Genomic DNA, 47,486 nt, shown 5'->3' on the forward strand with positions numbered 1-47,486 from the left:
GAGCATAGGAAACAAGCGTATGGCTTAAGCTCCCCCCCTCTTCCCGCCTTTTTATCCCGATTTTCTGCGCAGGGAGAGCAAGCATTTTCCTGTGCCCCCCCCCCCCCCCCCCCCCCCCCCACGCCGTTGTTCTACGTATCCGCGCCTTAGGGGATCTCCGCCGTACGGGCCTCGCGGCGGTTGTCGCGGAAGGCGTTCACCCGGCGGGCGGTGGCGAAGAGCGGGATCACCGCGCCCATGACCACCTGGAGGGCACAGGCCGACTGGAGCAGCAGCTCGCCGCCGGGGGCCTCGAAGGCCCAGGCCGCCAGGAGGCCCATGCTGGTCACGATCCAGCCGAGCATGGCCACCGCGAGGCGTCCGCGGGGCTTGGGGTACTCCACCCGGCTCACCATCAGCCAGGCGACACCGATGATCGCCAGCAGGGTCGGCACGAACGGCAGGCCCAGCAGAACCACCGAGACGACCGTCAGCGCGCCGAACGGGCTCGGCATGCCCTGGAAGACGCCGTCACGCAGCGTCACGCAGGAGAATCTCGCAAGCCGCAGCACCACCGCCAGCAGCACCACGATGGCGGCCACCGCCGACACCCGCTGATGGACGCCGTCGGCGACGATGCCCCAGACCGCGACGAAGTACGCCGGGGCCAGACCGAAGCTGATCAGGTCCGAGAGGTTGTCCAGCTCCGCACCCATCGCCGAGCTGCGAAGTTTCCGCGCGACGAGCCCGTCGAAGAGGTCGAACACGGACGCCAGCAGCATCAGCATCACGGCCGACGCGGCGCTGTGCCGCGTCATACCGCCGTCCTCGCTGCCCGTGAGGTGCGGGATGAGGACGCCGGTGGTGGTGAAGTACACGGCCAGGAAGCCGCATGTGGCGTTGCCGAGGGTGAGGGTGTCGGCTATCGACAGTCGCGTCGACAGCGGCATGTCATCCGTCTCGTCGACGTCGTCCACGTCCATCTCGGCTTCCGGCACCCAGGAAGCCTGCGCGTCGGGATCAATCACGGTCAAGTCGAGTCACCCCCGCGGTGGTGGCCTGGCCGACCTCGACCGCGACGTCGACACCTTCGGGGAGGTAGATGTCCACGCGGGAGCCGAAGCGGATGAGGCCGATGCGCTCACCCTGTTCGACCTTGGTGCCCTGGGGCACGTAGGGGACGATGCGCCGGGCGACGGCTCCGGCGATCTGGACCATCTCGATGTCTCCGAGCTCGGTGTCGAAGTGCCACACCACGCGCTCGTTGTTCTCGCTCTCCTTGTTGAAGGCGGGAACGAAGCCACCGGGGATGTGCTCGACCGAGGTCACCGTGCCGGCGAGCGGGGCGCGGTTGACGTGGACATTGAGCGGGCTCATGAAGATCGCGACGCGGGTGCGTCCGTCCTTCCAGGGCATGATGCTCTGCACCACGCCGTCGGCGGGGGAGATCACCCGGCCCTGGGTGATCTCTCTCTCCGGGTCGCGGAAGAACCACAGCATGCCCGCGGCGAGTGCGGTGGCGGGCACGGCGGCCGCCGCCCAGCGACCGGAACGACGGGCACGGGTGAGACTGACCGCCGCGGTGGCGACGGTCGGGAGGAGCCACGGCGACGCTCCGCGCGCGAGGCGGACGCGACCGCGTTGTGCAGAGGAATGGCTGTGGGGCATGGATGACCTTCGTGGCGGAGGATGCCGCGACGCGAGACTGGGGACGGCGGCTTTCCGGGGATGGTATCGGTTGCGAGCGGTAACTGGGCAAGCGCCAGGGCCTGTCGGTGGCCGAAGACCCCTGGCGCGGTGTGACCTTCTTCTCTCGGATACCACCCCAAAAGGGACGTTCAGCCTTGGGTTCGGTATTCCTCCAGCAGTCGTCGTCCAATAATCATTTTCTGAATCTCAGCGGTGCCTTCGCCGATGAGAAGCATAGGCGCCTCGCGGTAGAGGCGCTCGATCTCGTATTCCTTGGAGAAGCCGTAGCCGCCATGGATGCGGAAGGCGTCCTCCACGACCTCTTTGCAGTACTCGGACGCCAGGTACTTCGCCATTCCCGCCTCGAGGTCGTTGCGCGCGCCCGCGTCCTTCTTGCGGGCCGCATTGACCATCATCGCATGGGCCGCCTCGACCTTTGTTCCCATTTCAGCCAGTTTGAACTGGATGGCCTGGTGCTGAGCGATGGCTTTACCGAAGGTGTGCCGTTCCTGTGCGTACGCAACGCCCAGCTCGAACGCGCGTTGTGCGACGCCACAGCCACGGGCGGCCACATTGACCCGGCCGACCTCGACTCCGTCCATCATTTGGTAAAAACCGCGATGGGGGGCGCCGCCGAGGACCCGATCGGCCGGAATGCGCAGTCCGTCCATGATCAGTTCGGTGGTGTCGACGCCCTTGTAGCCCATCTTCTCGATCTTGCCGGGGATGGTCAGGCCCGGCCTGACCTCACCGAAGCCCGGCTCCTTCTCGATCAGGAAGGTGGTCATCGACTTATGCGGGGCGGCGCCCTCCACGGCCCCCTCGGGGGTCCGGCACAACACCGCCACGAGTGTGGAGCTGCCGCCGTTGGTCAGCCACATCTTCTGGCCGTTGAGGACGTAGTCGTCGCCGTCCCGCACCGCCTTGCTGGTGATGGCGGACACATCGGAGCCGAGCCCCGGCTCCGACATCGAGAAGGCGCCCCGGATCTCGCCCAGCGCCATCTTGGGCAGGAAGTAGTCCTTCTGCTCCTGGGTGCCGTGCTGCTTGATCATGTAGGCCACGATGAAGTGGGTGTTGATGATGCCGGAGACGCTCATCCAGCCGCGCGCGATCTCCTCCACGCACAGTGCGTAGGTGAGCAGTGACTCACCCAGACCGCCGTATTCCTCCGGGATCATCAGCCCGAAGATGCCGAGTTCCTTGAGGCCCTCGACGATCGCGGTCGGGTATTCGTCGCGGTGCTCCAGCTCGGTGGCGACCGGCAGGATCTCCTTGTCGACAAAATTCCTGACCGTGGAGAGGATCTCCCGCTGGATGTCGGTCAGGCCCTCGGTCTGCGCGAGACGGCTCATGTCACTGCTCTCCCAGCTCCGGGCGGCCCGGCTGTTCGCCGCCGCGTTCCTTGATGTACGTGGCGGTGGGCACCATCACCTTGCGGCGGAAGACACAGACGAGGGTGCCGTCCTGCTTGTAGCCCTTGGTCTCCACGTACACGATGCCCCGGTCGGTCTTGGACTTCGACGGCGTCTTGTCCAGGACCGTGGTCTCGCCGTAGAGGGTGTCGCCGTGGAAGGTCGGCGCCACGTGCCGCAGCGACTCGATCTCCAGGTTGGCGATGGCCTTCCCCGAGACGTCCGGCACCGACATGCCCAGCAGCAGGGAGTAGATGTAGTTGCCGACCACGACGTTCTTGCCGAAGTCGGTCGTCTTCTCCGCGTAGTTGCTGTCCATGTGCAGCGGGTGGTGGTTCATGGTGAGCAGACAGAAGAGGTGGTCGTCGTACTCGGTGACCGTCTTCCCGGGCCAGTGCTTGTAGACCGCCCCGACCTCGAACTCCTCGTAGGTGCGTCCGAACTGCATCGCGCTCAGGCCTCCGGGATCTCGAACTTCGACGTGCGCTGCATACCGGCGGCGCGGCCCTTGCCGGAGACGACCAGGGCCATCTTGCGGCTGGCCTCGTCGATCATCTCGTCGCCGAGCATCGCCGAGCCCTTCTTGCCGCCCGCCTCGGACGTGTAGTAGTCGTACGCGTCCAGGATCAGCTCGGCGTGGTCGTAGTCCTCCTGGGAGGGCGAGAAGATCTCGTTGGACGCCTCCACCTGGCCGGGGTGCAGCACCCACTTGCCGTCGAAGCCCAGCGCCGCGGCGCGCTGCGCGACCGCGCGGTAGCCGTCGATGTTGCGGATCTGGAGGTAGGGGCCGTCGATCGCCTGGAGGTTGTTGGCGCGGGCGGCCATCAGGATCTTCATCAGGATGTAGTGGTAGGCGTCCGCCGGGTAACCGGGCGGCTGCTCGCCCACGACCAGCGACTTCATATTGATGGACGCCATGAAGTCGGCCGGGCCGAAGATGATGGTCTCCACCCGCGGCGACGCCTGCGCGATGGCGTTGACGTTGTTCAGGCCCTGGGCGTTCTCGATCTGCGCCTCGATGCCGATCTTGCCGACCTCGAAGCCCATGGTCTTCTCGATCTGGGTCAGCAGCAGGTCCAGCGCCACCACCTGCTGGGCGTCCTGCACCTTCGGCAGCATGATGCAGTCGAGGTTCGGCCCCGCGCCCTCGACGACGGTCACGACGTCGCGGTAGGTCCACTCGGTCGTCCAGTCGTTGACCCGCACCACCCGGGTCTTGCCGGTCCAGTCGCCCTCGTTGAGGAACTTCACGATGGTGTGCCGCGCCTCGGGCTTGGCCAGCGGGGCACAGGCGTCCTCCAGGTCCAGGAAGACCTGGTCGGCCGGGAGTCCCTGCGCCTTCTCCAGGAAGCGGGGATTGCTGCCCGGCACGGCCAGGCAGGAGCGGCGCGGACGCAGCCGGTTGGGCGCGGTGCCCTCGGGGGCGGTCATACGGGAACCTCCAGAGCGGGAAGCGTGTTCGCGGTACGGATCTCATCGACGATACGGCCGATGATCTCCGTGATACCGAAGTCCTTGGGGGTGAAAACGGCGGCGACACCCGCCGAGCGCAGTGCCGCGGCGTCCGCGGCCGGGATGATGCCGCCGACGATGACGGGAATGTCCTGGGCGCCCGCGGCCCGCAGCCGCTCCAGGACGTCCGGCACCAGCTCGGCGTGCGAACCGGAGAGGATCGAAAGGCCCACGCAGTGCACGTCCTCGGCGACCGCCGCCGAGACGATCTGCTCCGGGGTCAGCCTGATCCCCTGGTAGACCACCTCGAACCCGGCGTCCCGGGCCCGTACCGCGATCTGCTCGGCACCGTTGCTGTGGCCGTCCAGACCGGGTTTGCCGACCAGCAGCCGCAGCCGTCCGCCGCCCAGCTCCGCCGCGGTCTTCTCGACCTTCTCGCGGACGGAGGCGAGCAGGGAACCCGCCTCCGCCGCGACCGCGAGCGGCGCGCCCCCCACCCCCGTGGGGGCGCGGAACTCGCCGAACACATCGCGCAGCGCCCAGGACCATTCGCCCGTGGTGACGCCCGCGCGGGCGCATTCGAGGGTGGCCGCCATCAGGTTCTCGGTGCCCGCGGCCGCCTTCCGCAAGCGCGAGAGGGCCTCTTCGGCCCGGGCGGTGTCCCGCTGTTCGCGCCAGTGGTGCAGGGCCGAGACCACCCGCGCCTCGTTGGCCGGGTCCACCGTCATGATGGCGGTGTCCAGGTCGGCGGTGAGCGGGTTGGGCTCGGTGCCCTCGTAGCAGTTGACGCCGACGATCTTCTCCTCGCCGGCCTCGATGCGCGCCCGGCGCTCCGCGTGCGAGGAGACCAGCTGCGCCTTGAGGTAGCCGGACTCCACGGCGGACATCGCCCCGCCCATCGCCTGGATCCGGTCGATCTCGGCCTCGGTCTCCTCGACGAGCGCGGCGACCTTGGCCTCGATCACATGGGAGCCGGCGAAGATGTCCTCGTACTCCAGCAGATCGCTCTCATGGGCGAGCACCTGCTGGATCCGCAGCGACCACTGCTGGTCCCACGGGCGGGGCAGCCCCAGGGCCTCGTTCCAGGCCGGGAGCTGCACCGCGCGGGCGCGGGCGTCCTTGGAGAGGGTCACGGCCAGCATCTCCAGCACGATGCGCTGGACGTTGTTCTCCGGCTGTGCCTCGGTCAGCCCGAGCGAGTTGACCTGGACGCCGTAGCGGAACCGGCGCTGCTTGGGGTTCTCGATCCCGTACCGCTCACGGGTGATGCGGTCCCAGATGCGGCCGAAGGCGCGCATCTTGCACATCTCCTCGATGAACCGGACGCCCGCGTTCACGAAGAAGGAGATACGGGCGACCACATCGCCCTTGCGGTCCTCGGGCACCTGTCCGGAGTCGAACACCGCGTCCAGTACCGCGATCGCCGTCGACATCGCGTACGCGATCTCCTGGACCGGGGTGGCCCCCGCCTCCTGGAGGTGGTAGCTGCAGATGTTGATCGGGTTCCACTTGGGGATGTGGTTGACCGTGTACGCGATCATGTCGGTGGTCAGCCGCAGGCTCGGCCCCGGCGGGAAGACGTGCGTCCCGCGGGACAGGTACTCCTTGACGATGTCGTTCTGGGTCGTCCCCTGGAGCTTGGAGAGTGCCTCCCCCTCGATGCCCTGCTCCTCCGCGACCACCTGGTACAGCGCCAGCAGCCACATCGCCGTCGCGTTGATGGTCATCGAGGTGTTCATCTGCTCCAGTGGGATGTCCTGGAACAGCCGCCGCATGTCCCCCAGATGGGAGACGGGAACCCCGACCCGGCCCACCTCGCCACGGGCGAGGATGTGGTCGGGGTCGTAGCCGGTCTGGGTCGGCAGGTCGAAGGCGACCGAGAGACCGGTCTGGCCCTTGGCCAGATTACGCCGGTACAGCTCGTTCGACGCCTCGGCCGTGGAGTGACCGGCGTACGTCCTCATCAGCCACGGGCGGTCCCGTTCGCGAGGTGAGCCGCTCATCAGATGTTCCGGAAGCGGTTGATGGCGTCGATGTGCTTGGCGCGCATCTCCGGGTCGCGCACCCCCATGCCCTCCTCGGGCGCGAGCGCGAGCACGCCGACCTTGCCCTGGTGGAGGTTGCGGTGCACGTCGTACGCGGCCTGGCCGGTCTCGTCGAGCCGGTAGGTCTTGGACAGCGTGGGGTGGATCTTGCCCTTGGCGATCAGCCGGTTGGCCTCCCACGCCTCGCGGTAGTTGGCGAAGTGCGAGCCGACGATGCGCTTCAGCGACATCCACAGGTAGCGGTTGTCGTACTCGTGCATATAGCCCGAGGTGGAGGCGCAGGTGGTGATGGTGCCGCCCTTGCGGGTGACGTAGACGCTGGCGCCGAAGGTCTCACGGCCCGGGTGCTCGAAGACGATGTCGATGTCCTCGCCGCCGGTGAACTCGCGGATGCGCTTGCCGAACCGCTTCCATTCGCGCGGGTCCTGGGTGCGCTCGTCCTTCCAGAACTTGTAGTCCTCGGCGTTGCGGTCGATGATCGCCTCGGCACCCATCTTCCGGCAGATCTCCGCCTTCTGCGGCGAGGAGACGACACAGATCGGGTTGGCGCCACCGGCCAGCGCGAACTGCGTGGCGTAGGAGCCGAGTCCACCGCTGGCGCCCCAGATCAGGACGTTGTCGCCCTGCTTCATCCCGGCACCGTTGCGGGAGACCAGCTGCCGGTAGGCGGTGGAGTTGACCAGGCCGGGGGCGGCCGCCTCCTCCCAGCTGAGGTGTCCGGGCTTGGGCATCAGCTGGTTGGACTTGACCAGGGCGATCTCGGCGAGACCGCCGAAGTTGGTCTCGAAGCCCCAGATGCGCTGCTCGGGGTCGAGCATGGTGTCGTTGTGGCCGTCGGCGCTCTCCAGCTCCACCGACAGACAGTGGGCCACGACCTCGTCGCCGGGCCGCCAGGCGTTGACCCCCGGGCCGGTGCGCAGCACCACGCCCGCGAGGTCGGAGCCGATCACGTGGTACGGCAGGTCGTGCCGCTTGGTGAGGGGGGAGAGCTTGCCGTACCGCTCCAGGAAGCTGAAGGTCGAGACCGGCTCGAAGATGGAGGTCCACACCGAGTTGTAGTTGACCGAGCTGGCCATCACGGCGACAAGCGCCTCACCGGGGCCGAGTTCCGGCACCGGCACCTCGTCCACGTGGATCGACTTGCGGGGGTCCTTCTCCTTGGTGGTGAGGCCGGCGAACATGTCGGCCTCGTCCTTGCGCACGGTCACCGCGCGGTACGACTCGGGGATGCGCAGTGCGGCGAAGTCCTCGGGTGCTGTGTCCGACGCCAGGATCGCGTCAAGTATCTCGTTCATCGGTGCCTCCGGCGAAGCGTCGCATGGGGACGCTTGAGGGAACGCTGGGCTCGTGACGGGTGATGCTGCTGCTGTGCCGTCGGTTCGGCGGAGGTGCTGCTCGATGGGCGCGGGTAGCGCCGGGAACGCCTGGTGACGCAGGCGGTGTCCGGACGCGCAAAGCGTTTTGCGGGGACAGCCGGCGCGCGGGGTGTTTTCAGCGCGCCGGCCGTCCGGACACCTTCACCGTATGGCACGCTGTGCCACCCCGCAAGACACTGCGTGCCAACAATTTCTCTCAGTTGTCATACGCGGTGCACGCATGAGCAAGAACGGCCGCCCCGGATGGGGCGGCCGTTGCCGATGGTGTTCGGTTGTGTGCGATCGGTCAGCGCTTGAGGGCCCGCTCGATCGTCCGCATGACCTCGTTCAGCGGTGCGTCGGTGCGTGCCACCATCACCACCACGTCTTCCTCCTCCTGCGCCGTCACGGTGGCCGCCTGGCGCCCCGGAGCGGGGCGTCCGGCGCCGATCCCGGAGCCGAAGGTCTCCCGGACGATCGCGAAGGCGTGGTCGAGCTGGGTCTCCACATCCCCCTCGCCGCCCGCCCGCAGCCAGCGCCGCAGGACGTGGTTGTGCGCCGTGACCACCGCCGAGGCGGCCACCTCCGCCAGCAGCGGGTCGTCATCGCCGTCGTGGTGGGCGCCCTCGTCGAAGTGGCCCAGCAGATAGCGGGTGAACAGCCGCTCGTAACGGGCCACCGAGGCGATCTCCCGCTCCCGCAGCGCCGGTACCTCACGGGTCAGCCGGTAGCGCTCCACGGAGACCCCGGGGGAGGCCGCGTACATCCGCATGACCTCCTTGATCCCGCGGCACACCGTGTCCAGCGGGTTCTCATGCGGCGGGGCGGCGTCCAGCACGGCCGCGGCGCGCACCAGCGTGTCGTCGTGGTCCGGGAAGATCGCCTCTTCCTTGGAGCGGAAGTGACGGAAGAAGGTGCGCCGGGCCACCCCCGCCCGCGCCGCGATCTCGTCGACCGTCGTCGCCTCGTACCCCTGCGTCGCGAACAACTCCATCGCCGCCGCGGCCAGTTTGCGGCGCATGGTCAGACGCTGGGCGGCGGCGCGGCGGCTTCCCGCGCGCTCACCGCCGTCGGAGGAGGTGGACGAGTGCGCGGACTTGCTACGAGCGGCCTTCACGGACTGGGACATGTGGGGAACGTAACACGCTTGTGAGTGCCGGTGCGGGGGCGGACCTGCGGAGGGCTCCAGCAGTCCGCCCCACCCCGGGTCGTACTCAGCGCCTTGCATACTCGCGGAAGCCGCGCCCGGTCTTGCGGCCCAGGCACCCCGCCGCGACCAGATGCTCCAGCAGCGGCGCCGGGGCCAGTCCCGGATCGCGGAACTCGCGGTGCAGCACCTTCTCGATCGCCAGCGAGACATCGAGGCCGACGACGTCCAGCAGTTCGAAGGGGCCCATCGGATAGCCGCCGCCCAGCTTCATCGCCGCGTCGATGTCATCGGGGGTCGCGTAGTGCTCCTGGACCATCTTCACGGCGTTGTTGAGGTACGGGAACAGCAGGGCGTTGACGATGAACCCGGCCCGGTCGCCGCAGTCCACCGCGTGCTTGCGCACCGCCGTGCAGACCGCGTGCGCGGTCGCCCGGACGTCGTCCGCCGTCAGGACCGTCCGCACCACCTCGACCAGCTTCATCGCGGGCGCCGGGTTGAAGAAGTGCATCCCGATCACATCCTGCGGACGGGAGGTGACCCGGGCGCAGGCGATCACCGGCAGCGAGGAGGTGGTGGTGGCCAGCACCGCACCGGGCTTGCAGACCTTGTCCAGCACCCGGAACAGCTCCTGCTTGACGTCCAGGTCCTCGGCGACCGCCTCCACGGCCAGGTCCACATCGGCGAAGGCGTCCAGCGAGTCGGCCGCGGTGATCCGGGCCAGCGCGCCGTCCCGGACCTCCTGGGTCATCCGGCCCTTGGCCACCGAGCGGTCCAGGGACTTGGCGATCCGGGCCTTGGCCGTGTCCGCCTTCGCCTGGGTCCGGGCGGTCAGCACCACGTCGATCCCCGCCTTGGCGAAGACCTCGGCGATCCCGCTGGCCATGGTGCCCGAGCCCGCGACGCCCACGGCACGCACCGGGCGCGCACCGTCCGCGGCGCCCCGCTCGTCCGGCGTCGCCCCGTCCGGGACCACGGTGCCGCTGCCCGGCGCCTCGTAGGTGTAGAAGCCGCGGCCCGCCTTGCGGCCGGTCAGCCCGGCCTCGGAGAGCTGTCCCAGGATGGGCGCCGGCGCGTGCAGCCGGTCGCCGGAGGCCGTGTACATCGCCTCCAGGACGGTCCGGGCGGTGTCGATCCCGATCAGGTCCAGCAGTTCCAGCGGGCCCATGGGCAGCCCGCAGCCCAGCTTCATCGCCGCGTCGATGTCCTCGCGCGCCGCGTACCTGGCCTCGTACATCGTGGCGGCCTGGTTGAGGTAGCCGAACAGCAGCCCGTCGGCGATGAAACCGGGCCGGTCACCGAGTGCCACCGGCTCCTTGCCCAGATCACGGGCGAGTTCGGTGACCGCGGTGACGGCCGCGGGCGCGGTCAGCACGCTGGAGACGATCTCGACCAGCTTCATGGCCGGCGCGGGGTTGAAGAAGTGCAGCCCCAGCACCCGTTCCGGGCGGGCGGATTCGGCGGCCAGCCGGGTCACCGAGAGCGCGTTGGTGCCGGTCGCCAGGATGGTGCCCGGGCTGACCACGGTGTCCAGCTCGGTGAAGACCTCGTGCTTGATGCCGTAGTCCTCGGGCACGACCTCGATCACCAGCTGCGCGTCGGCGGCGGTACGCAGATCGGTGGAGACCCGGAACCGGGACAGGATGCCGGTCCGTTCCTCCTCGCTGATCCGCTCGCGCTCGACCGCGCGTGAGGTGGCGACCTCCAGTGCGGTCACGGCCCGTTGACAGGCGTGCTCACTGATATCGATTCCGATCACCTCGCGCCCCGCACGGGCCAGGATCTCGGCGATGCCGGTGCCCATCGTGCCGAGACCGACGACGGCGACAGTAGTGAGCGGGGCCGCGGAGGGGGAGAGATCAGAGGAAGGAGTGGTGCTGACGCCGGTGTGTGGGAGACGGTCCATCGCGGACTCCAGAGGGTGTTCCCCGTCAACAGCGGGGATGAAGTGACGACTGAGGGGAGCTGGCGGTCATGCCGCTGATGCGCTGGGGTCTGGTGCGGATGACACACAACTCCGACGGAAGGGCTTGCACGCTCCCTGGCGGACAGCGCCGCACGGAGGAAACTGCCCGTGGGAGATACACGGCGGGCCCTGTCCCGGGGCCGTGCCGTACTGCTGGTACTGCCGAACCGACGTCACACACGGCGGCTGCGTCACCAGGCCGCCCGAGCAGGGGTGCTGCTCGTGTCGTCATATTAACTCGCGGGTAACCAAGACGCCAGAGCAGATTGCGAGCCGTCGCGGTGGCGCGGCTCACCGGGGAGGGGAGACCTCGCATGGACGATGAATTCCGGACGCTGACCGAGCGGGTACGGGCCTCGCTCACCACACCACAGGAGGCGGCGGCCCACGCCTCGCTCCTCTCACTGGTCCGCAAGGGCACCCCCACGGCGCGCGAACAGCTCGCCCGCATCCTGGTCGCGCCGGAGCAGCCGCTGTGGGCGCGGGAGACCGCGGCCTTCGTCCTCGGCAGCGCGGGGGACCGCCGGGCCTTCGAAACCCTCGTGCTGCTGCTCAACTACCGCGAGCCCGCCCGCTGCGCGACCGCCGCCCGGGTGCTGGCCCGGCTCGACGATCCGCGCACCGCCCGCGCCGCCGCGGCCCTGGCCACCAATCCGCTGCGCACCGCGTACTCGCTGCACCCGATCCGGCTGCTGGTGGAGCTGCGCGCACCGGAGTCGGTGCCCGCCCTGGTCGCCGCGCTGGAGCGGCAGTTGGCCGCCCGGGACCGGCACTGGCCGATCGCACGGGCCTGTGTGGAGGGGCTGGGCGCGATCGGAGACGAGCGCGCCGTCCCGGCCCTGACGCGCGCGGGCAAGTACATCCGGCTCAGCGCGGCGGCCGCCGCGGCGCTGGCCCGGATCAGCGGGGGCGGCGGCGGACCGTCCGGGACGGCGGACAAGGCGCACGCGCGGTGACGGCGGGGCCGCCGGCCGCGGGGTCCGTCCGCGCGGTGCGGCTCGTCCGTGCGGTGCGCGCGGTCCGCCCGGCGCGCCCGCGATGTCGCGTCGGACCGGCCCGCGGCGTCCGGGGAGGGCCTCCTCGGGTGATCCCGACAACGCGGCGAGCGGGCATGCCGGGCGTCGCGGGGCAGACGGGACTGTGCGGATACGGCCCTGGGCCTTGTCCTGCCGGTCTTCGTGGGCCCGCGACGCCTGGCACCGCACCGCACCTCGCCGCGTTGTCGGGCTCATCCGAGTTACGCCCGGTACGAGGACGACCCTCCGCCGTGCGAGCCGCTCCCAGCCAACGCCGGGAGGTGCCCCCCTGCACCAGACGCCGCGGGACGGCCTCTTCGCGCGGCGCGGCCTCGCCGCGCCGGCGCGCGGGGGCCTCAGCCCGTCGCCGGGTCCAGCCGCCGCGCGTACCGCACCTCGGGCACGGACACCCCGTCCACGTCGTACGCCTCCGCGCCGCCGTCCGGCGCGAACCCCGCCCGTTCGTAGAAGCGGCGGGCACGGGCGTTGTCCCGCAGCACCCACAGCCGCAGCCGCGGGAAACCCCGCTCGGCGACCCGGTCCAGGGACTCCCCGAGCAGGGCGCGGCCGATGCCCGTGCCCACCAGCCCCGGGCGTACGTACAACGCGTACAACTCGGCGTCCCCCTCCGGCACATCGCGCTCCCGGTACGGCCCGAAGCAGCACCAGCCCACCACACCGCCGCCGTCCTCCTCGGCCACGAGGTTGACCACGTCCCCGACGCCCCGTGAGAAGAACTCCCGCCGCCGTCCGGCGTCCTCCTCGATACTCAGTCCGTCCAGATACGACTGCGGCATCAGCCCGGCGTACGCCTCCTGCCATCCGCGTACCCGCACCGCCGCCACCGCGTCGATGTCCGCCTCGGTCATCTCCCGTACCAGCACCCCGTCCATGGCCCCCACCGTAGGCGGCTTGACCTTGTCACCGGCGGCAGGGTCACAGGATCCGTGCCATGAACTCCGCACAGCACACCGAGCGGCCGGACCGGGTCGCCGTCGTCACCGGGGCGGGCACCGGCATCGGCCGGGCCACCGCCCGCGCGCTCGCCGGGGAGGGCATCCGCGTCGTGGCCGTCGGACGACGGCCGGAACCGCTCGCCCGGACCGCCGAGGGGCATCCGCTGATCCGTCCGTTCCCCGCCGACCTCACCGCGGCCGGGGCCGCCGAGGAGATCGTCCGCCACGCCCTGGAGACCCACGGACGGCTGGACATCCTGGTGAACAACGCCGCCGTGGTGCGCGGTGCACCACTGGGCGCCATCGCCCGCGAACCGGTCCGCGCCCAGCTGGAGACCAACGTCATCGCCCCCGTCCTGCTCACCCAGGCGGCCCTCGGCCCGCTGGAGGAGAGCGGGGGCGTGGTCGTCAACGTCAGCACCTCGATCGACCGGCGCGGCTGGCCGGGCAGTTCGGTCTACGCCGCCACCAAGACCGCGCTGGAGACGCTGACCCGCAGCTGGGCGGTGGAACTGGCGCCGCGCGGGGTGCGGGTGGTGTGCGTGGCGCCCGGGGCGATCGAGACGCCCATCGGCGAGCACTCGGGGCTCTCGCCCGAACAGCGCTCCCGGGTGCGCGCCTGGCAGCTCGACCACACCCCGCTGGGACGGATCGGACGGCCCGAGGAGGTGGCGTGGGCCATCACCCGGCTCGCCTCGCCCGGCGCGTCGTTCATCACCGGTGCGGTGCTGCCGGTCGACGGCGGGGCGGTCGTCGGATGACGGCGCCCGGGGCGCTGTTATAGAACGGGCCCCGGAGGTGGGGCCGGTGCGGATCGGGGAACTGGCGAGGGCGACGGGCACGACACCGCGGGCGCTGCGCCACTACGAGCAGGCGGGGCTGATCACGTCGTGCCGGGCGGACAACGGCTATCGCGTCTACGACGAGCGTGCCGCCGTACGCGTACGCAACATCCGTCATCTGCTGGCCGTGGGCCTCACCCTGGACGACGTCGGCTGCTTCAGCCCGTGTCTGGACGGCGATATGGCGACCGTGCCGCCCAGCCCGGAAGGGCTGCGCATCGCCCGGGACCGGCTGGCCGTCCTCGACGCGCGGATCGCCGCCCAGACCCGGGCCCGGGACCGGCTGGCCGAGGCGCTGGACCGGGTGGCGGCTCCATGACGCGGTCCGGACCTCCCGAACAGGTCCCGGAGCACGAGTGGTTCGCCCGCCATCTGGACGCGCACCACGCCCCGGGCGTACGGCGGCGGGTGGCGGCGCTCGCCGCGGAGCTGGACCGGCCCGCCGATGACCGCGCGCTGCCGCCGGTCGTACGTCTCGGCTACACGCTGCCCGGCGCGCGGGACCGGGTGGTGCGGCTGGCGCGGCGGGCGGGGGTCGCCCCGCCGTCCGGCCCGGCCCTGGGGCGCTGGCGGCGCTGCTGGACTCGGCGGTGGACGAGCTGACCGCGCGCCCGCTGCCCCCGGTCCACCGGGAGCGGATCATCCTGGACGCCCCCACCCAGTGGGTACGGGACGCGGGTGTCCGGACGGAACTGCGGTTCCTGCGGGCGTACGACGCCGACGGGGTGATCGCGCTGCGCCCGCGCGACAGCTGGACCGCCTTCCTGGAGTCACTGGCGGCCCAGGGCCTGGGCGAGGTGGCGCATATCAACTGGCCCGGCCTGGACGGCCGCTCACAGGACGCGGCCGATCTGGCCCGCGCCGCCGGGGCCGTCTTCCCGCGCGCCCGTGCCGCACAGCTGAGCTGCCGGATCCGGCCTCCGCGCTGAGCTCGGGGCTCTCCGCCCGGGACGGGACCGGCGGGGGCGCGCCCTCACATCAGGGTCAGCTGGGCCGGCTCCGGCGCGGCGGGCGGTTCGGGCTCGGGCGCGCGGAGGTTGCGGTGCGCGCCCGGTTCATAGGGGCCGATGCCGTATTCGGCGGCCAGGTCGTGGACCATCCCGGTGATCCGCCGCTGGTACCACTTGGGGGCGTAGGTGCCGCCCTCGTACAGCGCGTCGTACCGGCGGAGCAGCCGCGGGTGGTGCTCGGTGAGCCAGGCGGTGAACCACTCGCGGGCACCCGGCCGCAGATGCAGCACCAGCGGGGTCACCGAGGTCGCCCCGGATTCCGCGATGGCCCGTACGGTGGCACGCAGCTGCTCGGGGGAGTCACCGAGGAAGGGGATCACCGGGGCCATCAGCACCCCGCACGGGATGCCGTGGGAGCTGAGGGTGCGCACCACGTCCAGCCGCCGCTCGGGAGAGGGGGTGCCGGGCTCGACGGTCCGCCACAGCTCGCGGTCGGTGAATCCGACCGAGACCGAGACCCCGACGTCGGTGACGCGCGCGGCTCTGCGCAGCACCTCCAGATCGCGCAGGATCAGCGTGCCCTTGGTGAGGATCGAGAACGGGTTGGCGCGCTCGGCGAGGGCCGCGAGGATGCCGGGCATCAGCTGGTACCGGCCCTCGGCGCGCTGGTAGCAGTCCACGTTGGTGCCCATGGCGATGTGGTCGCCGCGCCAGCGCGGTGAGGCCAGCTCGCGGCGGAGCAGCTCCGGGGCGTTGACCTTCACCACGATCTGGGAGTCGAAGCCCAGCCCGGTGTCCAGGTCCAGATAGCTGTGGGTCTTGCGCGCGAAGCAGTAGACACAGGCGTGGGTGCAGCCGCGGTACGGGTTCACCGTCCATTCGAAGGGCATCCGGGAGGCGCCCGGCACCCGGTTGACGATCGAGCGGGCCCGGATCTCGTGGAAGGTCATGCCGCGGAATTCAGGGCGGTCGAAAGTGCGGGTGGTGACCGCGTCCGCTGCGAACAGGGCCGGGGCGGCCGCCTCGGTGTCGTTGGTCAGGTTGTCCCAGCGCATGGCACGCACCTCCGGGTCTCGCTCGTACCTAATAGAACACATGTTTCATTCGGTTCCGTCAACCCTGGATTTGGGCGGCCGACCCGGAGGTGGTTGGCTTGCCGCTGCCAGGGGCGCCGCGGTCAGCAGGGCGCCCACCGGTTCACGGTCGATCACGGAGGAAGAGCAATGGGGCAGGTCGAGGCCACCACGGAGCGCGTCGTCACGGGGAAGCCCGAGGATGTGTTCGACGCACTCGCCGACTACCGCGAGACCCGCCCCCGGCTGCTTCCGCAGCACTTCAGCGAGTACGAGGTGCGCGAGGGCGGCGACGGCGAGGGCACCGTCGTCCACTGGAAGCTCCAGGCCACCAGCAAGCGGGTGCGCGACTGCCTGCTCGAGGTCTCCGAGCCCACCGACGGGCAGCTGGTGGAGAAGGACCGCAACTCCTCGATGGTGACCACCTGGACGGTGACCCCGGCGGGCGAGGGGCAGTCCCGGGTCGTCATCACCTCCGTCTGGAACGGGGCGGGCGGTATCGGCGGTTTCTTCGAGCGGACCTTCGCGCCCAAGGGACTCGCCCGCATCTATGACGAGCTGCTGGAGAAGCTGGCGGCCGAGGTCGCCGCCCAGGGCTCCGAGTGAGCTTCCGCCGTCCCCCGTTGCGGACGGCGTAGGGCCCTTCCGGCCGGGCCGCGGCCGGTCCCTCCCGTCAGGGAGCGGCTGCCGCGGTCACCGGTTCGAGTGGTTTCCCGCTCGGTGCGGCATATCGTCCGCACACCCTCTCACCGGGGAGAACGTCTCCCCGCCCCCCTCGCCGACGATTCGTCGTGGTTTGCCGGTAGTGACGCGCAATGCGAGAAATGGGCGGCGGCGCAGGTGTGACGAGGGGAGCAGGACGTGGGCCAGACCACCGGGACCACCTTGGCGAAGGGGCCGGACGGAGCCGGGGACGCCGAGGGATACGGGCCCATGGGCGCCCCCCTCTCCGTCACCGTCTCCGCCCCGGTCCCGGAGGCGGACGGCCCGCCGCCCCCGGTGGCGGACGGACGTCCACCGGCCGACGGCGCCGCGGGCGACCCGCTCAGCCCGGCCCGGGTCCGCACGGTCTTCATCGGGCTGATGCTGGCCCTGCTGCTGGCGGCGCTCGACCAGACCATCGTGGCCACCGCCCTGCCCGAGGTGGTCGGTGAACTCCACGGTCTGGACAAGATGTCCTGGACCGTCACCTCCTACCTCCTCGCCGTGACGATCGTGCTGCCGCTCTACGGCAAGCTGGGCGATCTCATCGGCCGCAAGAGCGTCTTCATCTTCGCGATCGTCGTCTTCATCGCCGGGTCCGCGCTGGCGGGGTGGTCGCGCACGATGGAGGAACTGATCATCTTCCGCGCGGTCCAGGGTGTGGGCGCGGGCGGGCTGATGATCGGTGTTCAGGCGATCATGGCCGATATCGTGCCGCCCCGGGAACGCGGCCGCTACATGGGGCTCATCGGCGCCGCGTTCGGCCTCGCCTCCGTCGCCGGTCCGCTGATCGGCGGCTTCTTCACCGACCACGCCTCCTGGCGCTGGTGCTTCTACGTCAACGTCCCCTTCGGCCTGGTCACGCTGGCGGTCGTGGCCGTGGTCCTGCGGGTGCCCGAGGCACCCCGCCGGGCCCGGTTCGACTTCCTGGGCGCGCTGTTCCTCTCGGTGTTCTCCACCTGCGCGGTGCTGCTGACCAGTTGGGGCGGTACCGAGTACGCCTGGGGCGACCGCGTCATCCTGGGGCTCGGGCTGGGCGCGCTCGGCTCGGCGGTCCTCTTCGTCGTGGTGGAGTGTGTCGCGCCCGAACCGATCATCCCCATGCGGCTGTTCCGCGACTCGGTCTTCTGTGTCAGCGGGCTGATCGGCGCGGTCATCGGGGTGGCCCTGTTCGGCGCCGCCAGCTACCTGCCGACCTTCCTCCAGATGGTCGACGGGGTCTCGGCCACCGAGTCCGGTCTGCTGATGGTGCCCATGATGGGCGGCATGGTGCTGGCCTCGATCATCACCGGCCAGCTCATCAGCGGCACCGGCCGCTACAAGGTCTTCCCCGTACTGGGCGGACTGATCTCGGTGGGCGGCATGTGGCTGCTGTCCCGGCTGGACGAGGACACCTCCCGGCAGGACTACAGCCTCTGGATGGGCGTCCTCGGACTCGGTATCGGACTGGTGCTGCCGGTGCTGGTGCTCGCCGTCCAGAACTCGGTGCCCCCCGCCGACCTCGGCTCGGCCACCAGCGCCAACAACTACTTCCGGCAGATCGGCGGCAGTGTCGGCGCCGCCGTCTTCGGCACCCTCTTCGCCAACCGCCTCGCCGACCGGCTCGCGGTCGAACTGCCCTCCGGGGCGGCCTCCGGCCGGGGCACCGACGGGGCCGGACTGCCCGACCCCGAGTCGGTCACCCCGCAGATGGTGCACGCCATGCCGGGGCCCCTCCGCGACGGGTACATCGCGGCGTACGCCCACGCGATGCCGCGGATCTTCCTCTATCTCGTGCCGGTGCTCGTCCTGGGCTTCCTGCTCGCCTTCCTGCTGAAGGAGAAACCTCTGGTGTCCCACACCGACTTTGCCGTCCAGCCAGACCCCGTCGTTCCCCCGGCGCGCACCGGCACGGCGCCGCGGCACGCCGCCGCCTCCGGTCCGCCGCTCACCGCGGGCGTCCCGGTCTGCGGCACCGTCCAGCACCACGACGGCACGACGGTTCCGCGGGCCGCGCTCACCCTCATCGACGTGGGCGGCCGTCAGATCGGACGCGGTGCGAGCGGCGAGGACGGCCGGTACGCGCTGAGCACCCCGGGCAGCGGTTCCTACGTCCTGATCGCGGCGGCCGGGGGACACCAGCCCCGGGCGGTCAGCGTCACGGTCGGCGAACGCCCGGTGGAGCTGGACGTGGTCCTCGGCGGCGCGGGACGGCTGGCCGGGGCGGTGCTCACCGCGGACGGCACCCCGGTGCGGGACGCCACGGTGACCCTGACCGACGTCCGCGGCGAGGTGGTCGCCTCCAGCCGCAGCGGACGCGAAGGCGGCTATGTGATGGGTGAGCTGGTGGCGGGGGAGTACACCCTCGCGGCGAGCGCCCCCGCTTTCCGCCCCGCGGCCCTGCCGGTCACCGTGCAGGCCGCGCGGGAGACCCGGCAGGACATCGAGCTGGCGGGCGGCGCGGTGCTGCGCGGTGTGGTCCGCGCGGGCGGCGGGCGGCCGGTGGAGGATGCCCGGGTCACCCTGCTGGACGCGGCGGGCAATGTCGTCGACACCGCCACGACCGGGGCGGACGGCGCCTTCCGCTTCATCGATCTGTCGGCGGGCGAGTACACGGTGATCGCCGCGGGCTATCCGCCGGTGGCGACCGTGCTCCAGGTGGCGGGCGGCGGCCGGACCGAACGCGACCTGCAACTGGGCCACGAGGACTGAACGTTCCTCCGCGACCGACCTCCGACGCCGTCGGGAGGTACCCCGAACCGGGGCGCCACCCGGCGGCGTTCGCGTGCCACGGGGCCATGGGTCCCCCGTCCGCCGCCACATGACACCTATTCGGGTATTGCCCCACACGGGCGGCCATCGCGGTCGTACCGTGGGTAGCGGTGTCGGAGATCTTGTGTGCGAAGGAGCTGCCCGCGATGGAGCATGGCACGTCGCACGGCGACGACGAGCGGGGCGGCGCCTCCGCGGTACCGGCGCCACCCAGCGCCGTACCGGGGCGGATGCCGCTCGCCGTGGTCGTGGTGGACACCGAGGGGCTGATCACGCACTGGAGTTCAGGGGCGCGCAGGCTCTTCGGACACCCCCGTGAACACGCCGTCGGCCGCCCCGCGGTGGATCTGATGCCCGTCTCGGGCGCGCTGCCCGGAATGGAGGTCCCCGCCGACCGTCCCGCACTCGAGGACTCATTGAACGGGCCGGTCCGCTATCCGACCGCGGGCCGGGCCCGGTTGGCGGACCGGTCCCGGCACCGCGCCGATGTGCTGTGGTGGGCGTACCCGCTGGTGGGCCCGGGGCCGGAGCGGTTGCTCGTGCTGGCCGCCGACGCCGCCGCGCTCACCGGGACAGCGGAAGCGTCCGGGGCGGAGGCGGGCGGGGAGCACGAGCGTCACACTCCCGGATTCGCGCTGCACACCGAGTTCCCGGGCGCCGAGCGGCTGGCGGGACGGCTGCCGGACATCCTGCCCAACATGGGCCCGGCCGCCATCGGCCGGATCGTCTCCCAGGTCCTCGAACTGGGCTATCCCGTCCTGGAGATCAGCCACCATGAACGGGTCCCGGTGACCCCGGACTGGGGCACGCCCCGCTACCGCGAGCGCCAGGCGCGCCAGGAAGCGGCCCGGCGGCGCGTGGAGATGACGGACGGCGCACGGCCCCATCCGCACACCCTCGGGGACACCCCCGCGCCCCGCGCGGTTCCCCGCACCGACCCCGAGGGGATCGATCTCGAACACGCCGCAGTCCGGGAGCGGTTGGAGTTCCTCAACGAGGTCAGCGGCCGCATCGGCAGCTCCCTGGACCTCGCCCGCACCATCCGTGAGGTCACCAGCGCCGCCGTCCCGCGCTTCGCCGACTTCGCCGGCACACATCTGCGCGCCCAGGTGCTCGCGGGCGAGGGCTTCCCCGACGGCCCGCCCGACGTCACCACCGTCTGGCACCGCGTCTGGGTCGAGCACAACGACGAACCCGGCCGCTGGGACGACACCGTCCCGGTGGGCGAGAGCATCGCCTTCCCCGAACACACCCCGTTCTTCCAGTGCATGGTCACCGGTGAGCCGGTGCTGATCCCGCACCTCAGCGAGGAGATGGGGGACCGGATCGCCGGGCAGTTCGAGAAGCGCGACCTGCGGCCGCTGATGAACGGCCGCTCGGTGCTCATCGTGCCGCTCAAGGCGCGCGACGTGGTGCTGGGCTTCATGGTGCTGATGCGCCGCCCCGGGCGTGAGCTGTTCGACGACATGGACCGGACCACCGGTGCCGAACTCGCCGCCCGCGCGGGGCTGGTGCTGGACAACGCCCGGATGTACACCTTCCAGGAGAACGTCGCCGAGACGCTCCAGGACAGCATGCTGCCGCAGGTGACCCCGCGGATGGCGGGCTGTGACACCGCCACCCGCTATCTGCCCGGCACCCGGCTCGGCCGGGTCGGCGGCGACTGGTTCGACAGCATCAAACTGCCCGGTTCGCGTACCGCGCTGGTGGTGGGCGATGTGATGGGGCACGGGCTGAACTCGGCGGCGATGATGGGGCAGTTGCGCACCGCCGTCCAGACCATGGCGGCCCTGGACCTGCCGCCCGCCCAGTTGCTGCGCAACCTCGACGACCTGGCGCAGCGGCTCGGTGAGCACTATCTGGCCACCTGTCTGTACGCGGTCTACGACCCGATCCGCTCCGAGCTGCTGATCGCCAACGCCGGACATATCCCGCCGGTGCTGGTGCGCGCCGAGGACGGCCGCAGCGAGCTGCTGGAGCTGCCGACCGGGGCACCCATAGGGGTCGGTGGAGTGCCGTTCGAGACGGCGCGGGTCCGGGTGGCCCCCGGCGACCGGCTGGTGCTGTGCACCGACGGGCTGGTCGAGGTGCGCGGCCAGGACATCGGCGCGGGGCTGGCGGCGCTGTGCGAGTCCGCCGCCCATCCGGCCGCGTCCATGGACGACGCCTGTGACACCATCATCCGCGCGCTCAACCCGCGCGACGGCCGCAAGGACGATGTGGCGCTGCTGATGGCCCGGCTGAACGGCATCCCGCCCGAGGACGTCGCCCAGTGGCGGCTGGCGCTGGATCCCCAGGAGGTCGGCAGGGCCCGGCGGCTGGTCCGGGAGCGGCTGGCGCGCTGGGGGCTCGGCGAGGCGGCCGAGACGGCCGAACTCCTGGTGAGCGAGGCGGTGACCAACGCCGTGCGGCACGCCCACAGCCACCATGTGGTGCTGCGCCTGGTGCGCACCGAGGCGCTGCTGTGCGAGGTCTCGGACGACGACCACGAGCTGCCCGCGCTGCTGGGCGCGGGCCGTGAGGACGAGTTCGGCCGGGGGCTGCGGGTGATCAGCGCACTGGCGCGGGAGTGGGGCACCAGCCGTTCCGGGCGGGGCAAGACCGTGTGGTTCGAGCAGGCGCTGCCGCGCCCGGCGCGCTGACGGTTCGAACACGGCGTGAAGGATTCCGCGGAAGCGGGCCGTCGTGCGCCGGAGCACTTGCCCCGCGCGGGGCGCTGCCGGTAGGCAGCGGGGCAGCACCATGGAGTCGGCCGAATCGGATCCGGGGAGCGGCGATGAGCGTGTCGGAGCGCTACAGGCAGGCGTGGGAGAGCTATTGGAAGGAGACCCCGGACGATCCGGGGGAGGCCATCTGGGACGCGGACCCGTCGCTGAGCGCGGCTCCGCACACCGAGCTGCTGGCGCCGTACGCGGACGCCCCGCTGCCGGTCCTGGACCTCGGCTGCGGGAACGGCACCCAGACCCGCTATCTGGCCTCCCGCTTCCCGCGGGCGATCGGTGTCGACCTGTCGTGGGCGGCGGTGGAGCACGCACGGCGCGCGGACACCGCGGGCGTCGCGGAGTTCCGGCAGCTGAGCCTGACCGACGCCGACGGCGTGCGGGAGCTGCACGACGAGCTCGGGGACGCCCATGTCTATATGCGCGCCGTGATCCACCAGAGCGACGCGGGGGACCGGCGGCCGGTCGCCGAGGCGGTGGCGACGCTGGTGGGCGCGCGCGGCCGGGCGTTCGTGGTGGAGCTGACCGAGGCGTCCAAGACCACCCTGGCCAGGCTGGCCGAGAGCCCCGGCGGTCCGCCCGCCAAACTGCGGCGCGTCTTCGACCACGGTCTGCGGCCCGCCGACGCGGCGGACGTCGAGGTGCCGGAGCTGCTGGCGGCGGTGGGGCTGGAGGTCCTGGCCGAGGGGCCGACGGCGCTCGCCCAGACGGAGCAGTGGCCCGACGGCTCCCGGGTGGAGCTTCCGGCGCGCTGGTTCGTGGTGGGGCGGCACCGGGCGCGGCTGGGCTAGACCAGTTATCCACAGGGCTGGTTCGTGCCCATTCCAGCGCGTAACGTGACGAGGCATGAAGATCCTTATCAGCGCCGACATGGAGGGCGCCACCGGCGTGACCTGGCCCGCTGATGTGCTGCCGGGCACCCCGCAGTGGGAGCGCTGCCGCCGCCTGTTCACGTCCGACGTGAGCGCCGCGGTGGCCGGGTTCCTCGACGGGGGCGCGGACGAGGTCCTCATCAACGAGGCGCACTGGACGATGCGCAATCTGCTGCTGGAGGAGCTGGACGAGCGAGCGCAGATGCTCACCGGCCGGCACAAGAGCCTGAGCATGGTCGAGGGGGTGCAGCACGGCGATGTGGACGGGATCGCGTTCGTCGGGTACCACACCGGTGCGGGCACCGAGGGCGTCCTCGCCCACACCTATCTGGCCAACTCCATCACCGGGGTGTGGGTGGACGGCGTCCCCGCGAGCGAGGGCAGGCTCAATACCCTGGTCGTCGCCGAGTACGGGGTGCCGGTGGTGCTGGTGACCGGTGACGACCGCACCTGTGAGGACGCCAAGGGCTATGCGCCGCAGGCCCGTTCGGTCGCCGTCAAGGACTATGTCTCGCGCTACGCGGCGGTGTGCCGCACCCCCGCCCGCACCGCGGCGGACATCAGGGCCGCCGCGCGGGAGGCGGCCGCCCTGGCGGTGCGCCATGAGCCCGCGGCCGGCGGGCCGTTCACGGTGGAGCTGGAGTTCGACGCCGCGCATCTGGCGGGCGCGGCGAGTGTGGTGCCGGGGGTGGAGCCCAGCGGTGAGCGCCGCGTCGCCTACACCTCGGCCACGATGTACGAGGGCATCCGCTGCTTCAAGGCGGTCACGACGGTCGTCTCGGCCGCGGTGGAGGAGCAGTATGGCTGACACGGACCGTTCCCGGCCGATCGACGCGATCGACCCCCAGGCGCTCGACGAAGTGGTGCGGTTCACCTCCGAGCTGATCGCGATCGACACCACCAACCGCGGCGGCGGCGACTGCTCGGAGCGGCCGGCCGCCGAGTACGTGGCGGAGATGCTCGGCGACGTGGACATCGACGCCACCTTGCTGGAGCGCTCACCGGGGCGGACCAATGTGGTCGCCCGGATCGAGGGCACCGATCCCTCCGCCCCCGCGCTGCTGGTCCACGGCCATCTGGACGTGGTGCCCGCCGAGCCGGCCGACTGGACCGTGCATCCCTTCTCCGGTGAAGTGCGTGACGGCGTGGTGTGGGGCCGCGGCGCGATCGACATGAAGAACATGGACGCGATGGTGCTGGCCGTCGTGCGCGCCTGGGCCCGGTCGGGGGTCCGGCCCCGCCGGGACATCGTGCTGGCCTTCACCGCCGATGAGGAGGACAGCGCCGAGGCGGGCTCCGGCTTCCTCGCCGACCGGCACGCCGAGCTGTTCGAGGGCTGCACCGAGGGCATCAGCGAATCGGGCGCCTTCACCTTCCACACCGCATCCGGGCTGCGGCTCTACCCCATCGCGGCGGGGGAGCGCGGCACCGCCTGGCTCAAGCTCACCGCGCGCGGCCGGGCCGGACACGGCTCGAAGGTCAACCGGGCCAACGCGGTCAGCAGACTGGCCGCCGCGGTGGCCCGGATCGGTGAGCACCAGTGGCCGGTGCGGCTCACGCCCACGGTGAAGGCCGCGCTGTCCGAACTGGCCGCGCTGCACGGCGTCCCGGCCGACCTGGACGCGCCGGACCTCGACATCGCCGCGCTGCTCGCCGCGCTGGGCCCGGCCGCGGCCCTGGTCGAGCCGACCGTGCGCAACAGCGCCAACCCCACGGTCCTGGAGGCCGGTTACAAGGTCAATGTGATCCCCGGGAGCGCCACGGCCTATGTGGACGGCCGGATGCTGCCCGGTGCGGAGGAGGAGTTCAGCACCACCCTGGACCGGCTCACCGGGCCGGACGTGGAATGGGGGTTCCACCACCGCGAGGTTCCGCTTCAGGCGCCGGTCGGGCCGGACGCCCCGACGTACCAGGCGATGCGCGCCGCCGTGGAGCGGTTCGACCCGGGCGGCCATGTGGTGCCCTACTGCATGTCGGGCGGCACGGACGCCAAGCAGTTCTCCCGCCTCGGCATCCTCGGCTACGGCTTCTCACCGCTGCGCCTGCCCGAGGGCTTCGACTACCAGGCGCTCTACCACGGTGTGGACGAGCGGGTGCCGGTGGACGCCTTGCACTTCGGGGTCCGGGTGCTCGACCACTTCCTGCAGAGGGCGTGAGCGATGCGACGGCAGCCGACGACCACCGCTCCCGCCCCCGCCCCCTACGGCAGCTGGCACTCCCCGGTGAGCGCCGGGCTCGCCGCCTCCCACGACGGTCACCCCGAGTACCTGGGCAGCGTGGGGGAGGAGGTGTGGTGGACCGCGCCGCGCCCCGAGGAGGGCGGCCGCCGCGCCCTGGTGCGGCGGCGGACCGACGGTGCGGAGGGCTCGGTGCTGCCCGCGCCGTGGAACGTGCGCAGCCGGGTCATGGGGTACGGCGGCGTGCCGTGGGCCGCGGTGGCCCGCCCCGGCCGGGGGCCGCTGGTGGTCTTCGTCCACTTCGACGACCAGCGGCTGTACGCCGTCGAGCCCGACGCCCCGGAGGGCGCGGCACCGCGTCCGCTGACCCCGGTGTCGCGGGTGGGCGGCGGGCTGCGCTGGGCGGACCTGCGGATCCACCCGGGGCGCGGTGAAGTGTGGGGCGTGCTGGAGGAGTTCACCGGTGAGGGGCCCGGTGACGTACGGCGGATGATCGCCGCCGTACCGCTGGACGGGTCGGCGGCCGGGGACCGCGCGGCGGTCCGCGAGCTCACCGGCGCCCGCCATGACTTCGTCACCGGCCCCCGGCTCTCGCCCGACGGGCGCCGGGCCGTCTGGATCGCCTGGGACCATCCGCGGATGCCCTGGGACGGTACGGAGGTGATGCTCGCCGAGGTCACCGCCGAGGGCGGGTTCACCGCGGTGCGGCCGGTGGCCGGGTCCGCCGAGGAGTCGGTGGCCCAGGCCGAATGGGCGCCCGACGGCTCGCTGTTGTTCGTCTCCGACCGCAGCGGCTGGTGGCAGCTCCAGCGTCTCGACCCCGACGGGGCGCCCGGCGGTGGCGCGTCGCGCACCACCCTGTGCGACCGGCCGGAGGAGTTCGGCGGTCCGCTGTGGAAGCTGGGCCACCGCTGGTTCGCCCCGCTGCCCGGCGGACTGGTCGCCGTCCTGCACGGCCGCGGCGCGCAGGTGCTCGGCATCCTCGACCCCGCCACCGGTGCCCTGGCCGACGTCCCCGGCCCATGGACCGAATGGGAGCCGACGCTCGCCGTGGACGGCACCCGGGTGCGGGGTGTGGCCGCGGGCCCTCACAGCGGCCATGAGGTGGTCGAGCTGGACGTCCGCACCGGCCGCGCCCGGGTCATCGGCAGTCCGCACACCGATCCGGTCGACCCCGCCTACTACCCCGAGCCGCGGTGCCGCACCTTCACCGGACCGGACGGCCGGGAGATCCACGCACAGATCCACCCCCCGCACAACCCCGACCACACCGCGCCCGAGGGAGAGCTGCCGCCGTTCGTGGTCTGGGCCCACGGCGGCCCCACCTCACGCGCCCCGCTCGTCCTGGACCTGGAGATCGCCTACTTCACCTCACGCGGTATCGGTGTCGCCGAGGTCAACTACGGCGGCTCCACCGGCCACGGCCGGGCCTACCGCAACCGGCTGCGCGGCCAGTGGGGCGTGGTCGACGTCGAGGACTGCGCAGCCGTCGCGCGGGCCCTCGCCGACGAGGGCGCGGCGGACCGCGCCCGGCTGGCCATCCGCGGGGGCAGCGCCGGTGGCTGGACCGCGGCCGTTTCCCTCACCACCACCGGTCTCTACGCCTGCGGCACCGTCATCTACCCCATCCTCGACCTCACCGCCTGGGCCACCGGCGGCACCCATGACTTCGAATCACGCTATACGGAGTCGCTGGTCGGACCGCTGGCCGAGGTCCCCGAGCGCTATCGCGAGCGGTCCCCGGTGCACCGCGCCGACCGGATCCGCGCCCCCTTCCTGCTGCTCCAGGGGCTGGAGGACACCATCTGCCCGCCCGCGCAGTGCGAGCGCCTCCTTCAGGTCATCGCCGGACGCGGGGTGCCGCATGCCTATCTCACCTTCGAGGGCGAGGGCCATGGCTTCCGGCGTGCCGACACCATGATCCGGGTGCTGGAAGCCGAACTCGCCCTGTACGCACAGAGCTTCGGTATCGAGCGTGCCGACGTCCCCGCACTGGAGCTGACCCGGTAGCGTTGACCAGCCGCTGACACCGGGCATTTCGCCATCACCCCTTCTGGAGGAGCGAGTTGACACCCCCACGGGCCCCGCGCATCGTCGGCAGTGAGCCGCTGCCCGCCGCCCTGTCCGGCACCTGGCCGCACGGCGGGCCCGAGACCTGGCTGCTCAGCGTCTCCGCCTACGCCTCCGCACCGGAGACGGACGCGCCCGACAAGGTCCTGGACGCCGAGGAGCGCGAGCGGGCGGGGAAGTTCCTGCGCGAGGAGGACCGCCTGCGGTACACCGCCGCCCATCTGGGGCTGCGCCGGCTGCTGGGCGGCTATCTCGATCTGGAGCCCGCCGCCGTGCCGTTCACCCGGGAGGCGTGCCCCGGCTGCGGGGGTCCGCACGGCCGCCCCGCGGTGCCCGGCCATCCGCTGCACTTCAATATGTCCCACGCCGGTGATCTGGTGCTGTTCGCCTTCTCGGGCTCCCCGGTCGGGGCCGATGTCGAGAAGCTCCAGCCCCCCTCCGTGGTCGAGACGGTCGCCGGGAGCCTGCACCCCTCGGAGCGCGCCGAACTGGACGCGCTGGCGCCGGGTGACCGGCCCGCCGCGTTCGCCCGCTGCTGGACGCGTAAGGAGGCGTACCTCAAGGGCATCGGCACCGGACTGTCCCAGGACCCGTCCGTCAGCTATGTGGGCACGGGCCCCGAGCCGGTGCCGGTCGGCCCCTGGACCCTGCTCGACGTCCCCCTCGCCGATGCCGTGCCCTCGGGCCCGGCGTACGCGGCGGCCCTGGCCCTGCTGGAGCCAGGCCGGGCGGGCTGACCGTCCTCCGCGGGGGCGTGGGCGGAGCGGTGGCGCGGGCCACCGCTCCGTACCATCATGACCCCATGCCTGATCATCCGTATGTCGCCGAGGGAGCCCGCGCGGCCATCCGGCCCCACCGGCGCGAGGACCGCGCGGAGTTCATCCGGTGCGCCCGCGCGAGCGCCGGGTTCCACCGCCCCTGGCTGGCCCTCCCCACCACCGACCAGGCATACGCGGGGTTCATCTCCCAGCTGGAGCGCGAGGACCGCGAGGGCTTCCTCGTCTGCGTCCGCGAGACCGGCGCCCTCGCCGGGTTCATCAACATCAACGCCATCGTGCGCGGCGCCTTCCAGTGCGGTTCCATCGGCTACGGGGCGTTCACGCCGTACGCCGGAGAGGGCTATATGTCCGAGGCCCTCGGACTGGTCCTGCGCCATGCCTTCGGCCCGCTCGGACTGCACCGCATCGAGATCAACATCCAGCCGGGCAACGAGGCGTCGCTGCGGCTGGTGAAGCGCCACGGCCTCCGGCTGGAGGGCTTCTCACCCGACTTCCTCCACATCGGGGGCGCATGGCGCGACCACGAGCGCTGGGCCATCACCAGCGAGATGCTCGAAGCCACCCCCGGCGGCTGACCCCGGTGCGCGGCGGCTCTGTTCACCGGGCCGCCGACGCGGTTGCATGGTCATCGGACGGTCGCCACAGCAGAGGTGACCCGAGCCAGTCGGAACGAGGCAGCCAGTGGCCACGACCGTGCGACGTACCACCCTGACCCTTCCCGCCGCTCCGCTCGGGCCCGGGAACCCCCTGCCCGCGCTGCGCCCGCTCGACGAGACCCACCGCGTCGACGAACGCGTTCGCGCCACCCTCCCCGCCGATATGGCCCGTCAGGTCGCCTACCGCCCGCTGCGCTCGGTGCTCCCGGTGCGGCTGCTCGACGGCTACGGCCGGGACCGTGTGCGAAGCGCGCTCGACGCCCTCGTCCTGGAGAACGACCACCTCCGCGTCACCGTGCTGCCCGGACTCGGCGGCCGGGTGCACTCCCTCCACCACAAGCCCGGCGGCCGGGAACTCCTCTACCGCAACCCGGTGTTCCAGCCCGCCGACTTCGCGCTCAACGGCGCCTGGTTCTCCGGCGGCATCGAGTGGAACATCGGCGCCACCGGCCACACCACACTGTCCTGCGCGCCCCTGCACGCCGCCCGGGTACCCGCGCCCGACGCCGCCGACGGGGGCGCGATGGTGCGGCTGTGGGAGTGGGAGCGGCTGCGCGACCTGCCCTTCCAGGTCGATCTGTGGCTGCCCGCCGACTCCGCGTTCCTCTACGTGGGCGTACGGATCCGCAATCCGCACCACCACCCCGCCCCCGTCTACTGGTGGTCCAACATCGCCGTCCCCGAGGACGAGGGCACCCGTGTCCTCGCCCCCGCCGACGAGGCGTGGCACTTCGGCTACACCCGCACTCTCACGCGGGTCCCGGTCCCCGAGTGGAACGGCGCCGACCGCAGCTATCCGCTGCGCGGCACCCACCCCGCCGACTACTTCTACGAACTGCCCGAGGACGCCCGCCGCTGGATCGCCTCCCTGGACGCCCGGGGCCACGGCCTCGTGCAGACCTCCACCGATCTGCTGCGCGGCCGCAAGCTCTTCCTGTGGGGCGCGGGACCCGGCGGCCGTCGCTGGCAGCGCTGGCTCACCGAACCCGGCACCGGGGGCTACGCCGAGATCCAGGCCGGGCTGGCCCGCACCCAGCTGGAGCACATTCCCCTTGAGGCGGGGGAGGAGTTCGCCTGGCTGGAGGCGTACGGACCGCTGTCCGCCGACCCGGCAGCCGTGCACGGCGAGGACTGGGCGGCGGCCCGGCGGGCGGCCGGGGAACGGCTCGAAGCGGCGCTGCCGCGCGCCACCGTCGAGGCCGCGTACGACGCCTGGCGGCCGTACGCCGACGCCGCACCGCAGCAGCGCCTCGCCACCGGGTCCGGATGGGGCGCGCTGGAGGTCGAGCGCGGTGGCCACCGGCTGCCCGGCACCCCCTTCGACCCCGGCACCCTGGGCGAGGAACAGCTGCCCTGGCAGCGGCTGTTGCGCTCCGGGGCGTTCCCTGCTTGGGAGGCGGGCCGCGTCCAGGCCGACCCCGGTGCGTCCCTGGTCTCCCCGGCCTGGCGCGATCTGCTGGAGGCCGCACCGGCCACGGCCGCCGCCGAGTACCACCTGGGTGTCGCCCAGTGGCACGCGGGCGACCGGGCGCAGGCCGAGCGCAGCTGGGAGCGGTCGCTGCGGTGTGCCGAGACCCCCTGGGCGCTGCGCTGTCTCGCCGTCGCCGACAGCGAGGCGGGTCATCCCTCGCGGGCGGCGGAACGGCTCCTGCGTGCGGTACGGCTGGTGCTGACCGGCGCCGGAAGGGCGGCCACCGAAGAGGCCGCGCCCGCACCGGACGCCGCCGCACCCGACGCCATGGACGCCGCGGGCGCACGCCGCGCCGTCTCGGTCGTCGCGCCACCCGCCCCCGCCGGCCCGGAAGCCGGCCCGGACGGCTCCGCCGGCGAGGCGGCCGAGGCGGCGCTGGGCCGGGAGGCGGTGGTCGCGCTGCTCGCCGTGGACCGCGCCGACGACGCCCGCGCGGTGCTGGAGGCGCTGCGCCCGGAGATCCGCGCCCGGGGTCGTTTCCAACTGCTGCGGGCACAGGTGCTGTTGGCCCAGGGCGACGCAGCTTCCGCCCGGGCCGTCTTCGACGAGGGGTTCGAGGTCTGCGATCTGCGCGAGGGCGACGAGGCGCTGAGCGACACCTGGTTCGCCATCGCCGAGGCGCTGACCGCGCGGCCGGGCGAACCGCGGACGGACCGGACGCGGGCGCGGGCGAGGGCCGAACACCCCCTTCCCGAGCCCTACGAATTCCGGATGCGCCCGTCGTAGCCCCGGGCCCGGCGCGGCCCAGGGGCCGGCACGTCCCGGGGACCGTCAGGCCCCGGGGACCGTCAGGCCGTCGGGTTGCGGTCGACGTACTCGAAGACCGAGCCGTCGGGGTGGCGGGCCACCAGGGTGCGGCCCACCGGCGCGGGCAGGGGACCGGCGACGATCTGCGCGCCCACGGCGGTCAGGTCGGCCACCGCCTCGTCCACGTCCTTCACCGCGAGCGTGGCCGTGATCTTGCGGAGGATCGACAGCTCCGACTCCGGACCGCTCATCAGGAAGAAGCAGCCGACCGCCGCGACCGAGACTCCTCCGCGCTGGAAGCGGAACGCCTCGGCACCGGTCAGTCGTTCATAGACGGGGATCGCCGAGTCCAGGTCGTCGACGCATACGCGCAGTGAAGTCCCGAGAATGTCCATACGCGCGAGCCTAGTTGAACCGCCGTGCGCGGTCGCACCGCTCAGACACGGCAGAGGAGTTCACCGTGCAGGACGGCGAACCAGCCGTCCGCGCACGCTCCCCAGGCCCGCCAGGCGTCCGCGATCTCCCGCAGTCCGGCCTCGGTCGTATGGCCCCCGTCCACCGCGAGCCGGGCGTATCCGGAAGCGACCGTACGGTCCGCCCACAGCCTGCTCCACCAGGACCGCTCCTCGGGGGTCGCGTAGCACCAGGCGGTGGCGGTCGCGGTGAGGTCCGTGAAGCCGGCGGCCAGCGCCCAGGAGCGCAGCCGTCGTCCGGCGTCCGGTTCCCCGCCGTTGGCGCGGGCGACCCGCCGGTACAGATCCAGCCACTCGTCCATTCCCGGAACGGAGGGGTGCCAGGCCATGGCCGCGTAGTCGCTGTCCCGCACCGCCACCAGCCCGCCCGGACGGCACACCCGCCGCATCTCGCGCAGCGCCCGCACCGGGTCGCCGACGTGCTGGAGCACCTGATGGGCGTGGACCACGTCGAACGCGTCGTCCGGGTGGTCCAGCCCGTGGACATCGGCGACCGCGAAGCGGATATGGGACAGCCCCCGCTCCTCCGCCACCGCCCGCGCCCGCTCCAGTACGCCGCTGTCGGCGTCGACCGCGACCACCTCGCCCTCCGGTACCAGCTCGGCCAGGTCCGCGGTGATCGTGCCGGGGCCGCAGCCGATGTCCAGGATCCGCATCCCGGGTTCGAGATGGCCGGTCAGATAGGCCGCGGAGTTGGCCGCCGTGCGCCAGGTGTGCGAGCGCAGCACCGATTCATGGTGTCCGTGGGTGTACACGGCGGTGTCCTTCGGCAGGGCGGACGACATGGCGGAACTCCCCTTCGCGTCCTCGGGGTTGACGTGCCGGCCCGGTGGCCGGGCACGGCTCCACCCTAGAAGCTCATCTCGAATCGCGAGAGTGCCGTCTCACTATGTAGAAGGTGGGAGGGAGTGGCGCCGCACACCCGCGGCGCCGCTCCCTCCCTCCCGAGGTCCGGCTACGCCCCGGGCCGCAGGCCGAGGGCCGAGACCACCTCCCCGACCGTGTGGTAGGTGCGGTCCGAGGGCAGCTCCTCGGCCAGGGCGATCAGCCGGTCCGGGGCGTGGCGCTCCTCCAGGGTGCGCAGCACGGTGCCGCGCTCCGCGGGGAACGTCGTACGTCCCAGACGCCGGGCGAACTCGAACCGCACGGCCTCCGCCTCGCCGCCCGTCCCGGGGGAGGGCACCGGTCCGGTCATGACCGGCGGATCGTCATCGGCGGCGGGTTCCGGGTCATGCCACTCCTCCACCCGCGTCGGGTGTCCGGAGCGGATCAGGCCCTGGAGCTCGTGCTTCATCTCGTCGTCCCTGCGGACGCTCACCCGGTTGCTGCCTCGCTGCATGTCGGTCCCCTTCCAGCGGGTCCGTGTCACCTCGGGCTGGTCGATGGTCCCGAGGTCCCTTTCACTCCGTTTCTCGCCCCCGTTCGGCGGTACGGCCGGTTCCGGTCATCCCGCCGTGCCCCTTGCGTACCCGTCGACGCGTCTTCAACACGAGGTTCGGCCAATTGGACAGGACTCCTGTTCGCGGCAGGTTTGGCCGTCGTCCCGAGGGGGACCCGGGGGTCGGCCGAGCGGCCCGCAGGGAGTGAGAGCGGCGCCGGGCGCGGGAGATCAGGGGCCCGTGCCCGGCGCCGTGGCCCCTGTGCGCGCGCCGGGCGCCCGGCTCGGTGTTAGCAGCGGTGGGCCACGGGTACCCGGCGCGTATGACTGAAGAATCGGCCCGTCCGGGGCCGGGGGACGGGCCGGCCGTGCCGTCGGCGGGGGAGCCGTCGGATCCGGTCGCCCGGATCGTGCGCGAAGAGGTCCGCAAGGAGCTGCGCGTCCTGCGGGACGAGATACGGGATGAGATACGGGAGGAGCTGCGGGAGCGGTCCCGGCAGCGGACCGTCCGGCTCTGGGGCGGCGCGGCGGCGGTCGCGTTCTACGCGGGGGCGGTGTTCACCGCGTGCCTGGTGCTGCTGTTCGCGCTCGCGATGCCGGGCTGGGCGGCGGCGCTGATCGTCGGCGCGATGCTGATGGTGCTGGCCGCGGTCCTCAAGAACTCCGCGGGTCAGCCACCGCGGGCCCGGCCGCAGGCCCAGTGGGCGCCCAGGTCCCGGCTGGGCGCCGGGGAGCCTTCGGCCCCGGCCACCCCACCGGCGCCGTCCACGCCACCCGAGCCGCCCGCCGAACCACCGGGTCCGCCGCACCGGGGCTGACCCCTGACGGGGGACGACCGCCGCCGGGGGCGGCACGACGAGGAGCACCATGGCCGATCAACCGCTGCTGGCCCGGTACGCCGAGGCGCTGGACCTGTTCACCGAGCGGGTGCACGCGATCACCCCGGACCAGTGGGCCGCCCCGACGCCCTGCACCGAGTGGACCGTACGCGACCTGGTGAACCACCTGGCCGTCGAGCAGATGTGGGTGCCGCCCCTGGTGACGGAGGGATCCAGCCTCGCCGACCAGGGCGAGGCCCTGGAGGGCGATCTGCTGGGCGAGGACCCGGTCGCCACCTGGGACGCGGTCGCGGCCGATGCCCGCGCGGCGTTCCGGGAGTCCGGTGCCCTCGACCGGACGGTGGACCTCTCCTTCGGTGAGACCCCCGCCGCGCACTACTGCGCCCAGATGACCGCGGACGCGGTCGTGCACGCCTGGGACCTGGCGCGGGCCATCGGCGCGGATGAGCGCATCCCCCGGCCGCTGGTGGACTTCTCGGTCCGCGAGGTCGCACCGTACGCCGCCGACCTGGAGGAGAGCGGACTGTTCGCCGCCCCGGTGGAACCGCCGCCGGGCGCCGACGCGCAGACCAAGCTGCTGGCCCTCCTCGGCCGCGAGGCATAGCGCCCCGAGGCGCGGCGCCCGGCGTGCTCCGGAGCGGGGCCCGCTCCGGAGCACGCCCCGCTCCGGAGCACGCCCCGCCTCAGCAGCGCGCCGCGGGCCGGTCCCAGTGGCGGTGCGCGGCGACGGCCTCGGTGAACGCCCGGGTGAACTCCTCGCTCGCCGCACCCGTCGTGGTGTCCGTGACCACTCCGTGGTCCGCGCACACATGGCCGTGGCCCGAGGCGATGTGCAGTCCCTCGGTCTCCAGCGCCGCCAGGAGTCCCACCCCCGAGCCCAGCGCGCCGATCGGCTTGGCGTGCCGGTACGCGTCCCGGACGAACCGCATCGCCGCGCTGTCGGAGGACAGGTCCGGGGTGCCGACCGGGCCGCCGGGCAGCAGCACCGCGTCGTAGAGCACCGACGCGACGGTCGGCAGCGCCCGGTCCACCGGACAGTCCTCGCCGTCGCTGCCCCGTACCGTGCCGTCGTGCGGGGCCAGGGCCTCCACCACGGCGCCCCGCGCGGTCAGTGCCTCCTTCGCCTGGCCGAGCTGGACGGTGTCCACCCCGTCGGTGACCAGCGCCGCGATGGTGCGGGTGCGGATCGAATGGTCACCGCGCAGCAGGTCGAGGCTGAGCGCGGGGGAGACCAGCGGCTTGTGGTCCTCCGGACCGGGCGCGGGCACGGCGACCCCGATGCCCTCGGCCACCGCGGTGGCCAGGCCGTGGTCGATACGAGCCAGCTCGCCGACCGTCCGTTCCCGGATCTCCACCGTCCCGACCTTGCCCAGTTCGAAGCGGAAGGCGTCGACGATGTGCCGGCGCTCCCATGCGCTCATGCTGTTCCAGAACAGCGCCGCCTGGCTGTAGTGGTCCTGGAAGCTGGCGCTGCGCTTGCGGATCTTGGCGCCGTCCACCCGCTCCGCGTAGTGGGAGAAGGCGTAGCCGTCCGGTCCGGCGATGGCCGGGCAGCCACCGCCCAGGGAGTTGGGGGAGTAGTGGGTACCGGTGTGGATCGCGCTCTGGTGGAGGCCGTCGCGCTGGTTGGTGCGCACCGGGGAGACCGGCTGGTTGACCGGGATCTGCGCGAAGTTGGGGCCGCCCAGCCGGATCAGCTGGGTGTCCAGGTAGGAGAAGTTGCGCGCCTGGAGCAGCGGGTCGTTGGTGAAGTCGATCCCGGGGACCACGTTCGCGGTGTGGAAGGCGACCTGTTCGGTCTCGGCGAAGAAGTTGTGCGGATTGCGGTCCAGCACCATCCGGCCGATCGGCCGCACCGGCACCTGCTCCTCCGGAATGATCTTCGTGGCGTCGAGCAGGTCGAAGTCGAAGGTGAACTCGTCCTCCTCCGCGACCAGTTGCACCCCGAGCTCGTACTCCGGGTACTCGCCCGACGCGATCGCCGTCCACAGATCGCGCCGGTTGAAGTCCGGGTCCCGGCCCTGGCACTCCTGGGCCTCGTCCCACACCAGCGAGTGCACCCCCAGCCGGGGCTTCCAGTGGAACTTCACGAAGGTGCCCTTGCCGCGCGCGTTCACGAAGCGGAAGGTGTGCACCCCGAACCCCTGCATCATGCGGTAGCTGCGCGGGATCGCCCGGTCCGACATCAGCCACATGATCATGTGCATCGTCTCGGGCTGGAGCGAGACGAAGTCCCACAGCGTGTCATGGGCGGACGCACCGGTGGGGATCTCGTTGTGCGGCTCCGGCTTGAGCGCGTGCACGAAGTCGGGGAACTTGATGCCGTCCTGGATGAAGAAGACCGGCATGTTGTTGCCGACAAGATCGTAATTGCCCTCCGAGGTGTAGAACTTCGTCGCGAAGCCCCGGACGTCGCGCACGGTGTCCGCCGAACCGCGCGGTCCCTGCACGGTCGAGAACCGGACGAAGACCGGGGTGCGCACCGACGGGTCCTGGAGGAAGGCCGCCCGGGTGAACTCCGCGCAGGACTCATACGGTTCGAAGTAGCCGTACGCGCCCGCTCCCCGGGCGTGCACCACGCGCTCGGGGATCCGCTCGTGGTCGAAGTGCGTCAGCTTCTCGCGGAAGTGGAAGTCCTCCATCAGCGTGGGGCCGCGGTCACCCGCCGACAGCGAGTCGTCGGTGTGGTCCACCGCCACGCCCTGGTCGGTGGTGAGGGGGCCCTCGGCGGGTTCGGCGGCTCGGTACGCCTCGCGCTGCCGCTCCTTGCGGTCGTCCGTCATGGGGAGGCTCCCTTCGTCGCGAGCTCCTGTACAGGCGCCTCGTCGAACGCCTTCGGTTCCGTCATGGCATGTGCTCCCTCCCCGGTTCACCGGTCCTCGCCGGTCTCCGCCGGGCCCTCCCACTCCTCCCAGTCCGCGTCCGGCGGCAGCGGTGTCACCCCGGGGTCGGTCCGGAACTCCACCACCGCCGGGCCGTCCGCCGTCAGTGCCTCGCGCCACGCCTGTTCCACGTACTCCGGCCGCTCCACCCGGATCCCGGTCAGCCCGAGGGACCGGGCGAACCCCGCGTAGGGGACCTCGGGACTGCCCCGCGGCGCCGCGCCCCCGTCCTCCCGGTCGTGCCAGACGCCGATGACCAGCCGCGGGTTCTCCCAGGCGTCGCGGTACGCGGCGGCCGTGATCAGTCCGGCCAGGCCGGTCCTGCGCATCGCGCCGTCCCCGGCCAGCGCCACCACCGGCCGTTCGGGACGGGCGAACTTCGCCCCGATCGCGTACGGGACGGCGCACCCCGCCGTGCCGAGCGTGCCCGACAGCGCGGCGCGCAGCTCGCCGCGCATCCGCAGATGGCGCGCGTACCAGGGGGCGACGGCTCCGGAGTCGCAGGTGACGATGGTGTCCGGGGGCAGCAGCGGATCCAGGCGATCGGCCACGTACGCGGGGTTGAGGGGGTCGGCGGGCAGTGCCGCGCGGTGCGCCAGCGCCCGCCGCCACCGCCGGACGCCCGCCACGACCCCGTCCTGCCAGGCACGGTCCTCGGCGCGGTGCAGCAGGGGCAGCAGCCGCAGCAGGGTCTCCCGGGCGTCGCCGACCAGATTGACCTCGTAGGGGTAACGGAGCCCGATCATATGGGGGTCGAGATCGATCTGAACCGCCCGTACCACGCCGCTCTCGGGGAGGTGGTGGCTGTACGGGAAGCTGGAGCCGACCGTCAGCAGGGTGTCGCAGTCCCGCATCAGCTCGTAGGAGGGACGGGTGCCCAGCGGTCCGATCGGCCCGGTGACGTAGGGGAGTTCATCGCTGAGCGCGTCCAGTCCGAGCAGCGCCTTGGCCACGCCCGCGCCGAGCCGTTCGGCCACCCGCCGCACCTCGGCACGGGCCCGGGCGGCACCCCGGCCGATCAGCACGGCCACCCGGTCACCGGCGTTGAGCACCTCCGCGGCCCGCTCCAGCGCGGCACCGGACGGCACCGCGGACCAGCCGCTGCGGTCGAGGCTGGAGGGCACCATCGCGGACGCGTGACCGGGCGGTGCGTACACGAGCTCCTGCACATCGGACGGGACGATCACGGCGGTGGGGGCGCGGCGCGCGTAGGCGGTGCGGATCGCCCGGTCCAGCACATTCGGCAGCTGCTCGGGAACGGTCACGGTCTCCAGGAACGCGGAGGCGACGTCCTGGAACAGGGCGGGCAGGTCCACCTCGCGCGGGTACGAGCCGCCCATCGCGCTGCGGGGGGCCTGTCCGACCAGCGCCACCACCGGGACACGGTCCAGTTTGGCGTCGTACAGCCCGCCCAGCAGCTGGACCGCGCCCGGTCCCGAGGGCGCCGCGCAGACTCCGAGCCGACCGCTGAACCTGGCGTAGCCGACGGCCTCCAGGGCGGACAGCTCCTCGTGTCCGGAGCGGATGAACCGCGGTGCGTCCCGCACCCGCTCCCAGGCCGCGAGCAGTCCGCCGAGACCGTCGCCGGGACAGCCGAAGACATGCGCCACACCCCACTCACCGAGCCGGGCGAGGAGGTGATCGGCCACGGTCCCGGTCATGGCCGGCCTCAACCCGGCAGCTGGGGCAGCACTTTGGTGCGGTAGAAGTCGAAGAACCCGCGCTGGTCGGGACCGATCTGATTGACGTAGACGGTGTCGAAACCGGCCTCGGCGTACGCCGCGAGCGCCCGGGTGTGTGCCTCCGGGTCGTCGCCGCAGGTCACCCGGCCCGCGAGCTGTTCGGGGGTGACCAGCTCGGCGGCCTGCTCGAAATGGGCCGGGGTGGGCAGCAGTTGGGCCAGTTCCCCGGGGAGCCCCAGGTTCGGCCACAGCCGGTGGGCCGTGCCCAGCGTCTCGTAGGGGTCGGTGCCCCAGCAGACCTTGAGTCCGCCGCGCACGGGTTTGGAGTTGCCGCTCGCGCCGCTGCCGCGGCGGAACCGCGCCACGATCTCCGCGTCCGGGACCATGGTGATGAAGCCGTCGCCGACCCGTCCGGCCAGCTCCGCGGCGGCCGGACCGGCGGCGGCGATGTCGATGGGCACCGGCTCCTCGGGCAGCGTGTACAGCCGCGCGTTCTCCACCGTGTAGTGCTTGCCGTGGTGGCTCACCTCCTGGCCGTCCAGGAGCCGGCGCATCACCGAGACGGCTTCCTCCAGCATCTCCAGCCGGATCGACGCCTGGGGCCACGGACCGCCCGGTACGTGCTCGTTGAGCGCCTCGCCGGTGCCCACGCCCAGCCGGAACCGGCCCTCCAGCAGCACCGCGCTGGTCGCCGCGGCCTGGGCGGTGACCGCTGGGTGGATCCGCAGGATGGGGCAGGTCACCGCGGTCTGCACGGGCAGACTGGTGGCCTGGGAGAGGGCGCCGATGACCGACCAGACGAAGGGGCTCTGGCCCTGGGCGCCGGTCCAGGGGTGGAAGTGGTCGGAGATCCACAGGGCGCTGAATCCGGCCTGCTCCGCCATCCGTGCCTGTTCGACGAGTGCGGCGGGTCCGTGTTCTTCGGCGGCCAGGAAGTAGCCGTACTCGGTCATGAGCCCTCCTCGTGGCGGGCAGCCGGTGCGACGGACAGCCGGGGGATACCGGGGGATGCCGGGAAGAAAACCTGGTTCGGCCTGGTTTGGCGGGGCTCGCGACGGGCAGGCGCACGGTGTGCTTCGGACCGGAGGCACGCCATGGAGCAGCCTGGCTGCGGGAGGCGTGTCTCGACTGGTCGCCGACTCTGTCCGGTTTTGCTCCTTTTGGTGATCCGACCATAGCTCAAGGGAGACACCGGCGCATGACATCCGTACGAGCACGCTCCCGACATCCGCACGACGACGCCCCCGACACCGTGGCGGCCTTCCACCGGATCTCCGCCCTGCCCGACGGCCCCGCCAAGGAGGCCCTGCGCGAAGAGGTGGTCCGGGCCTGGATGCCCATGGCCGAACGGCTGGCCCTCCGGTTCCGCAACCGGGGCGAGGCGACCGAGGACCTGCGCCAGGTCGCCATGGTCGGGCTGGTCAAGGCGGTCCGGGGATATGACCCGGAGCGCGGCCCGGCCTTCGAGAGCTATGCCGTGCCGACCGTCGTCGGCGAGGTCAAGCGGCACTTCCGTGACCACCTGTGGGGGCTGCACGTCCCGCGGCGGGTCCAGGAACTGCGCAACCGGGTCCGCACCGCTCTCCAGGAGCTGACCCGCACCCCGGACGACCGGACCCCCGGCGCCGCCGAGATCGCCGCCCACACCGGGATGAGCGAGGAGGACGTCCGCGTCGGCCTGGAGGCCCTGGGCAGCTTCGCCCCGCTCTCCCTGGACGCCGAACTGCGCGGCGCCGACGACGGTTACGCGCTGGTGGACACCCTCGGGTCGACCGAGCCGTCGTACGAGCGGGTGGTCCAGCGCGAATCCCTGCGGCCCCGGCTGCGGGCCCTGCCCGAACGTGAGCGGGAGATCCTCTACCTGCGGTTCTTCTGTGACGAGACCCAGAGCCGGATCGCCGACCGGATGGGCCTGTCCCAGATGCATGTCTCCCGGCTCATCTCCCGCACCTGCGCCCGGCTGGGCGAGGAGGCCGGAGCGGACGCCGCCTGAGCCGGGCGGGCCGGGTCAGGATCCGGACGCCGGACGCGGCAGCGCCAGCGCGATATGGCGGCCGACCCGGTCCGCCACCCCGGCCTCGGCCATCGCGAAACCATCCCGTCCGCCCACCCGGAACAGGGTCAGCGCACCCCGGACCGGACGGTCGGGCGCGGTGCGCAGGGGTATGCACAACAGCGAGGTCACCTCCTCGCGGACCAGCACCGGTGCCCCCTCCGCGTCCCGGCCGAAGGCGTCCGCGTCCGGCGGGCTCACCCGCAGCGCCGACACCCCGTCCTCCAGCGCGTCCAGCACCAGCGGACAGTCCGCCGGGTCCTGTTCGGTCAGCGACGCGACCCGGTCGCCGACCGCCTCCGGCGGGCCGAGCGCCACCACCCGGCGCGGCGACCCGGAGGGCTTCTCCGGCGCCAGGTCGGCTATCACCCAGTCCGCGAACCGGCCGTGCAGCACCTCCGCCGCCCGCGCCAGCACCGCCTCCGGTCCGCCGTCGGCCGGTGCCGCGCCCGCCAGCAGCGCCGCGGTCATGTCGTCGACCAGGTCCAGCAGCTCCGCATGGCGGGTCACCTCGGCAAGGTCGGGACCCGGACGCGGCTTCCGCGCATCCGGCGCGCCGTCGGCCTCGGCGGGCACCCCGGGCTGGAACGCCGCCAGCACCGCAGGATGCGGTTCGCCCGGTGGCCGCAGCGCCGCCAGGGTCACCCGTACCTCGCCCTCCGCCGAGGGCTGGGAGAGGCGCACCGTCAGACTGCGGCCGCCCTCGCCCCGGGCCACCGCGGCCACCTGGGAGCGCAGCGCCGCCTGGCCGTCCCGGCGCAGCGACGAGGCCAGCGGCCGCCCGGTGGCGTAGCCCGCCCGGGTGTTGAACAGCCGGGTGGCCGCCTCGTTCATCCGCCGTACGACCGCCTCGCGGTCCAGCAGCACCACCGCCACCGGCACGTGCTGGAACAGCACCCGCAGCAACTGCTGCTCACGGGCGTCGGACCGGGACCCGTCCGGGGCGCGCGCCGTCCCGGCCAGCTCCTCGTAGCGCGGCACCAGCACGTCCACCACGTGCTGGAGCTCGAAAAGAGCGGCGTCCAGTACGGACAGCCGCTCCTGCGCGGGAAGCGCCCGCGCGTTCCTCAGTTCCTCGACCCGTCTGCGGAAGTCTGTGAGCTCCGCGCCGAACTCCTGCGCCCCGGTCATGGGCACACCGTAGCGTGATCGTCTCCGGTGCACGGCCCGGCTGTGGTTTTCCGCACACCGCTGTGGGAAGCCGCAACCGTACGGCAGCCAGCCGAGGACGACGGAGGGAGGGGTGATGCCGGACCGCAGCCACAGCCGCCCCTGTCAGCCCGACGCCCCGTCCCTGGGCCGCGGGCTGGCCGACCTCGCCGAACAGGCGCTGGCCCACACCCCCACCGGATGCGGCGCCGCCGCCACCGCCATGGCCGCGCCGGACGGACAGGGGTCCGCCGCCGACGGCGGCCCGGCCACGGCGGCCACCCACCCCGATCTGTCCTCGCTGGTCTCGGTGCAGCTGAGCGCCGGGGAGGGGCCGATCCCCGATGCCCAGCGGGGCGGCTGCCCGGTCGGCGCCGACGATCTCCTGCGGGAGACCCGCTGGCCGGCCTTCCGTGCCTGGGCGCTGGACGCGGGCATCCGCTCCACCGTCACCCTGCCCTTCGCCTGCGACGGGCTGGAGGTGACCGTCTCGCTCTACGGGCTCCGCCCCGGCCCCCTGGCGGAGGCCGCCCGCGGCACCACCGAACTCCTCGGCGACCTGGCCACCGAGAGCCTGGCCCGCGACCGCCTCTACCGCGACGCCCTCGCCCAGGTCGACCAGCTGGACGCGGCGCTCCGCTCCCGCCCCGTCGTCGACCAGGCGTGCGGCATCGTCATGCATGTGCTGGGCTGCGATCCGGACGAGGCGTTCGACCTGCTGCGCCGCACCTCCCAGCGGAGCAACCGCAAGCTCACCGAGCTGGCCGGGACCGTGGTGCGCACCCGCGGCCGGGGGCTGGAGAAGAACCTCATCGCCCTCGACCGGTCAGCCGCTCCCGGACGCGGTCGGCGAGGGTCCGCCCCGGGCCAGGGCCCTCCGGGCTGAGCGGCGGCACCGGAGCCGTCGTCTCCCCGACCCGCAGGCCCAGGACCAGCAGCTCCTCGGCGGTGAGCCGTTCTCGCAGCTCGGGGAAGACCAGGTCCTCCTCACCGCGGATATGCATGGACACCACATCCATCAGCCGCCGCACCAGCGGGTCGAACTCCCGGTCCCGGGGGTCCAGCGCGTCCAGCTCGGCCAGGATCCGTTCCGCCTCGGCCAGCTCCTCGATCTCCTCGTCCGCGATCTGATCGCCGTCCGGCAGGGCCGTGCGCACCGTCGGATACAGATGGCTCTCCTCGGCCACCGAGTGCCGCACCACCTCCACGGTGATCCGCTCCACCAGCCGCCGCCGCCGCGCCGGGTCCCCGGCCGCCCGGTAGCCGTCGAAGAGCTCCTGCACCTGACGGTGCTCCTCGGTGAGCAGCTCCACCACATCGCGCTGTTCGGGCATCGCTGTCATGCCGCCCGGGTCCCCCGGCCCGGTCCCGCGAAACGGTGCCGGAGATCTGCGAAGGTGGACAGGTCAGCACGGATACCGGGGGCAGCCAGGCGGAGGTGTGGACGGATGCAGCGGCAGTGGACCGCACCGGCTCCGGCGGACCGGGACGACGGGGGCCTGCCCGTCCTCCCCGAGCTGGCCGAACGCTTCGCCGGGGCGGCGCACCGCACCGCTCCGGAGCCGGTCGGCGGCTCGGCCGAACTGCGCGACGCCGCCTGCGGCTACTGGTCACGGCGCGGACTGTGGACCGACCCGGCGCATGTGGTGGTCGCCCCCGGTGCCGAACCGCTGCTGCTCGCCCTGCTGGCCTCGGCCTCCGGCGGTGACGTCCTGCTGCCCCGGCCCTGCGCCGCCTGGTACGCGCCGCTGGTACGGCTGGTCGACCGGCGGGCCTACCACGCGCCCGTCCCCGCCGAGTGCGGCGGACTGCCCGATCCGTTCGCCCTGCTGGAGACCGTCCGCCGGATCCGCGCCGAGGACGGACGGCCGCGGATGCTGCTGCTGTCGGTGGCCGACGACCCGACCGGCACGGTGGCGCCGCCGGAGCTGATGCACGAGGTGTGCGAGGCGGCCGTGGCCGAGGGGCTGCTGATCGTCAGCGATGAGACCTGGCGGGACACCGTCCACCATCCGCACGGCACGGTGCTGCTCAGCCCCGCCGAGATGTGCCCCGAGGACGTGATCGTGCTTTCCGACCTGGTCGGCGCGTTCACCCCGGCCGGATGGCCCGCGGCCATCGCCCGGTTCCCGGCCACCGACCGCGGGCTGGAGCTGCGGGCCCGGGTGCTCTCCCTGCTCACCGCCGTACGCTCCGGACTGCCCGCCCCGGTCGCCGCGGCCGCCGGGTACACGCTGGAGGAGCCCCCGCCGGTGCGGGCCCGCACCGCCGCCGCGGCCAGGGCGCACGGCGCGGTGGCCGCCGCGGTCTACCGCTCGCTCACCGCCGTGGGCGCGCTGTGCCGGCCGCCCCAGGCCGGCCGTCATCTCTACGCCGACCTCGACGAACTGCGCGGAGTGCTGGCCGCGCGCAACATCACCGACTCGGTGGAGCTGGAGCGTGAGCTGAGCACGCGGACCGGCCGCGCCGTGGCGGGCGGCCACCGGTTCGGCGACCCTCCGCACACCCTGCGGGTCCGGCTGTCCACGCTGCCCTTCCTCGGGGCGACCGATGAGGAGCGGCAGCGTGCGCTCGACGCGCCGGAGCCGCTGGAACTACCGCATGTACGGGCGGCGTTGGCCGCCTTCGACAGGGCCTTCCGGACGCTGACCGAGGACGGCGGCCGACGCCCCCGCGGGGGTCCCGCCGAGGGAAGGGAGTCCACGCCATGACCGACCACGCCGAGCAGGCCGAGCCGGAACCGGCCGAGCGGCACCGCGACCCGGCCACCACCGCCGGCCGGCCCCGTCCGGCTCCGGCCTCCGCCCCGGCCGTGTCCCCGCTGTCCGTGCCCGCGCTCTCCGCGCCGCGTCCGCTCGGCGAGGTGCGCAGCTGGCCGCGGTCGTTCGTGCACCGGCTGACCTCACCGCTGCCGGGCGTGCGGGCCATCGCCCGGCTGGCCCGGGAGGGCCGGCTGCGGCCGCCGGTGGAGGCGCTGCGCGAGATCCCCGAACTCCCCTTCGCCCCCGGTCCGCTGCCGCTGACCGGACCCGGTCAGACCGCGCTCAGCTGGGTCGGCCACGCCACCTGGGTGGTCCGGATCGGCGGGCTCACCGTGCTCACCGACCCGGTCTGGGCGCGCCGGATCCTGGGCACCCCGGCCCGGGTCACCCCGCCCGGGGTCCGCTGGGAGGACCTGCCGCCGGTGGACGCCGTCGTCATCAGCCACAACCACTACGACCACCTGGACGCGCCGACCCTCGCACGGCTGCCCCGCGCCACCCCGCTGTTCGTCCCCGCCGGTCTGGCCCGGTGGTTCCGCGCCCGCCGCTTCACCCGGGTGACCGAGCTGGACTGGTGGGAGGGGGCCGAACTCGGCGGTGAGGGCGGCCCGGTCCGCTTCGACTTCGTCCCCGCGCACCACTGGAGCAAACGCACCCTGACCGACACCTGCCGTTCGCTGTGGGGCGGCTGGGTTCTCACCGGGCCGGACGGACAGCGGGTGTACTTCGCCGGGGACACCGGCTACGGCCACTGGTTCCGGGAGATCGGCCGCCGTTACCCGGGTATCGACCTGGCGCTGCTGCCCATCGGCGCGTACGACCCGCGCTGGATGCTGCGGACGGTGCACACCGATCCGGAGGAGGCCGTACGGGCCTTCGGTGACCTGGGGGCACGGGCGCTGGTGCCCATGCACTGGTCCACCTTCCTGCTCTCGGCCGAACCGCCGCTGCAACCGCTGCACCGGGTGCGGGCCGCCTGGGAGACCACCGGCGCTCCGCGCGAGGCACTGTGGGACCTGCCGATCGGCGGCTCTCGCGTACTCGGATGAGGGGCATTCCGGCGAATCCGGCAAATGGATCATAAGTGGCGAGTGGTGCGGGGCCCGCCTAGCTTCCTGTTCATGCGTACACGAAAACTCTGCCTGCTCACGGCTGTCACCGCGGCCGCCCTCGCCCTTGAACTCGCCGCTCTCCCCAGCGCCCAGGCCACCGGGTCCGCGGCGAGCGGCGGACCCGAACCCCTCCATGTCGTCCGTCCCGGCCAGTCCATCCAGACGGCCGTGGAGCTTGCCCGGCCCGGGGACACCATCCGGCTGCTGCCCGGTGTCTACCGGGAGAACGTCCAGATCACCACCTCCCGGCTGACCATCCGCGGCGCGGGCCCCCGCACCGTGCTCAGACCGGCCAGGAAGGCGTCGGCCAACGCCTGCGGCAAGGCGGGCCACGGACTGTGCGTCACCGGGACGGCCCAGCGGCCCGTCACCAATGTCCGCATCCAGTCGCTGACCGTCAGCGGTTTCCCCAAGAACGGCATCTGGGCCTCGCGCACCGACCGGCTGCGGATCCGCAGGGTCACCTCCGCCCGCAACGGCCAGCAGGGCATCGGTCAGGAGCTGTCCACCCGGGCCGCCTTCACCCGCAACGTCCTGCGCGGCAACCGGGAATCCGGCATCCACATCGTCAACACCAACACCCACGAGGCCGGGGCCCTCAACGCGCGCGGCACCGAGGTGGCGGGCAACCGGCTGAGCGGCAACGGTCTGGGCGTGGTGATCCGGCGGATGCGCCACGTCACCGTCGAGCAGAACGTCATCACCGGCAACTGCGGCGGGCTCTTCGTCATCGGCGACGAGAACAAGCCCCGCGCCGGTGCCCTCACCCTCCGGCACAACATCGTGCTGGAGAACAACCGGCTCTGCCCGGCCAGCAACCGGCTCCCCGCCATCCAGGGCGCGGGCATCGTGCTCACCGGTTCCGCGGGGAGCCAGGTGACCGGCAACCAGGTGTTCAACAACAAGGGCCGCACCCCCATGTCCGGCGGTGTGGTGCTCTTCAACAGCTTCGTCGGCGTACAGAACACCAACAACGCCGTCAGCCGCAACGTGATGAACGGCAACAGGCCGGTCGACCTGGCCGACCGGGACAAGGGCCCCAGGAACACCTTCACCGACAACGTCTGCGGGAGCTCCGTACCCGCGGGCCGGTGCTGAGAGGCGACGCCATGACCACCACCGGGACCACCCCATCCGCCCCCGCCGCGCCGCAGGCGACCCGGCAGCTGCGCGAGATCGCCTTCGGCGCCGCCCGCGCGGCCGCCGTCCGCGCCGCCGCCCGGCTCGGCGTCGCCGACGCCCTGGACGAGCAGCCCGCCACCGTCGGCGAACTGGCCGCCGCCGTCGATGCGCAGCCCGATCCGCTGCGGCGGCTGCTGCGCGCGCTGGCCTGCTGCGGCATCTTCGCCGAGACCGAGGACGGCCGCTTCGCCCACACCGAGGTCTCCCGGCTGCTGCGCGAGGACGCGCCGCACAGCCTCCGCTACATCTCGCTGTGGTGCACCGAGCCGTGGACCTGGGAGGCATGGCCGCGACTCGACGACGCGGTCCGCTCCGGCGGTGTCATCTTCGACGAGGTCTTCGGCAAGGACTTCTTCCGCTACCTCCACGAGGACGCCCCCGAGTCGGCCCGGGTGTTCGACCGGGCGATGACCACCTCCAGCCGGCAGTCCGCCGAGGACGTCGCCGCCTTCCTCGACCTGGAGGGCATCAAGGAGGTCGTGGACATCGGCGGTGGCCAGGGACATGTGCTGGCCGGTCTGCTGGAGCGTCATCCGGCCCTGCGCGGTACGCTCCTGGACCTGCCGCCGGTGGTGGCGGGCGCCGACCCCCGGCTGCGCGACGGCGGCCCGCTGGCCGACCGCGCCACGCTGCTGCCCGGCGACTGCCGTCAGGAGATCCCGGTCCAGGCCGATCTGTACATCATCAAGAACATCCTGGAGTGGAACGACGACAGCACCCGCCGCACCCTGGCCAACGTGGTCAAGGCCGCGCGGCCGGGCGCCCGGGTCGTGGTCATCGAGAACCTCGTCGACAACAGCCCCGCCTCCTTCACCACGGCGATGGATCTGTTCCTGCTGCTCAACGTGGGTGGCCGCAAGCACACCACGGACAGCATGACGGAGCGGATGACCGCCGCCGGGCTCGTCGTCACCGACGTCCGCCCGGTCAACGGCTACCTCCACGCCTTCGACAGCAGGGTGCCGGGCTGAGCCGCCGTCACCCCGTCGGGGGCGGGGGGGGGGGGGGGGGGGGGGGGGGGGGGGGGGGGGGGGGGAGGAGGGGGAGGGGGGGGGGGGGGGGGGAGGGGGGGGGGAGGCATCAAGGAGAAGGCGTTCAGCCAGGCTACGGCCACAGAGGTGCGGCGGGCGCTGTCCTTCCCGCT

General features: G+C 72.5%; 42 protein-coding genes. 23 read left to right on the forward strand and 19 right to left on the reverse strand.

The features are described 5' to 3' along the window. Positions 1-146: 146 nt before the first annotated feature. From pssA to AC07FT_RS06660, 9 genes are all read right to left on the reverse strand, one after another. Positions 147-1,013 carry a CDP-diacylglycerol--serine O-phosphatidyltransferase gene (gene pssA / locus AC07FT_RS06620; protein WP_254737564.1) on the reverse strand — a complete coding sequence of 289 codons (867 nt, stop codon included), beginning with the start codon at positions 1,011-1,013 and terminating at the stop codon, positions 147-149. After that, positions 1,000-1,647, reverse strand: coding sequence for a phosphatidylserine decarboxylase (locus AC07FT_RS06625; RefSeq protein ID WP_176179986.1), 648 nt, complete (start codon positions 1,645-1,647; stop codon positions 1,000-1,002). Before AC07FT_RS06625 ends, pssA begins: the two co-directional genes overlap by 14 nt. A gap of 170 nt (positions 1,648-1,817) precedes the next feature. Then, positions 1,818-3,023 carry an acyl-CoA dehydrogenase family protein gene (locus AC07FT_RS06630; protein ID WP_254737566.1) on the reverse strand — a complete coding sequence of 402 codons (1,206 nt, stop codon included), beginning with the start codon at positions 3,021-3,023 and terminating at the stop codon, positions 1,818-1,820. Between the two features lies 1 nt (position 3,024). After that, a complete protein-coding gene (locus tag AC07FT_RS06635) occupies positions 3,025-3,531 on the reverse strand; it encodes a MaoC family dehydratase (RefSeq protein WP_479174453.1) in 507 nt (168 codons plus the stop codon). A 5-nt stretch (positions 3,532-3,536) separates the two neighbouring features. Beyond that, the gene (locus tag AC07FT_RS06640; RefSeq protein ID WP_471193342.1) at positions 3,537-4,514 is read right to left on the reverse strand and encodes an HpcH/HpaI aldolase/citrate lyase family protein; all 978 of its coding nucleotides are present in this window, start codon (positions 4,512-4,514) and stop codon (positions 3,537-3,539) included. Next, positions 4,511-6,538, reverse strand: a complete 2,028-nt coding sequence (locus AC07FT_RS06645; RefSeq protein WP_471193344.1) for a protein meaA — start codon at positions 6,536-6,538, stop codon at positions 4,511-4,513. Before AC07FT_RS06645 ends, AC07FT_RS06640 begins: the two co-directional genes overlap by 4 nt. Continuing rightward, positions 6,538-7,875, reverse strand: coding sequence for a crotonyl-CoA carboxylase/reductase (ccrA, locus tag AC07FT_RS06650; RefSeq protein ID WP_479174455.1), 1,338 nt, complete (start codon positions 7,873-7,875; stop codon positions 6,538-6,540). Before ccrA ends, AC07FT_RS06645 begins: the two co-directional genes overlap by 1 nt. A 367-nt stretch (positions 7,876-8,242) precedes the next feature. Continuing rightward, entirely contained in the window at positions 8,243-9,064 is an 822-nt protein-coding gene (locus AC07FT_RS06655; RefSeq protein ID WP_471193348.1) for a TetR family transcriptional regulator, read from the reverse strand. A gap of 85 nt (positions 9,065-9,149) precedes the next feature. After that, positions 9,150-10,988: a 3-hydroxyacyl-CoA dehydrogenase family protein gene (locus tag AC07FT_RS06660; RefSeq protein WP_479174457.1), complete on the reverse strand. Its 1,839-nt coding sequence runs from the start codon at positions 10,986-10,988 to the stop codon at positions 9,150-9,152. Between the two features lie 374 nt (positions 10,989-11,362). On the opposite strand from AC07FT_RS06660, the gene AC07FT_RS06665 reads away from it, so the two are divergent. Beyond that, a complete protein-coding gene (locus AC07FT_RS06665) occupies positions 11,363-12,004 on the forward strand; it encodes a HEAT repeat domain-containing protein (RefSeq protein ID WP_471193351.1) in 642 nt (213 codons plus the stop codon). Between the two features lie 416 nt (positions 12,005-12,420). Here the strand turns inward: AC07FT_RS06665 and AC07FT_RS06670 are convergent, their stop codons facing one another. Further along, positions 12,421-12,957, reverse strand: coding sequence for an N-acetyltransferase family protein (locus AC07FT_RS06670; RefSeq protein ID WP_479174459.1), 537 nt, complete (start codon positions 12,955-12,957; stop codon positions 12,421-12,423). A gap of 59 nt (positions 12,958-13,016) precedes the next feature. On the opposite strand from AC07FT_RS06670, the gene AC07FT_RS06675 reads away from it, so the two are divergent. Genes AC07FT_RS06675 through AC07FT_RS06690 form a run of 4 tightly spaced genes read left to right on the forward strand, consistent with a single transcriptional unit; the run spans position 13,017 to position 14,791 of the window. Further along, positions 13,017-13,781, forward strand: a complete 765-nt coding sequence (locus tag AC07FT_RS06675) for an SDR family NAD(P)-dependent oxidoreductase (protein WP_479174461.1) — start codon at positions 13,017-13,019, stop codon at positions 13,779-13,781. A gap of 46 nt (positions 13,782-13,827) precedes the next feature. Continuing rightward, on the forward strand, positions 13,828-14,181 hold the full coding sequence (locus AC07FT_RS06680; protein ID WP_471193357.1) for a MerR family transcriptional regulator: 354 nt from the start codon (positions 13,828-13,830) through the stop codon (positions 14,179-14,181). Next, positions 14,178-14,465, forward strand: a complete 288-nt coding sequence (locus tag AC07FT_RS06685; protein ID WP_479174463.1) for a hypothetical protein — start codon at positions 14,178-14,180, stop codon at positions 14,463-14,465. Before AC07FT_RS06680 ends, AC07FT_RS06685 begins: the two co-directional genes overlap by 4 nt. After that, positions 14,453-14,791 carry a hypothetical protein gene (locus tag AC07FT_RS06690; protein WP_479174465.1) on the forward strand — a complete coding sequence of 113 codons (339 nt, stop codon included), beginning with the start codon at positions 14,453-14,455 and terminating at the stop codon, positions 14,789-14,791. Before AC07FT_RS06685 ends, AC07FT_RS06690 begins: the two co-directional genes overlap by 13 nt. A gap of 44 nt (positions 14,792-14,835) precedes the next feature. Here AC07FT_RS06690 and AC07FT_RS06695 read toward each other — a convergent pair whose 3' ends face one another. Next, positions 14,836-15,867, reverse strand: coding sequence for an Rv2578c family radical SAM protein (locus AC07FT_RS06695; RefSeq protein ID WP_432015411.1), 1,032 nt, complete (start codon positions 15,865-15,867; stop codon positions 14,836-14,838). Positions 15,868-16,035: 168 nt separating this feature from the next. On the opposite strand from AC07FT_RS06695, the gene AC07FT_RS06700 reads away from it, so the two are divergent. The 10 genes from AC07FT_RS06700 to AC07FT_RS06745 all read left to right on the forward strand — a co-directional run bounded on the left by AC07FT_RS06700 (position 16,036) and on the right by AC07FT_RS06745 (position 30,809). Further along, the gene (locus AC07FT_RS06700; protein ID WP_479174467.1) at positions 16,036-16,491 is read left to right on the forward strand and encodes an SRPBCC family protein; all 456 of its coding nucleotides are present in this window, start codon (positions 16,036-16,038) and stop codon (positions 16,489-16,491) included. A 327-nt stretch (positions 16,492-16,818) separates the two neighbouring features. Further along, complete coding sequence (locus tag AC07FT_RS06705) at positions 16,819-19,278, forward strand: MFS transporter (protein ID WP_479174546.1); 2,460 nt, start codon at positions 16,819-16,821, stop codon at positions 19,276-19,278. A gap of 206 nt (positions 19,279-19,484) precedes the next feature. Further along, positions 19,485-21,980 (forward strand): ATP-binding SpoIIE family protein phosphatase, encoded by a 2,496-nt coding sequence (locus AC07FT_RS06710; protein WP_479174469.1) that lies wholly within the window; start codon positions 19,485-19,487, stop codon positions 21,978-21,980. A gap of 134 nt (positions 21,981-22,114) precedes the next feature. Beyond that, complete coding sequence (locus AC07FT_RS06715; protein WP_479174471.1) at positions 22,115-22,849, forward strand: class I SAM-dependent methyltransferase; 735 nt, start codon at positions 22,115-22,117, stop codon at positions 22,847-22,849. Positions 22,850-22,904: 55 nt separating this feature from the next. Continuing rightward, entirely contained in the window at positions 22,905-23,738 is an 834-nt protein-coding gene (locus tag AC07FT_RS06720; RefSeq protein WP_479174473.1) for a M55 family metallopeptidase, read from the forward strand. Then, on the forward strand, positions 23,731-25,086 hold the full coding sequence (locus AC07FT_RS06725) for a M20/M25/M40 family metallo-hydrolase (protein WP_471193373.1): 1,356 nt from the start codon (positions 23,731-23,733) through the stop codon (positions 25,084-25,086). Before AC07FT_RS06720 ends, AC07FT_RS06725 begins: the two co-directional genes overlap by 8 nt. Positions 25,087-25,089: 3 nt before the next feature. Further along, a complete protein-coding gene (locus AC07FT_RS06730) occupies positions 25,090-27,117 on the forward strand; it encodes a S9 family peptidase (protein ID WP_479174475.1) in 2,028 nt (675 codons plus the stop codon). A gap of 56 nt (positions 27,118-27,173) precedes the next feature. Further along, positions 27,174-27,914: a 4'-phosphopantetheinyl transferase family protein gene (locus tag AC07FT_RS06735; RefSeq protein WP_479174477.1), complete on the forward strand. Its 741-nt coding sequence runs from the start codon at positions 27,174-27,176 to the stop codon at positions 27,912-27,914. A gap of 65 nt (positions 27,915-27,979) precedes the next feature. After that, on the forward strand, positions 27,980-28,531 hold the full coding sequence (locus tag AC07FT_RS06740; protein WP_479174479.1) for a GNAT family N-acetyltransferase: 552 nt from the start codon (positions 27,980-27,982) through the stop codon (positions 28,529-28,531). A gap of 106 nt (positions 28,532-28,637) precedes the next feature. Continuing rightward, positions 28,638-30,809 carry a DUF5107 domain-containing protein gene (locus AC07FT_RS06745; RefSeq protein ID WP_479174481.1) on the forward strand — a complete coding sequence of 724 codons (2,172 nt, stop codon included), beginning with the start codon at positions 28,638-28,640 and terminating at the stop codon, positions 30,807-30,809. Positions 30,810-30,871: 62 nt separating this feature from the next. Here AC07FT_RS06745 and AC07FT_RS06750 read toward each other — a convergent pair whose 3' ends face one another. The 3 genes from AC07FT_RS06750 to AC07FT_RS06760 form a co-directional block, all read right to left on the reverse strand. Next, positions 30,872-31,225, reverse strand: a complete 354-nt coding sequence (locus AC07FT_RS06750; protein ID WP_471193383.1) for a VOC family protein — start codon at positions 31,223-31,225, stop codon at positions 30,872-30,874. A gap of 41 nt (positions 31,226-31,266) precedes the next feature. Continuing rightward, positions 31,267-32,088 (reverse strand): methyltransferase domain-containing protein, encoded by an 822-nt coding sequence (locus AC07FT_RS06755; protein ID WP_479174483.1) that lies wholly within the window; start codon positions 32,086-32,088, stop codon positions 31,267-31,269. A gap of 170 nt (positions 32,089-32,258) precedes the next feature. Beyond that, positions 32,259-32,642: a DUF2795 domain-containing protein gene (locus AC07FT_RS06760; protein WP_431776789.1), complete on the reverse strand. Its 384-nt coding sequence runs from the start codon at positions 32,640-32,642 to the stop codon at positions 32,259-32,261. A gap of 362 nt (positions 32,643-33,004) precedes the next feature. On the opposite strand from AC07FT_RS06760, the gene AC07FT_RS06765 reads away from it, so the two are divergent. Together AC07FT_RS06765 and AC07FT_RS06770 are read left to right on the forward strand one after the other, a co-directional pair. After that, on the forward strand, positions 33,005-33,499 hold the full coding sequence (locus tag AC07FT_RS06765) for a phage holin family protein (protein WP_479174485.1): 495 nt from the start codon (positions 33,005-33,007) through the stop codon (positions 33,497-33,499). 49 nt (positions 33,500-33,548) lie between these two features. Continuing rightward, positions 33,549-34,124, forward strand: a complete 576-nt coding sequence (locus tag AC07FT_RS06770) for a TIGR03086 family metal-binding protein (RefSeq protein ID WP_479174486.1) — start codon at positions 33,549-33,551, stop codon at positions 34,122-34,124. A 79-nt stretch (positions 34,125-34,203) separates the two neighbouring features. On the opposite strand, the gene AC07FT_RS06775 is transcribed toward AC07FT_RS06770, so the two are convergent. From AC07FT_RS06775 to AC07FT_RS06785, 3 genes are all read right to left on the reverse strand, one after another. Next, positions 34,204-36,303, reverse strand: coding sequence for a catalase (locus tag AC07FT_RS06775; RefSeq protein ID WP_479174488.1), 2,100 nt, complete (start codon positions 36,301-36,303; stop codon positions 34,204-34,206). 86 nt (positions 36,304-36,389) lie between these two features. Next, a complete protein-coding gene (locus AC07FT_RS06780) occupies positions 36,390-38,063 on the reverse strand; it encodes a thiamine pyrophosphate-requiring protein (protein WP_479174490.1) in 1,674 nt (557 codons plus the stop codon). A gap of 8 nt (positions 38,064-38,071) precedes the next feature. Further along, positions 38,072-39,037 (reverse strand): TIGR03557 family F420-dependent LLM class oxidoreductase, encoded by a 966-nt coding sequence (locus AC07FT_RS06785; protein ID WP_479174492.1) that lies wholly within the window; start codon positions 39,035-39,037, stop codon positions 38,072-38,074. 245 nt (positions 39,038-39,282) lie between these two features. On the opposite strand from AC07FT_RS06785, the gene AC07FT_RS06790 reads away from it, so the two are divergent. Beyond that, entirely contained in the window at positions 39,283-40,077 is a 795-nt protein-coding gene (locus tag AC07FT_RS06790) for a SigB/SigF/SigG family RNA polymerase sigma factor (RefSeq protein ID WP_471193397.1), read from the forward strand. A 15-nt stretch (positions 40,078-40,092) separates the two neighbouring features. On the opposite strand, the gene AC07FT_RS06795 is transcribed toward AC07FT_RS06790, so the two are convergent. After that, entirely contained in the window at positions 40,093-41,268 is a 1,176-nt protein-coding gene (locus AC07FT_RS06795) for a PAS domain-containing protein (protein ID WP_479174494.1), read from the reverse strand. Positions 41,269-41,383: 115 nt separating this feature from the next. Between AC07FT_RS06795 and AC07FT_RS06800 the strand changes: the two genes are divergently transcribed. After that, positions 41,384-42,172: an ANTAR domain-containing protein gene (locus AC07FT_RS06800; protein ID WP_479174496.1), complete on the forward strand. Its 789-nt coding sequence runs from the start codon at positions 41,384-41,386 to the stop codon at positions 42,170-42,172. Here the strand turns inward: AC07FT_RS06800 and AC07FT_RS06805 are convergent. Then, positions 42,096-42,629 carry a hemerythrin domain-containing protein gene (locus AC07FT_RS06805; protein WP_479174498.1) on the reverse strand — a complete coding sequence of 178 codons (534 nt, stop codon included), beginning with the start codon at positions 42,627-42,629 and terminating at the stop codon, positions 42,096-42,098. The genes AC07FT_RS06800 and AC07FT_RS06805 overlap by 77 nt on opposite strands. Before the next feature lie 105 nt (positions 42,630-42,734). Between AC07FT_RS06805 and AC07FT_RS06810 the strand changes: the two genes are divergently transcribed. The 4 genes from AC07FT_RS06810 to AC07FT_RS06825 all read left to right on the forward strand — a co-directional run bounded on the left by AC07FT_RS06810 (position 42,735) and on the right by AC07FT_RS06825 (position 47,313). Further along, positions 42,735-43,997 carry an aminotransferase class I/II-fold pyridoxal phosphate-dependent enzyme gene (locus AC07FT_RS06810; RefSeq protein WP_479174500.1) on the forward strand — a complete coding sequence of 421 codons (1,263 nt, stop codon included), beginning with the start codon at positions 42,735-42,737 and terminating at the stop codon, positions 43,995-43,997. Beyond that, a complete protein-coding gene (locus AC07FT_RS06815) occupies positions 43,994-45,097 on the forward strand; it encodes an MBL fold metallo-hydrolase (protein WP_479174502.1) in 1,104 nt (367 codons plus the stop codon). The genes AC07FT_RS06810 and AC07FT_RS06815 overlap by 4 nt, the downstream gene beginning before the upstream one ends. Positions 45,098-45,169: 72 nt before the next feature. Further along, positions 45,170-46,258 carry a right-handed parallel beta-helix repeat-containing protein gene (locus AC07FT_RS06820; RefSeq protein WP_479174504.1) on the forward strand — a complete coding sequence of 363 codons (1,089 nt, stop codon included), beginning with the start codon at positions 45,170-45,172 and terminating at the stop codon, positions 46,256-46,258. A gap of 11 nt (positions 46,259-46,269) precedes the next feature. Continuing rightward, entirely contained in the window at positions 46,270-47,313 is a 1,044-nt protein-coding gene (locus AC07FT_RS06825; protein ID WP_479174506.1) for a methyltransferase, read from the forward strand. Positions 47,314-47,486 lie beyond the last annotated feature (173 nt).

The sequence above is a fragment of the Streptomyces sp. NPDC045899 genome (genome assembly GCF_056431485.1).

Coding starts and splice junctions, on each gene's coding strand:
- AC07FT_RS06805 (WP_479174498.1), bottom strand. CDS start 42,629: ATGACAGCGATGCCCGAACAGCGCGATGTGGTGGAGCTGCTCACCGAG.
- AC07FT_RS06685 (WP_479174463.1), top strand. CDS start 14,178: ATGACGCGGTCCGGACCTCCCGAACAGGTCCCGGAGCACGAGTGGTTC.
- AC07FT_RS06655 (WP_471193348.1), bottom strand. CDS start 9,064: ATGTCCCAGTCCGTGAAGGCCGCTCGTAGCAAGTCCGCGCACTCGTCC.
- AC07FT_RS06815 (WP_479174502.1), top strand. CDS start 43,994: ATGACCGACCACGCCGAGCAGGCCGAGCCGGAACCGGCCGAGCGGCAC.
- AC07FT_RS06635 (WP_479174453.1), bottom strand. CDS start 3,531: ATGCAGTTCGGACGCACCTACGAGGAGTTCGAGGTCGGGGCGGTCTAC.
- AC07FT_RS06675 (WP_479174461.1), top strand. CDS start 13,017: ATGAACTCCGCACAGCACACCGAGCGGCCGGACCGGGTCGCCGTCGTC.
- AC07FT_RS06760 (WP_431776789.1), bottom strand. CDS start 32,642: ATGCAGCGAGGCAGCAACCGGGTGAGCGTCCGCAGGGACGACGAGATG.
- AC07FT_RS06730 (WP_479174475.1), top strand. CDS start 25,090: ATGCGACGGCAGCCGACGACCACCGCTCCCGCCCCCGCCCCCTACGGC.
- AC07FT_RS06755 (WP_479174483.1), bottom strand. CDS start 32,088: ATGTCGTCCGCCCTGCCGAAGGACACCGCCGTGTACACCCACGGACAC.
- AC07FT_RS06765 (WP_479174485.1), top strand. CDS start 33,005: ATGACTGAAGAATCGGCCCGTCCGGGGCCGGGGGACGGGCCGGCCGTG.
- AC07FT_RS06750 (WP_471193383.1), bottom strand. CDS start 31,225: ATGGACATTCTCGGGACTTCACTGCGCGTATGCGTCGACGACCTGGAC.
- AC07FT_RS06625 (WP_176179986.1), bottom strand. CDS start 1,647: ATGCCCCACAGCCATTCCTCTGCACAACGCGGTCGCGTCCGCCTCGCG.
- AC07FT_RS06720 (WP_479174473.1), top strand. CDS start 22,905: ATGAAGATCCTTATCAGCGCCGACATGGAGGGCGCCACCGGCGTGACC.
- AC07FT_RS06695 (WP_432015411.1), bottom strand. CDS start 15,867: ATGCGCTGGGACAACCTGACCAACGACACCGAGGCGGCCGCCCCGGCC.
- AC07FT_RS06785 (WP_479174492.1), bottom strand. CDS start 39,037: ATGACCGAGTACGGCTACTTCCTGGCCGCCGAAGAACACGGACCCGCC.
- AC07FT_RS06820 (WP_479174504.1), top strand. CDS start 45,170: ATGCGTACACGAAAACTCTGCCTGCTCACGGCTGTCACCGCGGCCGCC.
- AC07FT_RS06810 (WP_479174500.1), top strand. CDS start 42,735: ATGCAGCGGCAGTGGACCGCACCGGCTCCGGCGGACCGGGACGACGGG.
- AC07FT_RS06705 (WP_479174546.1), top strand. CDS start 16,819: ATGGGCGCCCCCCTCTCCGTCACCGTCTCCGCCCCGGTCCCGGAGGCG.
- AC07FT_RS06780 (WP_479174490.1), bottom strand. CDS start 38,063: ATGACCGGGACCGTGGCCGATCACCTCCTCGCCCGGCTCGGTGAGTGG.
- AC07FT_RS06640 (WP_471193342.1), bottom strand. CDS start 4,514: ATGACCGCCCCCGAGGGCACCGCGCCCAACCGGCTGCGTCCGCGCCGC.
- AC07FT_RS06665 (WP_471193351.1), top strand. CDS start 11,363: ATGGACGATGAATTCCGGACGCTGACCGAGCGGGTACGGGCCTCGCTC.
- AC07FT_RS06710 (WP_479174469.1), top strand. CDS start 19,485: ATGGAGCATGGCACGTCGCACGGCGACGACGAGCGGGGCGGCGCCTCC.
- ccrA (WP_479174455.1), bottom strand. CDS start 7,875: ATGAACGAGATACTTGACGCGATCCTGGCGTCGGACACAGCACCCGAG.
- AC07FT_RS06825 (WP_479174506.1), top strand. CDS start 46,270: ATGACCACCACCGGGACCACCCCATCCGCCCCCGCCGCGCCGCAGGCG.
- AC07FT_RS06795 (WP_479174494.1), bottom strand. CDS start 41,268: ATGACCGGGGCGCAGGAGTTCGGCGCGGAGCTCACAGACTTCCGCAGA.
- AC07FT_RS06645 (WP_471193344.1), bottom strand. CDS start 6,538: ATGAGCGGCTCACCTCGCGAACGGGACCGCCCGTGGCTGATGAGGACG.
- AC07FT_RS06725 (WP_471193373.1), top strand. CDS start 23,731: ATGGCTGACACGGACCGTTCCCGGCCGATCGACGCGATCGACCCCCAG.
- AC07FT_RS06800 (WP_479174496.1), top strand. CDS start 41,384: ATGCCGGACCGCAGCCACAGCCGCCCCTGTCAGCCCGACGCCCCGTCC.
- AC07FT_RS06740 (WP_479174479.1), top strand. CDS start 27,980: ATGCCTGATCATCCGTATGTCGCCGAGGGAGCCCGCGCGGCCATCCGG.
- AC07FT_RS06660 (WP_479174457.1), bottom strand. CDS start 10,988: ATGGACCGTCTCCCACACACCGGCGTCAGCACCACTCCTTCCTCTGAT.
- AC07FT_RS06670 (WP_479174459.1), bottom strand. CDS start 12,957: ATGGACGGGGTGCTGGTACGGGAGATGACCGAGGCGGACATCGACGCG.
- AC07FT_RS06775 (WP_479174488.1), bottom strand. CDS start 36,303: ATGACGGACGACCGCAAGGAGCGGCAGCGCGAGGCGTACCGAGCCGCC.
- AC07FT_RS06630 (WP_254737566.1), bottom strand. CDS start 3,023: ATGAGCCGTCTCGCGCAGACCGAGGGCCTGACCGACATCCAGCGGGAG.
- AC07FT_RS06790 (WP_471193397.1), top strand. CDS start 39,283: ATGACATCCGTACGAGCACGCTCCCGACATCCGCACGACGACGCCCCC.
- AC07FT_RS06700 (WP_479174467.1), top strand. CDS start 16,036: ATGGGGCAGGTCGAGGCCACCACGGAGCGCGTCGTCACGGGGAAGCCC.
- AC07FT_RS06715 (WP_479174471.1), top strand. CDS start 22,115: ATGAGCGTGTCGGAGCGCTACAGGCAGGCGTGGGAGAGCTATTGGAAG.
- AC07FT_RS06770 (WP_479174486.1), top strand. CDS start 33,549: ATGGCCGATCAACCGCTGCTGGCCCGGTACGCCGAGGCGCTGGACCTG.